Raw genomic sequence first — 57,671 nt, forward strand, 5'->3', positions numbered from 1 at the left:
GCGCCTAAGGTTTGAGCGCAAGCCGCATATCCAATGTTTCCCGTAAGAAGATCTTTCTGCGTTAGAAAGGCGCTGGTCGTCGCTTCGCCTAGGATCAAAGCAACATCGAGTCGCAATGTTCGGTCGTCAGGTTTAAGTCGTGGCTTTATTTTTTTTTGCTCAAGAATAAGATGTTCGGCAATTGTCTCTGGATATATGTGGACGTAAGCAGAAAGGGGGGAGATGCTCTGATGAAAAGTTGAAATATCAGCAAATAGTGTGTCTATCTCGTTTGCATTGGGAACCACAAATATAGGCAGATTGATTAAGTCGTCTTGTTTTTGCCAAAAGCATTTATAAATTGAGTTCTGTTTGTTGATTGTCGAGGAAAATAAATCTCCAGAAGGAATTTGTTTTCGTTCTGAAGATAACATCTCATTCAAGGATTGATTTTTAAGAATCAGCATTCTGATCTCCAAAAAGGCTACTAAAATTTGGTTCTGAAGTTGGCGGAGATAAAACTCTTAGGGCGCTCTCTACATAGCCCGGAATATTGCCGGTGTAATATAGGTTTACCGATGTCTTTCCGCGTAATATCCCGGTATACAATAATCGTTTTTGTACGGGGCCCATCTTAGAGATTGCCTCGCATCCACCAATGTGTACCGAAGTAAATTCCCAGCCTTTACTTGCGTGTAGAGTAAAACTGTAGATGTTGGCTCGTTGAGTTAAACTCAGTGATGATGCTGCTAAAGTATTCTGAAATTCCGCAACCTGAAGATTTTTAGGGAATAATACTCCGAGTCGTTCTCCAGGGTAAAGTTCTAGTTCATCCTCTAAGTTATCAAGAATGGCTGATATCTGTTCTTGCAAACTTGGATATGGATTCGAGGCGACTGATGAGGGTTTCGATTTTTCATTGTACTTAGAAGAATCGCTTATGCGCGGGTATGTAACCTTGTCCATCAGAAGGGCGTCGGCAACCCGGCAAATTTTATATCCGCTTCTGTAGTGGTACTTTAATTCTATTTGGTGGCTGTCTGTCAGTTGTTCAATTAAACCTTGTGTTTGTGAAACTCGATAGATCGATTGTCTGGAATCGCATGCCAATACAAGTCGTTCAGCAAGTGACTTAAAGATGCGAAGCTCGGTGTCTGAATAGTCTTGTGCCTCGTCTATAAGTAATGCTTCATAGATTGGGCCGATGTTTTTCTCTGCAAGTAACGAGCTTATTTTTCCCGCTAGCATGGCTCTATCTTCTTCAAAACTCCCATTTACCTCAAATGGGATGTCGTACTCTTGCAAGAAAGTTTTAAATAGCTGCATGGCTGTGCATGAGTTTTCAACTGGTAAGTTATACTGCTCGCTGCCGATTTTTATGAAGTCTCTAAGTGAGGATGTGAATGAAATTATTTTTATGTTGCTTATCTTCTTAAAGATCAGCCACTTCGATCTTAGCAGAAGAATATTGGTTTTACCTGATCCAGCCGGCCCCGTAAGCATGAAACTCAGGTTCTCAGGAATACCTCTCACGGCATCAACTTGAAATTCGTCGAGATCATCTTCACCTATCCAGAAAGCGCTCGCCATAAATTACTCCTTAATTGGACGAAATGATTTTCTCTGCAGCAGCGTAAAATGAGCGCACACAAATATTGCAGGCGAGCTCTGTGCTCATGGATTCTGTCCAAAGCCCCTCAACCAAGTTGGTTGTGTCTGTAGTGGCTGTGACGGCTATCAATAGCGAGTGTTGAGTGTCTTTTTCACATTTTAAGTTGATTGAGAATTTCATGCTTTCATTGAATGCTCGTGCTTGATCTATTTCAAAAACGAATTCAAGCTGATATTCAGAATTTGAAATAGGGTGCTGCATGCTTCGAAAGCGAGGGAATATAGTCTCAGTCATCAAAAAGCTTCGAATTTCAGAGAAGATTTCTTCTTGAAGATTCCAGAGTAAGTTTATATTGTTTTCTTGGGAAGTTTCAGTATGCTGTGAAAGCTTCTGAGCCTCATCTGCGTGAATTTGCTTTAGTCTAATTGATGTCCTGATATCATGTATATCGGACATGCTTGGGGGGCCCTTAAAGCTCTCCCACCTCACAAGCAACAAACGCTCGCGCCATGATTTAACTAGGCATGCCTTAGCTAAGTTTGCAATCCAAGCCTCCACTCCCGTAGATTCAATTAGCGGGGTTTTATATTTGACGCAGTCGTATAGTCGTGCGCGTGGGCTATCCATCCCTGAAAATATATTTTTCCCTTCTATCATTTCATATAATGTCGCCCCTATTTGATAGAAGGTTATTGCTCTCCAAGCGTTCGCATCTGAACTAACCTCTTCACGCCAAACAAACTCAGGGGGGCTGTACCTAAGAGATGCAACAAAGTCATCGCCTGAAAGTCGGCGGTCGTCATCTGCTACGTCGGGAGACTGATGAATTATGCCTAAGTCAAGTAAACATAAATTTGTAAAGTCTTCACTTACGACTATGTTGGCAGGCTTGATGTCGCGATGGAATAGATTTCGTTGCTCTAGAAATTCTGCAGCGTCTGCAAGCTGGGAGATTAATGGAAAAATAGAGTGTGTAGGGATTTCTCCTACTAATCTATCTAAGCTTTTTCCCGCTATATACTCCATGAATAAATATATGGTGCTATGTTCTTCTAAATATCCGCCGTCAAAAATCTCAACAAGATTTCTTTGATGCTTTTCGCCGATTAAGGCGAGCTGTAACTCAAGTCTCTCTAGCTGCTCCTCCAATCCATTTTTTGAAATTATTTCTGGAAAAAAAAGTTTTAGAGCTCTGCGTTCATTTTTTTGTTCGACGAGATAAACGATTCCGTCGGCGCCCGATCCAATAGCGTTTTTTACGTCCCAACCGCGAAAGACTGTTCCTTCCAAAGTTCGTACGTCCATGATCTCGGCTCGTCCCCATCCCATAATTAAGGCTTGCTAACCAACAACGCTATCTTCCAAATCACCTGTTTCCAGGTTAAGGACACATAAATGGTAGCAGCTGATCAATAGTAGTCCGATGCGAGCAGGATGGTAACACCCGTTCTTCGTGCTGTGTTTACAGGAGCATCATCGCGAGAGCTGAGCGTGCATCGGTCTAAGACGAGTTAGCCGAGCGCCCGCTTGTACCCGATACCAGTAAAAAAGGGTTCATCCTCTGTCAGCAGATACGTTTCCTTGGAGTCGCTAGGGATCGTTAAAAACCTCAAAATTCAGGCTGGCGTCGCGATGTCCTGGAAAGTGAATTGTCTATTTTCCTACCCCGTCAGTCACGAACGACAACACCGGTCAATTTCTTTCCGTCTGCTGAGCTATGGTAATCAGCCGATCAGATCTTCAACTCAACATGGTCCAGCGCTTCAATCATCGCCAATTCCCCAGCATCACTACCTACGCAATCCCCAGCGAAGTCTCGCGGTCAGCGTTTCGAGGGTGGCGACGAAGTTGCTGAGCATTTCGCTGGCGGAGCTTAAGGATAAGGGGACAGGTTTATTCTGTGGGATGTGACAGAAGAAACCTCGATAAACACCAACGTTTAAAAAGAGATCTCCAGTCACGCTCCCAGGCTACATATCCTTGCGCCTTTGCCTACAGCTACGCCAGAATCCGCCGGCTTGTGCGCCTAGGGGGCGGGTTCTATTGTGGTGCGGTCGCTGACGAATCAGCGATCGGGTTTCGCAGCCCGGATCAATCAAGGCGCACAGCGCTGCAGTTCGTTGTCATTTTTGGCAGTGATGCTTTATGGCGGCTGTGCGCGGGATACCTTCGGGTATGCCGGGTTCCTTGATTCCCGGTCTGCGAACCTGCGTACAGCTGCCACCTCTCTTCGTTTCGCAGCGAAACGTGGCGGCTCCAATAATCAAGGAGTTGCACCATGATCAAACCCACACCCAACCCGCCCGAAACCGATCCCACGTCTCCCTACGAATCCCTCGATTCCCAAAAGCTCCACGAAGCCGCTGACCGCGCGCTCGATCATTACCTGTCGCCCAACAATCTCCTGCCGCCGCGTAAGGCGCGTGGGATGTATGCGGTGACGGCGGATACCAAGAATGAAGAACTGCTGGCTGATGCGAGTGAAACGCTGGCTTCGGCGAAGACGATTGCTCAGGACATTTCCAGTTTGTTGCCGGCGCCGCAGCGGCGGGCGTTGTTGGGGGTTGCTCAACTGATCATGCTGGGGGAGCTGGCGGTGAATCGGGTGATGGATAATTTGGAGGTGGCGGGGTGATGTCGTTGGCCTTGATCCGGCGCTGGGCCTTGGGATTTTAGGTGCGACAGAAAAGCCCCTCACCCCAGCCCTCTCCCGGAGGGAGAGGGAGCCGACCGAGGTGTCTTGCGTTGTGCATCGACTTGGACGAGCGTGTTGATTATGGATTTTTGATGCTTATGCACCGCGGCAGAAGAGCCCCTCACCCCAGCCCTCTCCCGGAGGGGAGAGGGAGCCGACCGAGGTGTTTTGCGTTATACATCGACCTGGAAGACCTTAGCGGCTATGGCTTTGCTGGGCTTCAGCGATGCTGGATTCAGAGCGATACGTTCAGGTCGGCGTATCTCTCGAATATCCCCGTATCGGTTCCCTCTCCCTCGGGAGAGGGCTAGGGTGAGGGGCTTCCTGGCCGTGACAACAGGGTCTCCAGTCTGGCCAACGGCGGCGCATCCTGGTTGCGATCAAATACTTGGATTCCAATCCTGAGCAGCCGTCCATTTTCTGCGCTGGCGATCACCTGTTCACAGCGCAACAACAATCTTCCTTGATCACATTCAACAGCCTTCATCCCATTCGGCAACCGACCTTCAAGGCGTAGCTCAGCCATCCGACTCTGCGCGGCGATCAGCGCGATCGATCGATCCCGCAACACCCCATTACTCTGCGTCATCAACCCTGCCACACGCACGGCGGCGGACATGGCGACGGCGATGATCGCCAGTGCCACCAGCACTTCAATCAGGGTGAATCCTTCCTCTCGCGAACGCGCGCGCATACATGGCCCAAAACCAAAACCCAGCCCTCGACGCTAACCCCCGTCCTTGACGGCTTGACGACGGAAACACCCGAGCATTTTCAACATCCCTGACATATCTTCTTGCAACACTGCGCGTCGAATTCGGATCAAGCCAGGGAATGTCGAGATGGATATCGCACCTTTGAACACGCTCAGTCAGTCGCCGCGCGTGCCGCGTGGGCAGCAGGGTTTTACCTTGATCGAGATCATGGTGGTGGTGGTGATTCTGGGGATTCTGGCGGCGATGGTGGTGCCCAAGGTGCTCGACCGGCCGGATCAGGCGCGGGCGACGGCGGCGAAGCAGGATATTGGCGGGTTGATGCAGGCGTTGAAGTTGTATCGCCTCGATCACGGCACGTACCCGAGCATGAATCAGGGGCTGAAGGCGTTGGTCGAGCGGCCGGCGGATGCGAAGAACAGCAACTGGCGTTCGTACCTGGAGCGTTTGCCGAATGACCCGTGGGGCCGGCCATATCAGTACCTCAACCCGGGCGCGAATGGCGAGGTCGATATCTTTTCCCTCGGCGCCGATGGTCAGCCTGACGGCGATGGCGTGAATGCCGATATCGGTTCCTGGCAGTTGTAAGGCCGGCCGTGAACACAGGTTCGCTCAACGGGGCGAAGCAACGGGGCATGGCGATTATCAGCGCGTTGTTGATCGCGGCGGTGGTGGCGGTAATTGCGGCGGGGATGTTGACGCGTCAGAGCGTGGCGACCCGGGCGCTGGAGGCCGATCAGCAGCGGGTGCAGGGGCGTTGGCTGGCGCAAGGTGGTCTGGAGATCAGCCGACAGTTGCTCTGGGATGCGCGCCTGCGTGATCCGTTGACCCGGCGCGATCAGCCTTGGGCGCAGCCGTTGTTGGCGGCGGGTTTTGCCGGGCGGCTGGAGGACGAGCAGGGCAAGTTCAACCTGCGCAATCTGGTCGCCAATGAGCGAATCGATGAGGCGCAGGTGCAGGCGTTCGAGCGGTTGTGCGAGTTGATCGGTGTGAGCGCCGTTGTCGGCCAGCGCATCCGCCAACGGGTGATTGCCGGGTATCCGCATTTGCTCAATGCGCAGATTGGCGCGACGGGCAAAGCCGGTTTCGACAGTGGCCGCGCGACGTCGCCGGATGCCGATCACAAACCGCAACCGCCGAAGGTGCCGATGCTGCGCACGCTGGATGATTTGCGCAGCGTCGAAGGCGTGACGGATGCGCTGATCGGCCAACTGGCGCCGTACGTGACGGTGATTCCGGCGACGACGTGGATCAACGGCAACACCGCCACGGCGCAGGTGCTGGCGGCGTGTGTGCCGGGGCTTTCGCTGGAGCGGGCGACGGCGTTGATTGCCGAGCGTGACGCCGGGCGCTGGTTTATCAATCGCGGCGATTTCGTGAACCGCTTGCGCATGCCGCAGCTGGAAATGAGCAGCGTCAAAGTTGGCATCACCAGTGACTGGTTTCGTTTGCGCGGTGAGGCGCGGCGGGATCAGCGCCGGGTCAGCCTTGATGCTTTGTTGCACCGCAGCGAGGATCGGCTGCCGCAGGTGATCTGGTCGCGGGTGGGCGCATGAGCCAGTTGCGCGTCGCGTTGCCGCCGCTGGCGGAGCTGGAGTTGCGCAGCGAAGTGAGTTGCGCCTGGCTGGATCGTCAGGGGCAGGTCAGTCGTGAGGAACGGCTGACTTTGAGTCAGTTGGGGCAACGGCCGAAGCAACCACCGCTGCTGTGTTTTCTGCATCCGGCCGACAGCCTGCTCGCCAGCATTGATCTGCCGCCGCTGCCCGCGAACAAAACGGCGGCCGCTGTGCAGTGTGCGGCGCAGGCCCTGATGCTTGGTGACAGCAGCCAAATGCATATCGGCCACAGCCCTCGTGATGCGAGTGGGCAGGTGCAGATTGCCTGGGTCTCGCGGCAGCACTTGCAGCGTCTGGCTGCGGTGCTCAAGCAGGCGGGGTTGACGCTGCGCGGTTTGTATCCGGCGCCGTACAGCCTGCCGGTGCTGCCGGGGGTTGTCGCTTGTGTGGCGGACGGTCATTTGCTCCGGCGCGAGAGTTTGAACAGTGCGCAGGTTGAGCCGTTGCTCGGTGACGAAGTTGATGAGGCATCGTTTGAAGCCGGATCAGCACAACGCTGGATCGGCCCCTTGCCCGATTGGGGTTTGCACGGTGGCCTGCAGCAAACCGGCGGCGAGCAACGTGGCTGGGGTCGCGCTGTCGGGTGTGTGGCTTTGGCGGTGGCGGTATGGGTGGTCGGCCTGAATCTGTACGCAGCTCGCGAGGCGCGACAGGGCCAGCAGCTCAAGGCGCAGATGAGTCAGCGGGTGAAGCAGGCGTTCCCCGAATTGCCGGTGATACTCAACCCGCTGCAACAGGCGCGTCAGCAACTGGAGCAGCGGCAAAAAGGCGCGGTCGATGACCCGGCGCAAAATTTCAATCGACTGGTGTTGCAGGCCGGCACCGGCATGCCGTTCATGGCCGGCAGTGTCGAGCGCCTGAGTTACCGCGACGGCGCTTTGCAACTGGCGTTGCTGAGCGATGCAAACCGTGGCGGCCACGACATGGACTGGCAAAGCATCTTGGCCCAGGCCGGCATCAGCGTCACTGCCGATGACGCAGGCTGGACCTTGCGCCCGAGCGATGAATCCAGCGCCAACACCAACGAAGATGACGACAGCGGAGCAGACGATGAGTAGGGCGACGCTGGCGATTTACCGTGCGCGCTGGCAGCGCTTCAGCAGCCAGTTGCAGGCGCGTTGGCAGCCGTTGGCGCTGCGTGAAAAACGCATGGTCGGCGGCATGGCGCTGGTGCTTGTCGGTCTGCTGATCTGGCTGACGCTGGTCAAGCCGCCGCTGGCCAGGATCACTTTCTGGCAGAGCGAGACGCCCAAGTTGCGCGCGCAAACCGAGGCGCTGGAAGTGCTGTTGCGCAGCGTCAACCTGCGGCCGCAGGGGCAAAGCGTTGGCCAGTCGCTGGAGCAAAGTCTGCAAGCGGCGGGGCTGGCCGGGCGTTACCAATTACAAGCGGCGGAGGGCGGTGCGTGGCAGTTGAATGTCGACGCCGCGCCGGCCGATGCGCTGCTCGACTGGCTGCTCAGCCAGCCATCACAACTTTCTCTGCAGGTGGTCGAGGCGCAGTTGCAACGCGCAAACGAAACCTCGACCGATGTCACCGCCGGCACTTTGTCAGGCACCGTTCGCATGGATCAGGCGCAGGGCGCTAAGGAAGCTTCATGAAGGAGTCACGCTGCAAACCGGCACGTCTGGCGCTGCCGTTGTTGCTGATGGCATTGAGCGCGTGCAACAGCACCACGGCCCCGCAGAATCAGCCGCCGCTGTTGGTCGACAGCGAACTCGGGCGGCCGCTGGCCAACACCCAGCGCAGCGGCGATGCGTTAGCCGATCGCGAACGGGCGCAGGCTCAGGCACGGCCGGTGCCGAAGCAGTTGCATAACATCAGTCAGCGTGGGCGCAGTGGTGGTGTTGCGCCGAGCAACACGGTTGCGCGCAATCCGTTGGGCGAGCAACCGGTGACGCTGAATTTTGTCGAGGCGGATATTCAGGCGGTGGTACGGGCGCTGTCGCGGGCCACCGGGCAGCAGTTTCTCGTCGATCCACGGGTCAAGGGCAATCTGACCTTGGTCTCGGAAGGTCAGGTGCCGGCCCGCCAGGCTTACGACATGCTGCTCGCGGCGTTGCGCATGCAAGGCTTCAGCGTGGTCGATGTCGGCGGTGTGGCGCAGGTGGTTCCCGAGGCCGACGCGAAACTGCTCGGCGGGCCGATCTACAGCGCTGACAAACCGGCCGGCAACGGCATGCTCACGCGCACGTTTCGCCTGCAATACGAGAACGCGGTGAACCTGATCCCGGTGCTGCGCCCGATCGTTTCGCCGAACAATCCGATCAACGCTTATCCCGGCAACAACACCGTGGTCATCACCGATTACGCCGAGAACCTTACCCGCGTCGCGCAGTTGATCGACAGCATCGACACGCCGAGCGCGATCGACACCGATGTGGTGCAGATCCAGAACGGCATCGCCGCCGACATCGCGCCGATGGTGGCGGATTTGCTCGACGCGCCGGGCAATGATCCGACGCAGAAAATCGCCGTGATCGGCGACCCACGTTCCAACACCATCATCATCCGCGCCGGCAGCCCCGAGCGTACCGAGCTGGCGCGCAACCTGATCTACAAACTCGACAACGCGCAGAGCAATCCGAGCAATCTGCACGTGGTTTATCTGCGCAACGCCCAAGCGGCGAAACTGGCGCAGGCGCTGCGCGGTTTGCTCACCGGCGAAAGTGATAGCGGCAGCAGCGACGCGGCGCGGTCGGTGCTCAGCGCGATGGGCAGCAGCACCGGCGGCAATGCCGGGCAGAACGGCCAGAGCAGCACGCCGAGCACTGGCACTTCAACGACGACTGGCAGCGGCGCAACCGGCGGTAGCTATGCGCAGGGCAGTGGCGGCGGCAGCAGCAGTGGCGGTACGCAGAGCAGCGAACAGAACGTTGCTTTCAGCGCTGGCGGTGTGACGATTCAGGCTGACGCCACCACCAACACACTGCTGATTTCCGCGCCGGAACCGCTGTATCGCAACCTGCGTGAGGTTATCGATCTGCTCGACCAGCGCCGTGCGCAAGTGGTGATCGAGAGCCTGATCGTCGAGGTTGGCGAGGACGATGCCAGCGAATTCGGTGTGCAATGGCAGACCGGCAATCTTGGCGGCAAGGGCGTGATCGGTGGCGCCAATCTGGGTGGCGCGGGTCTCAATACGGGAGCGAAGAACAGCATCGACGTACTGCCGCAGGGTTTGAACCTCGGCTACGTCAACGGCACCGTCGACATTCCCGGCATCGGCAAGATTCTCGACCTGAAAGTGCTGGCCCGAGCGTTGAAGAGCAAGGGCGGCACCAACGTGCTGTCGACACCGAACCTGCTGACCCTGGACAACGAAGCGGCGAGCATTTTTGTCGGCCAGACCATCCCGTTTGTCAGCGGCAGCTACGTCACCGGCGGCGGGGGCACCAGCAACAACCCGTTCCAGACCGTGACCCGCGAAGAGGTCGGCCTCAAGCTCAACGTGCGCCCGCAGATTTCCGAGGGCGGCACGGTGAAGCTGGATATCTATCAGGAAGTCAGCAGCATCGATGAGCGCGCGTCCAACAGCGTGACCGCGGCGGGCATCGTCACCAACAAACGGGCGATCGACACCAGCATTCTGCTCGACGATGGGCAGATCATGGTCCTCGGTGGGTTGCTGCAGGACGGTTACAGCCAGAGCAATGATGCGGTGCCGTGGCTGGGCAGCCTGCCGGGCATCGGCGCGCTGTTTCGCAACGAACGCAGGGCGATCACCAAGACCAACCTGATGGTGTTCCTGCGCCCGTACATCATCCGCGACAGCGAAGCGGGGCGCAGCATCACCCTCAACCGCTACGACTTCATGCGCCGCGCCCAGGGCGGCTTGCAACCGGAACGCAGCTGGGCGATGCCCGACATGCAGGCACCGCAATTGCCAAGCACCGCGCAAGGCGTGCCAGCGCCGGGGCCGACATCAGGCCCACGGGCCACGATCAAAGCCGTACCGATTGAAGGGAGCACGCGGTTTTGACTGAGATGATGACGGTGGCGAGGGGATTTATCCCCGCTCGGCTGCGCAGCAGTCGTAAACCGGGCACACGCGATTTGCCTGTAGAAACTGGTTCTCAAGGTTTGGGTCTGCTGCGCAGCCCAACGGGGATAAATCCCCTCGCCACAGGGGATCGCATTGCTACAGAGGATCTCATTGCCCCGGAGGATCCTATTGCAACTGAGGATCGCCTTGCCCCAGAGGATCCCATTGCCACGGCACCGATTGAAGGGAGCACCCAGTTTTGACTGGAATGATGACTGTGGTGAGGGGATTTATCCCCGCTCGGCTGCGCAGCAGTCGTAAAACCGGTGCTCGCGATTTGTCTGTAGAAACCGGTTCTCAAGGTTTGGGTCTGCTTCGCAGCCCAACGGGGATAAATCCCCTCGCCACAGAGGTTCCCATTGCCACAGGGGATCTCTTGCCACAAGGGCTCCCATTGCCCCAGAGGATCCCATTGCCACGGTACCGATCGAAGGGAGCACCCGGTTTTGACTGAGATGATGACTGTGGCGAGGGGATTTATCCCCGCTCGGCTGCGCAGCAGTCGTAAAACCGGTACACGCGATTTGCCTGGAGAAACTGGTTCTCAAGGTTTGGGTCTGCTGCGCAGCCCAACGGGGATAAATCCCCTCGCCACAGGGGATCGCATTGCCACAGGGGATCTCATTGCCACGGTACCGATTGAAGGGAGCACCCGGTTTTGACTGAGATGATGATTGTGGCGAGGGGATTCATCCCCGCTCGGCTGCGCAGCAGTCGTAAAACCGGTACACGCGATTTGCCTGGAGAAACTGGTTCTCAAGGTTTGGGTCTGCTGCGCAGCCCAACGGGGATAAATCCCCTCGCCACAGGGGATCGCATTGCCACAGGGGATCTCATTGCCACGGTACCGATTGAAGGGAGCACCCGGTTTTGACTGAGATGATGACTGTGGCGAGGGGATTTATCCCCGCTCGGCTGCGCAGCAGTCGTAAAACCGGTACACGCGATTTGTCTGTAGAAACCGGTTCTCGAGTTTTGGGTCTGCTTCGCAGCCCAACGGGGATAAATCCCCTCGCCACAGGGGATCTCATTGCCACAGAGGATCGCATTGCCCCAGAGGATCGCATTGGCACAGAGGATCCCATTGCCACGGTACCGATTGAAGGGAGCACCCGGTTTTGACTGAGATGATGACTGTGGTGAGGGGATTTATCCCCGCTCGGCTGCGCAGCAGTCGTAAAACCGGTGCTCGCGATTTGTCTGTAGAAACCGGTTCTCGAGTTTTGGGTCTGCTTCGCAGCCGAGCGGGGATAAATCCCCTCGCCACTGAGGTTCCCATTGCCACAGGGGATCTCATTGCCAAAGGGGATCGCATTGCCACAGAGGATCCCATTGCCACGGTACCGATCGAAGGGAGCACCCGGTTTTGACTGGGATGATGACTGTGGCGAGGGGATTTATCCCCGCTCGGCTGCGCAGCAGTCGTAAAACCGGTACACGCGATTTGCCTGTAGAAACCGGTTCTCGAGTTTTGGGTCTGCTTCGCAGCCCAACGGGGATAAATCCCCTCGCCACAGGGGATCTCATTGCCACAGGGGATCGCATTGCCACAGAGGATCGCATTGGCACAGAGGATCCCATTGCCACGGTACCGATTGAAGGGAGCACCCGGTTTTGACTGAGATGATGATTGTGGCGAGGGGATTTATCCCCGCTCGGCTGCGCAGCAGTCGTAAAACCGGTACACGCGATTTGTCTGTAGAAACCGGTTCTCAAGGTTTGGGTCTGCTTCGCAGCCCAACGGGGATAAATCCCCTCGCCACAGAGGATCGCATTGCCACAGGGGATCTCATTGTCACTGAGGATCTCATTGCCATAGGGGATCGCATTGCCACGGTGGATTCTGGGGAGGGTGGGCGATGAGTGTGTTGCCGTATGCCTGGGCCAAGGCGCAGCGCATTCTTTTGCGCGATGGCGTGCTGACGGTGTGCCCATCGACACCGGGCTGGTCGATCAGCGAAGTGCGTCGGCAGTTCGGTGTGACGCGGATCGAGCGGGTGCGCGATGACGAGCTCGACGGTTTGCTCGCCAGCGCTTACGCCGACACCGGCAGTGCGGCGGCGGTGGTGGGTGCGGCGGAAAACGAGGTCGATCTCGATCGGCTGATGCAGGACATGCCGGAGATCACCGACCTGCTCGACACCCAGGACGGCGCGCCGGTGATCCGCATGATCAACGCCTTGCTCACCCAGGCCGCGCGCGATGAGGCCAGCGACATTCACATCGAACCGTTCGAAACCCATTCGGTGGTGCGCTACCGCGTCGACGGCACCCTGCGTGACGTGGTCTCGCCGCGCAAGGCGTTGCACGGTGCGCTGGTGTCGCGGATCAAGATCATGGCTCAGCTCGATATCGCCGAAAAACGCTTGCCGCAGGACGGTCGTATCGCCTTGCGCGTAGCGGGGCGGCCGATCGATATTCGCGTTTCAACGGTGCCCACCGGCCATGGCGAACGGGTGGTGATGCGCCTGCTCGACAAACAGGCCGGGCGCTTGCATCTGGAAACCCTCGGCATGGATGCGCAGGTATTGGCAAAGCTCGACCACCTGATCCGCCAGCCCCACGGCATCGTCCTGGTCACCGGGCCGACCGGCAGCGGCAAGACCACCAGCCTCTACGCGGCGCTGGCGCGGCTGGATGCGAGCACCAGCAACATCCTCACCGTGGAAGATCCGGTGGAATACGATTTGCCGGGGATCAGCCAGATTCAGGTCAACGCCAAGATCGACATGACCTTTGCTCTCGCGCTGCGGGCGATTCTGCGCCAGGACCCGGACATCATCATGATCGGCGAGATCCGCGATCTCGAGACCGCACAAATCGCCGTGCAGGCCTCGCTCACCGGGCATCTGGTGCTGGCGACGCTGCACACTAACGACGCGGTGTCGGCGGTCAATCGCCTGATCGATATGGGCGTTGAGCCGTTTTTGCTCGCGTCATCCATGCTCGGCGTCCTCGCGCAACGCCTGGTGCGACGCCTGTGCAATCAGTGCAAACAGGAAGATCCGGCCACGCCCGGCACTTGGCGCCCGGTCGGTTGCGCGGCGTGCAATCACACCGGTTACAGCGGCCGCACCGGCATCCACGAATTGTTCTGCATCGACGACGACATCCGCACGCTGATTCACCAAGGGGCAGGGGAGCAGGCCTTACGCGCGGCGGCGTCGAAAGCGGGGATGTTCAGCCTGCGTGAGGACGGTGAGCGCTGGATTCGCAGCGGTGCCTCCGCGCCGGAAGAAATCCTTCGTGTGACACGGGACGCCTGATGAATCGCTATCGCTTTGAAGCGGCGGATGCCACCGGGAAAATCGAGTCCGGGCACCTTGAGGCCGACAGCCAGAGCGCAGCGTTCAGTGCCTTGCGCGGACGTGGCCTGACTGCGCTGTCGGTGCACGAGGAAAGCAACGTCGCCCGACACGGCGGCGGTTTGTTCAGCGCCAGACTCTCCGACAACGATCTCGCCTGGGCCACGCGGCAACTGGCGAGCCTGCTCGGTGCCAGCCTGCCATTGGAAGCAGCACTGAGCGCGACGGTCGAGCAGGCCGAGAAAAAGCACATCGCCCAGACCCTCAGCGCCGTGCGCGCCGATGTGCGCAGCGGCATGCGTCTGGCGGAATCGCTGGCGTCGCGGCCACGGGATTTTCCCGAGATTTACCGCGCGCTGATTGCCGCTGGCGAAGAGTCCGGCGATCTGGCCCAGGTGATGGAGCGGCTGGCCGATTACATCGAGGAACGCAACAACCTGCGCGGCAAGATTCTCACCGCGTTCATCTATCCCGGCGTGGTCGGGCTGGTGTCGATCGGCATTGTGATTTTCCTGCTCAGCTACGTGGTGCCGCAGGTGGTCAGCGCGTTTTCTCAGGCGCGGCAGGATTTGCCGGAGCTGACGCTGGCGATGCTCACCGCCAGTGATTTCATTCGCGCGTGGGGCTGGTTGTGTGCGGCGCTGATGGCCGGGGCGTTCTGGAGCTGGCGGCTGTATTTGCGCAATCCGGCGGCGCGTTTGAGCTGGCATCACCGGGTGCTGAAGTTGCCGCTGTTCGGGCGTTTCATTCTCGGCCTGAACACCGCGCGCTTCGCCTCCACCTTGGCAATTCTCGGCGGCGCCGGCGTGCCGTTGTTGCGTGCGCTGGAAGCAGCGCGGCAGACCTTGTCCAACGACCGCTTGAGCCTGAGCGTCAGCGAGGCCACGGCGAAGGTGCGCGAAGGCGTCAACCTCGCCGCCGCGCTGCGCGTGGAGAATGTCTTCCCGCCGGTGCTGATTCACCTGATCGCCAGCGGCGAGAAAACCGGCTCGCTGCCACCGATGCTCGAGCGCGCGGCGCAGACGCTTTCCCGGGACATTGAACGACGGGCGATGGGCATGACCGCGTTGCTCGAGCCGCTGATGATTGTGGTGATGGGTGGGGTGGTGCTGGTGATTGTGATGGCGGTGTTGTTGCCGATTATTGAGATCAATCAGTTGGTGCAGTAGCCGCTTTTGATGTTGGCCGGGCTGGCCTCTTCGCGAGCAGGCTCGCTCCCACAGAGGAACGCATTTCAACTGTGGGAGCGAGCCTGCTCGCGAAAGCGCCAGTCCCGACAACACAAAACTCAAATATTTTTCACCGGCCCTGAGCATATCCCGAGCCCCAATCCGCCCATTCTCGGGTTCTCCATTCTGTCATCTGCAACCACCCGCCAACGGCTCCAGCCCGGTTCAGCCAAACCCCCGATCCAGACATGCCGCGACATCCCGCAAACACCCGAGAAATCCCCACAAAAATCCCCGCGCAGCTCCCGAGGTTTTTTCCTTTATCTGTCACCGGAAGCTGCGAATTTCTCCCTGCGGCTCCACTGCGGTGGACCCTCCCGGTGTCATGCAAGCCTTCCGAAACCTGTGTTCCAAACCAAGTTGAAAAGGAGATTCTTCATGTTCAAGCGCACTCTGATCGCCGCCTCACTGACCGTCGCCGCTCTGGCTTCCGCCCAGGCCATGGCCGTAACCGGTGGTGGCGCCTCGCTGCCTGCCGCGCTGTACAAAGGTTCTGCCAACAGCATCCTGCCTGCCAACTTCAGCTACGCCGTAACCGGTAGCGGCATTGGCAAAAGCGCTTTCCTGACCAACAACGCTGCCCAGTTCAGCACCACCGGTACTGTGCACTTCGCCGCTAGCGACTCGATCCTCAGCGCTTCGGAACTCAGCACCTACACCAGCAACTTCGGTGCTTCGTACGGCCCGTTGATCCAGCTGCCATCGGTGGCCACTTCGGTTGCCATTCCGTACAAAAAAACCGGTCAGACCGCGCTCAACCTGACCAGCGCTCAACTGTGCGATGCGCTGTCGGGCACCGCCACCACTTGGGGCGCTCTGCTGGGTAACGCCGACAGCACGCCGATCCGTGTGGTTTACCGCAGCGTGTCCAGTGGCACCACTGAAATCCTCAGTCGCCACCTGAACGCCGTTTGCCCAGGCAAATTCGCCGTCAACTCCACCTTCACCAACGCTCGTCTGCCGGCCGGTTCCGCGCTGCCATCGACTTGGGTCGGCGTAGCCAACACCGCTGATGTGGCCACTGCGGTGAACGCCGTGGACGGTTCGATCGGCTATGTGGGGCCGGACGGCGTGAACGCCACCAGCAACGCTGTGGTTGCCCGCGTCAATGGCGTCCAGCCAACCAACGCTAACGTGACGCTGGCGCTGAGCACTGCACCGGTGCCAAGCGCACCTGCCAACCCGGCTGGCTGGGCCCCGGTCGTGCCTAACCCGGCAAGCGGTTACCCGATTGTGGCTTACACCAACTTCATCTTCGGCCAGTGCTACAAAGATGCAGCCGTGGCCACCGCCGTGCGCAACTTCCTGACCACCCACTACAGCAACCCGGGCAACAACGTCGCCACCGTCGCCCACAGCTTCACGCCGGTTCCCAACAACTGGAAAACCGCTGTGACCGCCAACTTCATCACCAACACCTCGGGCAATAACCTGGACATCAACAACGCCAACGCCTGCAACGGCATTGGTCGTCCTTTGTAAGCCTTGTCTCAACTGCAATGAAACGGCAGCAGCCTTCGGGCTGCTGTTTTTTTTTGCCGATTTACTCCTCGAACATGAAGTTTGTGTGACATCCGTTCGGTCGTGAGGCTCGCCAACTGCCTATGTCGTAACAGCAGGGCTGATCCGACCTGCCACCCAAAAGGACCTGTAGTGATGCTTGCTCGCACCTCCCGTCACAGTAACCGTATCCGGCCGATCAAACGTGGCGCGGGCGATCCCGCACAGTGGCTGCTCAAGCCATTGGCGCAAGCCGTCGCCTTGTGTCTGGTGGCGGGCAGTGCCGAGGCGGCGACAGCGTTCAGTTCCACCTGGTTTGCCGCGAAGGGCGCAGCGCAGCAGGCTTCGGCGTCACGTCCGGGTGGGAGCGGTCTGCCGGGGATGACGCCACCGCTGGCGCAGCAGCAACGGGCCAGCCAGCAGTTGCAGCGCTCTTTGCAGACGCTCAATAACACCGTGGCAGCGATTGCCGCTCAGCAGGCCGCACAAGCCGCTGGACGTGCCGCCGCATTGGGCAGTGTGCAAGTGGTTCCGGACGGATTGGGCGAGGGTGGCCTGAAGATCGATAACAGCCTGAGCCAGGGCTGGATGAACGCCAAAGGCCCGCAACAAACCCAGGCCGACGGCAAGACCACGGTGAAGATCGAGCAGACCGCCGACAAGGCGATTCTCAATTGGGAAACGTTCAACGTCGGCCGCAATACCACAGTGGAATTTGCCCAGCAGGCCAACTGGGCGGTGCTCAATCGCGTCAACGATCCGAGCGCACGCGCCAGCCAGATTCAGGGGCAGATCAAAGCGGACGGCACGGTGATGCTGATCAACCGCAACGGCATCGTCTTCAGTGGTGGCAGCCAGGTCAATGTGCGAAATCTGGTAGCGGCAGCCGCGAACATGACCGATGCACAATTTCGCGATCGGGGTCTGTATTTCGACAGCACCGGCAGTCAGCCAACCTTTACCGACGCTGCTGGCAAAGTCCTGGTGGAGCGTGGCGCAGCCATACAAACGCATCAACCTGCGCTCTCCACCGACGCCGGCGGCTATTCCTTGCTGCTCGGCCAGGACGTGCAGAACGACGGCTCGATCAGTACGGCCAAAGGTCAGACGGTGCTGGGTGCGGGGGACCGTTTCTATATCCGCAAGGGCTCGGGTACCGACGGTAATGGTTATTCAACCACTTTCGGCAGTGAGGTCATTCCCGGTTTCAAGGCTGACAGCTCGGGCAAAGTCAGCAACACCGGCCTGATCCAGGCATCCACCGGCGACATCACCCTGACCGGCCGCGATGTTGTGCAAAACGGTGTGCTGCTGGCGAGCACTTCGGTGGCGACGCGCGGCACCGTGCATTTGCTCAATCCGGCCAGCGATGCCCAAGGCCGTGTGACCCTGGGCGAAAATGGTGTCAGTGCGATTCTGCTCGACAGCAGTGATCTCACGGCCCTGGACAGCCAGCGCGAGGCGGCGCTGACCGGCGTCAACGCCAACAACCGGATCCGCAGCGATCAGTCACGCATCGACATCGGCAGCGGCGGCACCGTCGAATTCAAAAGCGGCTCGATCACCCTTGCCACCGGTGGGCAGGTGGCAGTTGCCGCCGGACAGCGCAGTCTATTGCGCGAGGGGGCGGTGATCGACGTGTCCGGCGCCCTCGGCGTCAAAGTGGCGATGGCAAACAACAACATCAAGATCAACGTCCAGGGCAACGAGCAGCGTGATGCGCCGGTCAATCGCGAGAGCGGCGCGCTCAACAGTAACGACATCTGGGTCGATGTCCGTGAGCTGGTATTCGTGCCGGCGGGCACCAACGGTTACGCCACCGACCGCTGGTACACCGCCGGTGGGTTGTTGGAGGTCGGCGGATACCTCGGCACTCAGGGCCATGGCGTTGGTGAATGGATGGCGCAGGGCGGTGAGGTGCGGTTTTCCGGAAAGGACGTGATCAGCGAAAAAGGTTCGCTGATCAATGTGTCCGGCGGCACGCTTGATGTGCAGGGCGGCGAGATTCGCCAGAGCTGGCTGCGCGGTGCGGACGGGCGCTTATACGAAGTGTCGCGTGCGCCGGGCGATATTCTCTACAACGGTCTTTACAAGGGTTACGAAAGTCACAGCGAGCGCTGGGGCCAGACGGATTATTTCTATAGCCCGCTGATCGCGCCAACGCGTCGTCAGGAAGCGGGTTACACCGTTGGCCGGGATGCCGGCCAGTTGGTGATCGCCACGGGCAACGCCGTGCTGGATGGCCAGCTGTTGGGTGAGGTGTTTCAGGGCGAACGGCAAATCCAGGCACCGCGGGCAGGTCTGGACGGCTATGCCCAGACCCAGACCGCCCGGGCGCGGCGAGGGCAGTTGGTGGTTGGCAGTTACGATGCTGCTTATGTCGCTGCCAGTGCCGGCCTGCTCTATCAACTCGACCCGTTGCTCGATCAGGTGCAAGTGGGGGGCGCGCATGCCAGCGTAGCGAACGCAGGGCTGACCGATGCGGTCGCGGCAGAACGCGCAGGCAAACTGTTCCTCGATGCCGGGCTGCTCAATGGTTTCGCGCTGGGCGCGCTGAAGATTTCGGCGAAAAACACGATTGAAGTCAATGAAGGCGTGACGGTGGATCACGGTGGCAACATCACCCTGTTCAGCCCTGACGTGCAGGTCAATGCCGATCTGATTGCGCAAGGCGGCAGCCTGCAATTGGGCAACGTTTTGAACCAGCTCGCCACCGATCGGCGTGATGACACCAGTCTCCAGGTTTCAGCAGGCAAGCAAGCGCGAGTGACGGTTGCGCAGGGTGTGCAGCTGCAGACGCGCGGTCTGTGGCGCAACCTGTCGAGTAACCCGGACGACGCGGGCGGCCTGGCGTACCTCAATGGCGGGACGGTGTCGATCCGCAGTACCGGCGACATTCTGCTGGCCAGTGGCAGTCTGGTCGATGTTTCGTCGGGCGGTGCGGTATTGGCCAACGGCAAGATGCGTGGCGGCAAGGGTGGCGACGTGACGCTTGAATCCAGCGCCAACAGTGCGCCAGGCCAGTCGCGCATGGTGCTCGATGGCGAGGTGCAGGGCTATGGCGTGAACGGCGGCGGCACCTTGACCGTGCAGGCCAGCAAGGTGCGGATCGGCGCTTCCGGCGAAGTGTCCGAAGAACAGACCCTGCGCCTGACGCCGGAGCTGTTCCGCACGGGGTTCAGCGCCTACAACATCATCGGTCTGAAGGGGCTGGAGGTCGCCGCGCAAAGCGCGATCGATGTGCAGATGCCGGTCTATCGATTTGGCGAATCCCCCTCGACCATTGTGTCCGGTATGTCGCCGCGCGCTGCGCTGGAGCTATGGACGCCCGCGTTATTTCAGGAAGACCCGCTCAAGGGCGTCTTGACGCAAAGGGCCGGCGCTTCTGTCGCATTGCAGGCCGGCGCGACGCTTGCTGGCTTGATTGATCCCGCCAGCAGTCCGTTGTCGATTGGCGAAGGCTCACGGATCAGTGTCGATCCCGGCCAGCGCATCGGTTTGCGCGGGGCAGGCCAGATCACGCTTGATGGTGAACTCAACGCCTGGGGCGGTATTGTCGATATCCGTCAACAGCAGTTCGGCGCGATTGATGTGGCGACGTCCTTGCAAGAGGCCGATCCGACCCCGCACAACCGTTCGATCTGGATCGGTGAACATGCCTTGATCGATGTTGCCGGTCGGGCAGCGACCGCTGTCGATGCGCTGGGCCGCGTCTACGGCCAGGTTGGCAAGGGTGGCTCGATCATTGTCGGTGGCGAGATTGATGTGAAGAAAATCACGGCGACCGCTGCCGATGCTTACGTCATCATCCGCCAAGGTGCGCGACTGGAAGCGTCCGGTGCGCAAGCCGTGCTCGATAGCGGTGGGCAAGGCCCCGCTCGTGTGGCCACCGATGGCGGACGGATCACCCTGAGTTCCTACAATGGTCTGTTCATCGAGGGCAGTCTGCAGGCCAATGCTGGCGGTGCAGGTGCGGCGGGCGGGCGTCTGGAAATCGCTCTGGATACACCGGCGTACGGTCCCGCGAACTTGAGCAATGCGGTGCGCGTGCCACGTGAAATGATCATTGGCCAAGGGCCAGCGCCGGCACTGCCGCAGCCGCTGCGAGCCGGTGAGGCTTCGCCACTTTTACGCTACGGGCGTACACGCTTGAGTGCCGATCAGCTGATGAGCGGTGGCTTCGACAGCGTGAGTCTGCTGAGCAACGGTCTGATGACGTTCGACGGCGATGTCGACCTGCATATGGGGCAGGGCCTGAGCCTGTTCGCCGGTTCTCTTTCATTGGCCGAGTCGGCGAGTGACAGCGCCCGGGTCAACCTCAGCGCACCTTACCTGCGCCTGTCAGGGCTGGGCACCTATTTGAGCTCGGAAGTCAAAGTGCGTCCGCGGGTGATGAGCAATCCGACAGCGCAATTGTCCGGCGCGCAATTCACCGCCAGCGCGAACCTGCTGGACGTGGGCAACTCGCTTTCATTCGGCACCGAAGGGACTCTCGTGCAATCGGCCGCACCGGCGCTGACGGTCAGTCGCCGTGGCTTTGGTCTGGTCACGCTCGACAGCCAGGGCGACCTGCGCTTCCTCGCGCCAACCGATGAACAGCAGCGCAGCCGTCTGTGGACTGCGGGTGACATGCACATGCGGGCTGCGCAGATCTACCCGGCCAGTGGCGTCTCGGCTGAGGTGCGAGTGGGCTATCAAAGTATGGCCGGATCGGTGCCGGAGCATACGTTGCGTATCGGCAATCACGGGGCGGCGCCGACCGCTTTGCCTTACTCGGTGTTCGGCAGCCTGACACTCAGTGCGGGACAGATCGAGCAGGGCGGCGTCATTCGTGCGCCTTTGGGGCTGATATCCCTGGGTGATGACGTCATTGTCAAAACCCGTGAACTTCACCTTCTGCCGGGCAGCGTGACTTCAGTCAGCGCCGCCGGACTGGTCATGCCCTATGGAGGAACAACCGACGGTATCGACTATCGGTACAACGGTAAGTCGGTGATGTTGAATGGCATTGCCGGAGCGACCTCCGGAGTCATCCTTGATGCGCAATACACCAATGTGCAGGCCGGGGCGGTGATCGACCTTTCGGGCGGCGGCGATTTGCGCGGTGCCGGTTTTGTCTCCGGACGAGGTGGCTCCACCGATGCACGTCTCAATCCGCTGGTACGCAATGCCACCGATGGCACCTTCAGTTTGCCGGGGCTGGCCAGCAACCCCGTGTATGCAATCGTGGCCGGTGACCAGAGCCGCTATGCGCCGATGCTGGCCGAGGCCGGCGCGGTCGACCCGCGTATCGGCCAGCAGATCACCCTCGGGACCGGCGTTGCCGGACTGGCACCCGGCACCTACACCTTGTTGCCATCGACCTTTGCCTTGTTACCGGGCGCCTTGCGGGTCGAAATCAATGGTCAAGCGATTGCGGGGCCGATGGACAGTGCGTTGAAGTTGCGCAATGGCTCGTGGACCACGGCCGGACAGCTGTCGATTGCCAACACCGGTATTCGCGACAGTTTGCCCAGCCAGGTCATCGTGACGTCTGCCGATGTGCTGCGGCGCTATTCACAGTACAACGAAACCGGGTTCAGCCAATTTGTGCTCAATGATGCTGCCCGCCGCGGTCTGCCGCGCGCCCGCACACCGCTGGACGGCAACACGCTGCACCTGCGCGTGGTCAGTGGCGGCGACCACGACTCAGCCCTGGATTTCAACGGGCAGGTGCTGTTCAAACCTGCCAGCGGCGGGGTCATTGGTACGGCGGTCGTTCAGGGCGGTTATACCGGCGCAGAGTTTGAAATTCTCGGTGCCGGGCATACGCGAACGCCAGGGTTCGACGGTGTATCGCTGTACGCCGACACCCTCAACCGCTTGAATGCCGGACGTTTGACCATCGGTGGCACCCCAACCGTGTATTACGGTTCGGAGGGCGGCTCGATCAAGGTGATCGGCAATACCTCGGCGATTCGTCTGCGCGAAGGCGCGATCCTCTCGGCGCCAGAGGTTGTGTTGAGCAGTAACAGCGCCAATGGCGGCATCACCATCGATGCGGGAGCGGGCGTCAATACCTTGGGGCGAGGTAACGTTCCGTATGATGCCGCAGCCGGTTTCGTCTACGAACCGGGGCGCTCCAGCCTGCTGGTGGTGTCCAACGGCTGGACGCCGGTGCTTGCGCCCACCGATGGCGGGGGCGGGAGTATTCGTATCGGCAACTGTCCGACGGCCGATTGCACCGCTGCGGCGTTGCTGTACTCCAACGGCAGCATCATCGCCGCCACTGACAAAGACTTCGAACTGGGCGAAAGCGTGCGCTTTGGCACTCGCCAACTCGGGCTTTCGGTCGGTGTGGTCAATGCCGGCAGTCCGCAAGCACTGGCCGCAGCCAGCGGCCGCACACCTGCGGGCCTGACGCTTAACCAGAACGTGCTGGATCGCCTGTTGCAGGGCGACACGCAATCTGGCGCCCCCGCCCTGGAAACCCTGAGTCTGGTGGCCCGCGATGCGTTCAACTTTTTCGGCAGCGTGACCCTCGACACCATTGATCCGCAGACCGGCCAGAGCCGTTTGCAGAATCTGGTGTTGGGTAGCCCGGCTATCTACGGCTCGGGCGCTGCCACCGATGTCGCGACGATCCGCACCCGCAATCTGATCTGGAACGGGGCGACTCAGGCCCCGGGTACGGTTGTCAACGGCGGCGCCGGCAACGGGCACGGCACGCTGGATATTCAGGCGCAGCGGATCGAATTGGGTTATGGCCCGAACCCGCAGCCCAATGGCCTGGATCGCAATAACCGACTGGCCCTGGGATTTGCCAACGTCAACTTCAACGCCAGCGAGCGCATCACCGCCAACCACAAGGGCAGCCTGGCGGTGTACGAATCCCAAGGAGCTTATGACGCGGTCAAGGGGGTCAGCTACAGCGGCGGCAATCTCAATCTGCGCACGCCATTGCTGACCGGCGAGGCCGCCTCGGTCAGTGAACTCAAGGCGGGCAACAACCTGACTCTGAGTGGTAGCGCCACAACGGCTGCCGCGGATGCCCTCGGTGCGCAACTGAGCCTGACGGCACGCAGTGTTGTGCTCGACAGTCGCATCGTCCTCGCCAGCGGTAAGCTGCTGGTCAATGCCGAAGATGATCTGCTGCTTGGCAGCGGCGCGCAGGTGGACATGGCGGGCCGGGTTCTGCCGTTCAATGATGTGCAGAAATACAGCTGGGGCGGCGACGTGTCGTTGCAGAGCAACAACGGCAATATTCGTCAGTCGGCGGGCTCGCGAATCGATCTGTCCGCCGTCAACAATCAGGCCGGGCAATTGAACGTTGTGGCCCTGGCCACTGACGCTGGACAGGTTGATCTGCAAGGGCAGATTGTCGGCAGCAGCAGTGGCTATTACGACGCGGGCGGTACGTGGGTGCCGTACAAGGCCGGTGGCGTGGACATTCGCGCCCAGCGCCTGGCGGGTGATTTGAGCGAGGCCTTTGCCAGCCTTAACCTGCGCTTGAATGCCGGCGGGGTAGTGGGCAGTCGAAGCTTCCAGTTCAAGCAGGGCAATCTGCGTATCGGTAACGAACTCAAAGCGGGCCAAGTCAATGTCTCGGTGGACAACGGCAACCTGACCGTGGACGGGGTGATCGATGCCAGTGGTGAACGGGTCGGTAGCATTCGCCTTGCCGGCAAAAACGGTTTGAACCTGACGGGCAACGCGCTGCTCGATGCCCATGGCCGCGTACTGCGCGTCGACAGCTACGGCAAAATCATCGATGCACCGAACCGCGCCATGGTTGAACTCAATTCAGGTGACGGCGTGCTGACGCTGGCCGCTGGTGCACGGATTGATCTGCGTCACGGCACCGATGCAGTGCCTGGAAACCAGGCGGGACAACGCGATGAGGTGTTGCGTGGGACGCTGGAGCTGAATGCACCGCGCCTGGGCGGCGGTGACATTGCGGTGGATGCCAGCGGTACGTTGAGTATCCAAGGTGCCCGCTCCATCGGGCTGAATGCCGTGCGAAGTTACAGTGATGCTGCCGATGGCACCGATCCGGCGGCCAGCGGTCGCCCGTATCAAGTGATCGATCAAGCCTACCTGGATCGCATTCACTCAGACAGCAGCGGCTTTATCGATGCGGCGCTGGGTAACAGTGATCTGCTACAACGCAAACTGGCCGGCCTCAACAATGCGACTTATGCCGATGCGTTTCATCTGCGCCCGGGGGTGGAAATCGTCAGCAAAACCGCTGACGGCGATCTGGTGGTGCAGGGCGATCTCGACTTGTCCGGCTACCGTTACGCCAGCCTCAACCCGCACACTCGCCGGACGTCGGTGTATGGCAGCGGGGAAGCGGGCAGCCTGTTGATCCGTGCCGGTGGCAACCTCGATATCTACGGCAGCATCAACGACGGTTTCGCACCGCCGCCGGAAACCGTGGACGACGCCGGCTGGAAACTGTTGCCGGGGATACAGCCTTTCGGCGGTGACCTGATCGTACCGGGCAGTGGTGTCAGCCTTGCCGAAGGGACGCTCTTTCCGGTTGGCGCCACCTTGAATTACGACCTGCCGATTCAAGCCGCCACACTGGCCGCGGGCACGGTGTTGCCGGTTCAGAGCACTTTGGCCGCACCTTACGTGTTACAGGGTGGAACGGTGCTGGCCGGCGATGTGCATGACGCGGCGGGTAACCTGATGTATGCCGCCGGTACGTTGCTCGACAACGCTGTGACCCTGCCGGCCGGCAGTCGTTTGGGTGCAGGTATTCGCTTGAACAACGCCACCGCACTGCAGGCCCTGCTCTGGCCCAAAGGCGTGCCGCTGCCGGGTGCGGTTGATGCCGACAATAAAACGGTGGGTGTTGTGTTGAACGGAACGTTGGCGCTGTTGCGGGGTTCGCTGATCCCCTCCATGACCAACGTGAAGCTCGCCGATGGCACGGTATTCCTCGACCTGCGTCCTGCCAATGGAAACCAGCAAGGTCGAAACTGGGCGATCGCCAGCATGCTGCCGGCGGGCAGTGCGTCGTGGTCGATGCGCATGGTGGCAGGGGCCGATCTGACCGCGGCCGACAGCCGTAGCGTGAAACCTCAGGCCAGCGTCGGCAACTTGCAGATGGCCGACACTCACTATGGTGTGAGCATGATCGAGGTGGCCGGCAAACTGGTCTGGGCGGTGGATAACGAGTATGGCTTTACACCGTACGAACCGGTTCCCGAGGAATACCTTGTGCTCTGTGATATCGCTCCCGGTTCTTGCGCGCCCATGGCGCGCAGTGTGTGGGCGCCTGGCAACTGGATGGGCATGCCGGATTACACACCGATGAACGATGACGAATTGTTCTGGTGCTCCATCGACCCGGCACTGTGCATTGAAAACAATCCGAGCAAGAGCGCAGAGGCCCACACGCAGATGTTCAGCGTTTTGCGTACTGGCACCGGCGACCTGGATTTGATGGCGGCCGGTAACCTCAGCATGGCCTCACCTTTCGGCGTCTACACCGCCGGCACCCAATCGGCAGACGTCGACGCGCGTTATAACCAGCCCCGCGGAAGGCTGTCGGCTGATGGCTCGGTATTGGGCAGCGCTGGCAGCGATTACGAAAAATGGGTCGATGGCGGCAGTGCCAGCCTCTATCAGGCCTGGTATCCGCAGATGGGCGGTAACCTGACGATCAATGCCGGCGGGTCTGTGTCGGGTGACGTGCTTGGCCGTCGCTCGGTCGCCACGGGCGACGGTACGCGGGAGCAGGTGCCGAGTGTGGCGGTGGGCAATTGGCTCTGGCGCCAAGGTACCGGCAACAACGATGTACCGACTGCCTGGTGGATCAATTTCGGCAGCTACGCTGCGCAGCCATTGCCAGCGCTGGGCGAGGAAACCAGACCTTATCTGGTGGGCTTTACCGGGTTCGGTACGCTGGGCGGCGGCAACATCAGTCTGAGCGCCGGCGGGGATGCTGGCATGCTCAAGACCATGGGCGACGACAGGTATGCGTCGTACCCTCGCAGTCAGGGGTTGATCGTGGCTGTCGGCAGTACGGGCCGCGTGGACAGTGACGGGAACTTGCAACTGACCGGTGGCGGAGACCTGGATATTCGTCTGGGCGGTGTCCTTAATCCGTCTCTGCAGGCACGTGCCGGCCTGGCGGGTACCGGTACGCCGACGCACGACTTGCAGGGCGCGCTCATCAACCTGCGCGGTGCGGCGCAACTGACGGGCGCCGCGTTGGGCGGTATCAATCTGCAGTACGGCGCCTCGGCGCTGTTTCATGACCCACGGGAAACGCGCGCCTTCGACCCGTTCAACTCGACGGCCAGTAATGCCAGTGGCGGGCTGGTGCTGATTCCCGGTGACTCCGGCATGCGCCTCAACACCCGCGGCGATCTGGTGTTGGGTGGCGCCGCCGATCCGGGCCGCGTGAGGTTGCAGAACTCCACACCGTTTACCACGGCCGATGGCATTTACCATGCCGGTGGCGGTTTGAGTGGTTTCTCGCTGTGGACCGATCACACGGCCATCGATTTGTTCTCGGCCGGCGGCAACCTGACGCCCAGCACCCAGCTGATGGAAACCACCGGGCAGGACCCCGTCGCCGGGCTTAACGGGTCACCGACCGATGACCGCTTCGTCTTTCCTTCGATATTGCGTGCCGTGGCCGGCCAGGGCTCGATTTATGCGGGACCATCAGCGGCCTACGGCATAGGCAACCCGGCGCCGGCTCTGGCCTGGTCATTGCTGTTGGCACCTTCCAGCGCGGGGCAGCTTGAACTGATCGCAGGGGATTCGATCTATGCCGGCGGCTACGCCATCAACCAGTCAGGGGCCAGCCCGGCGGCGCTCGCCACACCGTTTGCACCCGCGTTCAATGGCTACGGCAATAACCAGTCCGCTCGGCCGATCACGACCAACGCCGGCAGCGATGGTGTGCTGGCGCAAACCAATTCGCGCTATCCACTGTTTGCCTTCGGTCCCGATAGCTACTCGGGGTTGAGCAGTGTTCAGGGGCCGGCGCGCTTCTATGCACTGACCGGTGACCTGGTAGGAATTCGCACGGGCGAAACGCTGGCGTTCGCGACCACGAAGCGCACCTGGTATGAATCGGCAGGCCCGGTGTGGATGGTGGCGGGGCGTGACATCGTGGCGTCCGGTACCAATTTGGGGCAACCCACGTTTGCGCCCGTTGGGGGCATGGGTCGCAATAACGAACAGATCGCGTCTACCGGCAATCTGTTCGTGCATAACGATGCGCGCGACATTTCGCGGATTTCGGCCGGGCGAGACATTCTCTACAGCAGCTTCGACATTGCCGGCCCGGGTGTTCTGGACGTCAATGCCGGGCGCAATATCCTGATGGAAGATCGCGCCAGCATCACCAGCCTCGGTCCTGTCGTGGCAGGCGATCAGCGCCCCGGTGCGAGCATCGTGATGCAAGCGGGTGCGGGCGCGCAGGGGCCGGATTACTCACGGTTAATTGCGCGTTATCTGAACCCGCAAAACGTCGCGGATTCAGCGGTGGCCCTCAGCGCGCAGCCGGGCAAAGTGGTCAAGACCTACGTCGAAGAACTGCAGAGTTGGCTGAGCCTGGGTTATGGCTTCAAGGGTGGCGACGAACAGGCGCAAGCGTTCTTCGCCGCACTGCCGAGTACCGAACAGGCGATCTTCGCCCGCCAGGTGTACTTCGCCGAATTGCGCGCCGGCGGCCTGGAATACACCGATGCCAATGGCCCGCGCACCGGCAGTTACTTGCGCGGTCGCAACGCCATTGCGGCGCTGTTCCCGACCACTGATGTCGCCGGCAATCCGATCCGTTACGACGGCGATATCACGATGTACGGTGGCGCCGGGGTCAAGACGCTGTTTGGCGGCGATATCCAGATGCTCACGCCGGGCGGTGGTCAGGTGTTCGGTATTGAAGGCGCGGCGCCGCCGTCGACGGCGGGGATCATCACCCAAGGTTCGGGCGATATTCAGTTGTACTCCCAAGGCAGCATTCTGCTCGGCCAGAGCCGGATCATGACCACGTTCGGCGGCTCGATTCTCGGCTGGTCCGCCGAGGGCGACATCAACGCCGGTCGCGGCTCGAAAACCACCGTGGTCTACACGCCGCCAAAACGTGTCTACGACACCTGGGGCAACGTCACGCTGTCGCCGTCGGTGCCGAGCACCGGCGCCGGTATCGCCACGCTCAACCCGATCGCCGAAGTGGCGCCGGGCAACATCGACCTGATCGCGCCACTGGGCACCATCGATGCCGGCGAGGCGGGGATTCGCGTGTCAGGCAACGTCAACATCGCCGCGCTGACGGTGGTCAACGCCGCGAACATTTCGGTGCAGGGCAAAGCGACCGGCGTGCCGGTGGTGTCAGCGGTGAATACCGGCGCGATCACCTCGGCCAGTTCGGCGGCATCCTCCGCTACGCAAGCGGCGGAAGACGTCGCCCGGCAGCAACAGGCAGCGGCGCGGCAGAACCAGGCCTCGGTGTTCACTGTGCAGGTGCTCAGTTTCGGCAACGAGCAACTGGCACCAACGCGCGATGGTGCCAGTCGCGCGCCGGCGACCGGTTATAACCCGGACAGCCCGGTGCAGGTGCTGGGCGCCGGGGCGCTGGATGAACAGGCGAAACAGCAGCTGACCGAGGAGGAGCGTGGGCAGCTGACGTTGTAAAAGACTCTCGTGCAGTACGTTTGGGCGGCCGGTTGGCCGCCTTTTTTATGAGCGTTCGGTTTCAAACTGATGCAGTTGTTTTATTCAAACGACCGGCTTGCAGCGCAAGACCCCGAGAAGCCGGGGTAGCGAGGTACGACACCATACCCTTGAGCCGATCCTGCACGGTGCTACTGTTGCCCCCTCCCGTAGGTTGACCCCAAGTTACAACCCGACCGTCAGCGGTGAGCGCGGTAAACCCGTGAGTATTGGTGTAGATCGCGCGGACGTCGGTCAATTGATCCGCTACCGGTGTCGTGTCTCCACCTACGGTGGCATTGCCCCAGGCTGCCACCGTTCCATCTCTGAACAGTACGGCAAAGGCGTGCGATGTCCCTGCCACCTGGACAACATCATCCCGGGCAGCAATGGCATCGGGCACTTTGCCATCGGCGCTGGTTTCCGGCCAAGCAACGACATGACCATTTTCGCGCAGCGCCGCGAACGAGTTCCAGGTGGCAACGACGCAAAGGATATCTGTCAGTGTCGAGATCAGTTGGGGAACGGTTCCCCCCTGAGCCACCGGTCCCCATGCGACGACCTGATTGGTTTGGCGCAGGGCGACAAAACTGTACCTATTGGCACAGGCAAGCCTTTTGATGTCCGTCATGGCGGCGATAGGGTCAGGTACGTTGCCTCCATAGGTCGCGTTGCCCCATGCGACAAGTGTTCCATTGGCCCTGTACGCTGCGAAGGCATAGGGATTGCCGATAACGTCTTCGATATCGTCGAGTGAAGCTATTGGCGCAGGTACGGTTCCGACATCAGCCGGCAATCCCCAGGCCTTTACGTGTCCCGTTGCGAGCCTCACAGCGAAGGCTTGCCCAGCAGGAATGACGTCGACAGCATCGGTCACGGCTTTGATTTCAGCAGTGGGCACGCCGCCGTTGCCAGCTGCGCCCCAGGCATCCACGGTCCCATCGGCTCTTATTCCGGCGAAGGCAGCGATATTACCGACAATCCGCACGAATCCGACTGGACTGACTGCGCCCATGTCGCTGCCCTCACCGGCAGTGGTACTCCAGGCTATCGTGGTGTCATTGGTGCGCCGGGCCGCGAAGGTGCTACGCGTGGCACTTACTTCAACAATGTCGTTCATGGTGATGATGGTAGGAGGAATGACACCACCATTGGGTCCATGGCCCCAACCAGTCATGTCGTGCTTATCGCGCAACGCGACAAACGCTGCTTGACCTGTGATGGTCGTGTCGCTCCCGGAGCCGAAGATGTTCGCTGCGCTGAGTGTGACTTGATCGTCCGCCGTGCGGACTTGAAGGTGGGCCTGTGGGGCGGTATCAAACCAGTTACTTCCCTTCGTCCATTCGCTTTGTGTGGCGTATTTCCACTCGGCCTGAAGCGGTTTTCCGGTAGTTGCATCGAATGCCATCAGTAACCTGCTCGTACTGGCGGCCCAGTATGTACTCCGATTGTAGCGAGCGCCCATGACTCGTAGCTTGCCGGGTGCGATCACTTTGCGCACCTCGTACACAGCGGGTGTCGATGGACCGTCCGTTCCTGCGGCCTTGCGTTTGACGGTGTAGCTCAGCGCGATGCTCCCGCCTTCTTCGGCGTTGATCACGATGTGAGGTAATTTGATTGAAGACAGTTCTTCATCGGCTTCCTCAGGCTTCACCGTATAGGGTGGATGGGGATAGGTGGTTTGGCCCTCCACGGTAACCCTGACTTCGTCGCCATCCTTCAACTGTGCAGAGGCGGCAATAATGATCGTCGCACCGTCTGTTACGTCATCAGGGTTCAACTGATCGCCGTTCGCCTCGTCGATCTCGGCAACGGGCAAGTTGATCGGAACGATGGGTCTGCATACTTCATAAAGCGTCGGCTCCGCTGGGCCGTCCGTTCCTCCGGCTTTGCGTTTGACGGTGTAGCTCAGCGCGATGCTGCTGCCTTCTTCGGCATTGATCACGCTGTGAGGTACTTTGATGGACGAAAATTCTTTATCGGCTTCTTCAGGCGTCACGGTATGCGTTGGATGGGGGTAGGTGGCTGTACCCTCTACGCTAACGTTGATTTCGTCGCCATCCTTCAACTGTGCGGAGGCGGCGATAATAACCGTTGCACCATCAAGTACATCGTCAGGATTCAACAATCCTGCATCTGCTTCATCGATTTCGGCGCCGGGCAATTTGATCGACGCGACCTCGCCCACCGTGAACGCCAATACATTGGAATAGCTGGTTGTATTGCTGGCGGCCCGGAAGATTTCGTAGTCAACCTCCACGGTCTTACCGCGATGGGCTTCGATGTGCTTGGCAACAAACTCTGCGTTGAGCGTGAACACGACGTCCTTGTCCTTGGACAGCACGTTAAGCGTTTTAGAGTCAGTGACAGCTGCCTCGCCCTGAACTTTCCAGAAGAAAGTCACGATGTCCTTGTCCTGGGTTGGATTGGCCACTGGCCGCGGGGCGGTGACTTTGCCCAAGCCGCCGGGCAGGTCCTTGGGCTCCAGGACACCGTCCTGTTCACCCAGCACGATGGGTTTGACCAGTTCTCGCTGCACTTCGCCGACGCTAAGCCGCGAAGCGTGCAGCGACGCGCGACGGGTGATGGTGCCGTTTTCGTCGCTCAGCAGGGTATACGACAGATCCAGTGTGCCACCCTTGAGGGTTTTGCCGTGTTCGCCGGCGACGGTGACGATGAATCCCTCGGGATCATTGGCTTCGTCTTCGCTGGGGAAATACCATTCCATTTGCGGGTCGTAAGTTGTGAGGTCGGACCGGGTGCCGAACCATTTGAGTTCGATGGCATTGTCCGGTGTGATCAGTAGATCGTAGAGGATGCGGATCCGGTATTCGGGCGCGTCGGGGTCGAGCGCGCCACTGATCTGGTCGATCGCGATGGGCGCGGCCAGGCGTGTCGGTTCGCCGATCACGCTGTAGGCGCGGGACTTGGATGTGGAGTTGTCGACCACGACGCCGTCGCGGCGTACATGATAGGCGTACACCACCGTGCGTTTGGCCAAGGCGCGCAGGGTGCTGTTGTCGTGCGCGATCGAGACCCGCACCGGCGGCGCGGTTTCAATAGGCTGGATCACCAGTTCGCTGATCTCTTTACCTTCGTCGGTGGTGCCGGTGACGCTGAGGTAGATGTCGTCGTTCTTTTTGAAGATGTCCGCATCCTCCGCCCAGACCTCGACCAGCGGCAGTTCGTCCCCCAGCAGCTCCAGATCCAGGACGAGACCGTCGGCCTGTTTGAGGATGGGCGCGCCCAGCCGCAAGCCCTGGGTGTCGACGACGATATGAACGGCCTCGCACCAGTCTTCCGACTCGTTGTACACGCGGTCGCGGATCTTGTAGCTGACCGACACGCCGTCGGAGTCTCCGGCCGAGAGGATGGTGGCCTTGTCCGCCAGAACAACGATGGGACTATCCTCCGGATCGTCGAGCTGTTCCTGAGTGACGGGCTCGGACTCGACGGTTTTCCCCGCCCAAGCGAGGATGAGCACGTCACCGACCGCGGCATTCTTGTAGAGAGCGCCATCGCCGGGTTTGGGTTTGGCGAACACCTGCACGCCTGCCTCGGCGGTATCCTTGTCGACACCTTCGCGGACGACATCCGGCGGATCGAACGCCATGGTCAGTTCGGAGTGACCGTAGTCGGGGTTTGTGTCCTGACCGGCGGGCAGTTCGAGTTTGACGAAGAGCCTGACCGTCGGTCCCTGCTCGGGCTTCTGACCGAACCGTGTGATCTGGTAGGACAGCTCCCAGTCGCCGCTGAGCAAGCGCTCGGGCGCGACGAACAGGGTGACATGCTTGTAAAGGTCGACGTCTTCGGTGATGGTCTTTTGCGCGACCATGGTGGTATTCAGAAACAACTTGCAGTTATCGCTCTTGCTCATGTTGTTCCAGGCAGGAATCTGGATCTTCAGCCCCTGGTCCGGGTAGTTGAGTTGTGCGGCGGCGAGGTTGATTCCCCACGTGCCGTCATCCAGCAGCCGGCCGCCGGGGATTTCCGGGTCGAGCAGGGACAATACAGAGAGTTCTTTGCGCGGTTGGATGAGCATGATGGGCACTCCTGCCTCGAGCGGAAACGAAGGAGTGATTAGGAGGTAGATTCGGAAAAAGCGCACCTGTCAGATCTGACAGGTGCGCACGATAATCGGACGAAAGGTAGTAAATCCTGAAAGTCTGCTGAGCCAGCCAGAGCTGATCACATATTCGATTCCGACCATCGTCACCTGGGCAGTTGCCTCAAGTCCGCTTATCCAAAGCGGCGTAATCACTTGAGGCCGACGCCTAATGAACTGTGGCCGAAAAAAGGATTGGTGATTGCCGAAGCGTTCGAGCCTCTAACTAGATACACCGTCCGGTTTGCCGGTTTCGGCCACCAGGCATTCGTGGGAGTGTTTGACCAGTAATGGTGATCACCCATCGGCCAACGCCCGCTGTAGGCAAAGTGAATCTCGTACAGCTCGTCATAGCTGGGTATACGGGCTCCCTGCCCATTGGCTGCATTCACGATGTTATTCCAGGTGCCCCCTCCAAGCCCCACACAATAAATCACGCCAGTCACTGAAACTGAATAACTCCTGGCTTGCTGTGCCGTGTCCCTGGCCGTGATGGTGGCGGTGCCTCTGCCACGAGCGGTGACGAAACCGTTGCCATCGACAGCGGCGATCGCCGGGTTGCTGGAGCTGTAAGTAATTGTTCCTGTGCCTCCTGTGGCGCGTCGGGTGAATGAGTTCCCTGAATTCCAGTTCGGGAGCGCATTAGGGTAGCCCGCACAAATGTAAGTCTTGCCAGGTAACGTGACCGGGCTAGTGTCGAAGTTCATCGGTGAGATTCTGCGAAATGTCCGCGGTATGGAGATCTGCTCGGTACTCAATGCTCTGGCGTACACCGAATGTTCGCCAAGGGTGATTGCAAAGGGGGTCGTCCACGTTCCGTTGGCATCGGCGGACACGATGATATTTGTGGCTGCACCCAAATCATGAATCTGCACTTGATACAAAGGCGTGACCCTGCCCATCAGAACAACCGACGTATCGACCGTAGACCCTCCATTACTCAACTCGCCTCCCGAGTGCCTCACCGACGTCAGCGTCACGGCCTCGTGAGGTTTGACCGTAAAGCTGTGGGCGGGAGATTGCAGTTGTTCCCCATACAGGGCTCGAGCCTTGATGGCATAGGATGTCAGGGCCAGCATTGACAGTTTTGTCGAGCCTTTGCCCGCTCCATCCAGAGTGATAGGGGGACCGATGGGAGTGTCTTCGTCATAAAGCTGAACACGCTGGTCGGGGTCTGCCAATACGGCAACATTAACTTCCCTGTCGTAAGTCATGCCGTTGTGCGCAACCGATCCTCTGGAATCGCTGACTGCGGTGATACTGGGTTTCGTGGCGATACCGATGGTAAATGTGCGTGGATTGCCGTGCGGTACATCGGCGTCGTACAAGGCTTTCACCGTAACGGTTTGCAAGCCTTCGACGAGGCCGTCTGCGGGGGATTCCCATGCCCACAGATCTGTGGCTTGCGGCGTGCCTTTGAGAACACCATTGACCTTGATCTCGACCTTTTCACCCCGCGTCGCCGTACCCTGGATCGTCACACGTTTGTCGTAGGTCAACCCGGCTTCGGGGATTTCCTGGCCTTGCGGGTTGAGGATTTTGGTGATCATCGGGGTCACGTAGTCATAGCGTGTGCGGATCGTCAATGGCAAAGCAGGGAACTCGATTGCAGCGGTCTCTTCCGTGCTGTTGTCGAAAATCACTTTGCATTTCACCACGGCGGGAGAGCTGTGCCGTAATTTCAAAAGCTCGCTTCTGAGCAAGGGTTCGTCGAGGCCTTCAGCCACTTGCCGGTCACTGATTGGATGATCCTTCAATACGTCGACCCGGTAGCTGCCAGTGCTGGTTTCGCCCTCGACATAGACCCAGGTGCGCTGGCCCCTGGCAATAAATGGCCATACGTTCACCAGAACCCTCGCATCGCCGGAAAACTCCATCAAGTCCAGAACCGCCTTTTCTGCCAGAGGCACTTGCGGGGTGGGCAGATCATTTTCCGGATCCTGGAACTCAAGGATGTTCAGTGGCAACGCTTCGGAAGGTGTCCAAAAGCCATAGCGCTGTACGTCATAGCTGACGTCAACCGAGCGCCGAATGTTGGCACCCACAAACGAGGCGTCCAGGTGAAAAGTGACGATGCCCGAAGATTCGGCAGGTTGTTCGAGATCCTCCGATGTACCTGCCCCTGGTGTCCCCCGCCATTTCAGCGCCAGGGTATCGAGTGCTTCGTCCATGCTGAGGTAACTGCATTCGATATCGACACCGTCGAGCGCATCCATCGGGTTCAACGAACCGTTGGGTGCTTGTAACACGGTAGGCGCAGGCAAAAATCCTACGGGGATGCCAACCATTACCTCGAAGGGCGCCGAATAGCTGTACTTCCCAGTCGCCACATGCAGCAGGACATAACGAACAGTGACGGTATAGCCGATATTGGCCGAGACGTATTGGGCATCCACCCGAAAACGCGCGGTCTTGTCGATCGACAAAACAGTGATGGGGATGCTGCCTTTGGTTGAGCTGAAAGCTGAGAAACCAGTCCAGTGATACGTCAGAATATCGCCCTTGGCCCAGTCAACCGGTTTGACCAGCACGTGTGCCTGCGTATAGACCTGCGTCGGGTCGATCACGCCCTCTTTGGCCTCTTCCACATCCGGCGCGGGAAGGGTGGCGGGAAGTTCACGGACCTCGACCCGCAGAAAGTCAGACTTGCTGAGTCCATAATCGCCAGGATCGTCGTTGTACACCCGGTAATAGAGTTTGAGGCTGCCGTTGATCAACGCGAGGATGTGCTCGTGCATCACGTAGATGAAGATAAACCCCGTCTGTTGATCGTTGCTGCTGACGTCATACGGTTCCTCATGGCAATAGGAGCTGCCATCTGATTTTGTGCCTTCCCAGATCATGTTGATCGAGTCACCGGTTTTAAGGCTCGGGTAGGCAATCCTCACGGTCGCTGTTTTGCTGTCTCCAGGCAAAATGGCACCGATAACCTCTTCAATAATCGGCGCTGGCAACAGCGACGGGTCGCCGATCACTTTGACGAAAGTGCGCTTGGAATGGAGCACAGCACTGCCGTCTTTCTTGTGTAAGGTGTAAGAGCCATCGAGCGTCCCGCTGGCGAAGAGACTGGCGAATGCGAAAGGGATCGGGAACTCGAGAATGTAGGGCAGATTGCCGACGGTGATTTCATCTTTCAGTGTGCGAGACGCTGTTCCGGTGATCCCGACACCTGCAACATTGATCACGATGGTGTCGCCCGTGGCGAACTCCTTATTGATTTCGAGCCGGATCAGCAGGTTGGTCGCCTGATGGTCCAGTCGATCGAGATGAAGTTCGCCATTATCGGCATCTTCGAAAAAGGCCGGGTCGAGGTGAGCTGCACCGGCATCCACCGGAACCTTGGTCTCCTTCGACCATTTCTCGCACCAGTTCCAGACCTCGTCATGGACTTCGTACCTGATCGGCAACGAGCTGCTATCGCCAGCGCTCAGGATGTCGGCGGGTAATGCGGTGATGACAATATCCTGGATGCCGTCGGCCTCGGCCTGGGTCACCACGTGTGGCGCCAGAAGAATACTGCCCCAACGCACCCAGATGACATCGCGCACCGTGATGTCCCGATACTGGTCGATGGTCATTGGGACGCCGGTGTCCGCCCATTCCTTGCTGACACCATTTTGGATGACATCCAGTGGCAACTTGACCAGGTCAAGGTGTGAGTGCCAGGGAAGATGCTGCTCCTCATCCTCGCCGGCGGGTGCATTCAACTTGACTAACAGCTTCAACGCGACGGATGGATCGTCAGGCAGCGGTTCTCCTTGCCGAGTGACCTGGTAATAACACTCGGAGTAACCGGGGGCGATTTCAGCCGTCGGGAGAAAGAAGAACACTCGCTTGTTGACTTCTTCGGCTTTGACTTTCAGTTCGTGAATGACTTTTTTGTTCCAGAAAATCAGTATTTCATCGTCGTACCCCATGCCCGGGTAGGGGTCGATAAGGCTGAATATTCCTGCCTCGTATTCTTCAAATGTGCCAAGGTTTATACCGTAGTCAGCATCATCGACCGGATGAGTCATGCCAGCGAAGTAGATGGGCGATATTTCTAGTGGCGCGCAGGGAAAATCTTCGCGGGGAGGAAACAGAAAAAGCCTGAAAGACGTCATGGGTGATACCGCCTGAGGATGAGAAACGGGTGACTACTTTCTAGTCCCTTCATTTCTCATCGACTACTGTCAGATCTGACAGGGGTAGGCGTGTTTCAGATGGACGGTCAGGTTCAGGCAAGTCTGTCTATCGAGCGTCCACTAATTACCGTCGGCGACCTTGCGCTCGATCTCATCGACTTTGCGCTGCAGCTCTTCAGCTTCCTGCTCTTTAACTCGAGTGGAAGACGGCGTGATGACTTTGTCTACGCCCTCGGTGTTGTTGTCGCGGTCCTGCAGATCGCGCTCGACCACGTTCACCGGTTTGTCGCTGGCATCGGTGGGTGGTGCGTTGGGGGTTTTGTCGTCGTTGGGGTTCATGGCGCTGGCCTCCTGTGGGTGTACACATTGGAGACAGCGCGGCGGCAGACGTTCGAAATTTTTCAGCGCCAGTGCCCTCTCCCGCAGGAGAGGGCACAGCGGTTGTTTCAGTCCTTGAGAATGTCGCGATCCTTGGTTTCCGGGAGGAAGAAGGTGCCGAGTATCGCCGTCGCCACTGCAATCACGATCGGGTACCAGAGCCCGTAGTAGATGTCACCGGTGGCGGCGACCATGGCGAACGCCACGGTCGGCAGGAAGCCGCCGAACCAGCCGTTGCCGATGTGGTAGGGCAGCGACATCGAGGTGTAGCGGATGCGCGTCGGGAACAGTTCGACCAGCCACGCGGCGATCGGGCCATAAACCATGGTCACGTAGATCACCAGCACGGTGAGCAGGAGCAGCATCATCGGGTAGTTGATTTTCGCCGGATCGGCTTTTTCCGGGTAACCGGCGTCTTTCAACGCCGCGCCGAGGTTGGCGGTGAAGGCGTCGTTGCGGGCCTTGAAGTCGGCGGCGGCGAGGGCGCTGCCTTCGAAACTCTCGATGACGCGATCACCGATGCGCACCTGCGCGACGGTGTTCGGTTCGGCGGCGACGTTCTCGTACGGGATCGCGCGTTTCGCCAGCAAGGTTTTCGCCAGGTCACAGGAGCTGGTGAATCTGGCCTTGCCCACCGGATCGAACTGGAACGAACACTGATCAGGAACGGCGATCACTTTGACCGGATTTTTTTCCTGAGCGACGAACACGTCCGGGTTGCCGTACTGGGTCAGCGCAGTAAAGATCGGAAAGTAGGTCAAAGCAGCCAGAATGCACCCGGCCATGATGATCGGTTTGCGCCCGATGCGATCGGACAGGCTGCCGAAAATCACGAAGAACGGTGTGCCGATCAGTAGCGATCCGGCGATCAGCAGGTTGGCGGTTTGCGCGTCGATCTTCAATGTTTGCAACAGGAAGAACAGCGCATAGAACTGCCCGGTGTACCAGACCACTGCTTGCCCGGCCGTGCCGCCCAGCAGCGACATGATCACCACTTTGAGGTTGTCCCAGCGTGCAAAGGATTCAGTCAGCGGCGCTTTCGAGGCCTTGCCTTCGTCCTTCATTTTCTGGAATACCGGCGACTCGCTCAGTTGCAGGCGGATGTACACCGACACGGCCAGCAGAATGATCGACAGCAGAAACGGAATCCGCCAGCCCCAAGCCTCGAACGCCTCGTTACCCAGCGCCGTGCGACAGGCGAGAATCACCAGCAGCGACATGAACAGACCGAGGGTGGCGGTGGTTTGAATCCACGAAGTGAAAAAGCCACGGCGATTGCGTGGTGCGTGCTCCGCTACGTAGGTCGCCGCGCCGCCGTATTCACCACCCAGCGCCAGGCCTTGCAGCAAGCGCAGGGTGATCAGAATCACCGGGGCAGCGACGCCGATGGTGGCGTAGCCGGGCAGCAAACCGACGATTGCTGTGGACACGCCCATGATCACGATGGTGATCAGAAACGTGTGTTTGCGCCCGATCATGTCACCCAGGCGCCCGAAGACGATGGCGCCGAACGGCCGCACCGCGAACCCGGCGGCGAAGGCCAGCAGGGCAAAGATGAACGCAGTGGTTTCGTTGACGCCGGCGAAGAAGTGCTTGGCGATGATCGCCGCCAGTGAGCCGTAGAGGTAAAAGTCGTACCACTCGAAAACCGTGCCCAGCGAGGAAGCGAAGATGACCTTGCGCTCCTCCTTGGTGATACCGCCGCTGCGGGGCGGTGTGCCGGTGGATGCTGTGTCGATTGTGGCCATGGGTGTTCTCCGTCGTGCTTATTGTTGTAGGCCGGAGTCCCCCGTTACTGCCTGTCGCACTCTGGCCCGTTGGCATCTGCCGCCGTTGCTCTAGCGTGAAGCTTGCACAGTCTGACCGCCTCGCAGGGCTGCAAGGTTTCCTGAAGCATAATCAGCTTTTGGCGAATATCCACTTGGCCTACGCGTTGACCCAACGCTGCCGGCTCCAGGCGCTCAACCAATCGACCAGAAACACCAGCAACAGCATCGCCAGAATCACCGTACTGGCCTGGGCTTCCTGGAACAGACTCAAGCTGACATACAGCATCTGGCCCAGGCCGCCAGCACCGACAAAGCCCAGCACGCTGGCCATGCGGATGTTGTTTTCCCAGCGATACAGGCAGTAGGCGAGCAGTTGCGGGGCGAGGTTAGGCAGGGTGCCGTAGCAGAACGCGAGGATCGGATTGCCGCCCTGCAGACGGATCGCCTCGGCCGGTTGTGGCGGAGTGTTTTCCAATGCTTCGGCAAATAGCCGACCGAGCACCCCAGTGGTGTGCAGGGCAAGGGCGAGGGTGCCGGCGTTCGGTCCGAGACCGGCGGCAAGCACCATCAGCGCCGCCCAAACCAGCTCTGGAATCGCCCGCAAGCCGTTGAGCAGCAGGCGCGCCGCACTTTGCAGCGGCCAGCCGAAACGCCCGGCAGCGGGCAGCGCGAGAACGATGCCGAACAGTGCCGCAAGCAGGGTGCCCAACGCGGACATGGCCAGTGTTTCCAGCGAACCGTGGGCAATGGCTTTCAGGTAACCGGCGCTCAAGTCGGGACTTAGAAAGCGCTGCACGTAACTGCCCATCTGCTTGAGGCTATTGGCGCTGCCGAGTTCGGCGAGATCCAGTTCCAGATAAGCAAAGGAAGCGAACACCGCAAATGCGATCACGACGATCAGCAGCAGGTTGATCAGGCGCCTCATGCCAGCCTCCAGCGCAGCAAGCGGCTGAGTTGATCAGCGCACAGCACCAGCAGCAGGAACGTCAGCAACATGCTGGCGACTTCACCGCCGGCAAACATGCGGATCGACAGGTCGATCTGTTGCCCCAGCCCACCGGCACCAACAAAGCCCATCACCACTGAGGCACGGATCGCGCACTCCCAGCGATACACCGTGTACGAGAGAAGTTCGGCGGCGACATTCGGCAGCGTGCCGTAGGCAAACGCCGCCAGTCGACCGCTGCCGGCCTGCAACAATGCGTGCGCCGGGCGCTGGTCGGTGGATTCGAAAATTTCTGCGTAGACCTTGCCGAGCATGCCGCTGTAGGTGATGGCGATGGCCAACACGCCAGCCGCCGGGCCGAGGCCGACCGCGCGCACAAACAACAGTGCCCAGACGATCTCCGGCACGCTGCGCAGAAAGATCAGCAAGCCACGCACCGGCCAGCGCAGCAAACGCCCGGGCAGGCTCGGCACGCCGCCCCGGGACGCCGCCGAGAGCGACAGCGCGCGGCTCGCGATCAGGCTCGCCGGCACTGCCAGCAGCAACGCCAGGGCCATTCCCGCTGTGGCAATCGCCAGGGTTTGCAGGGTGGCTTTGAGCAGCAGTTGCAGGAACGCCTGATCGTGCGCCGGCGGCCAGAATGCCGAAACAAAACGGCCCATTTCGTTCTGGCTATCGGCCTGAAACAACACGCCCAAGTCCAGTTCGCTGAGCTGAATGCCCGGCCACAGCAGGGCCAGCGCCAGCAATGTCAGCAACAATCGCGGCCACGCCGCAGGGTCCCGTGAATCGGCCTTCAGCATCGCGGAATCTGCACAATCAAAGGCGCGACCGCTGGTGCAGGCGATTGCAGTTGTTCATTGGCGTACAGCGCATCGAGTTTGTCGCGGCTGACTTCAGCAGAAGGGCAATCGAAAAGAATCTGCCCGTCGCGCAAACCGATGATCCGTGGAAAGTGTTCCAGCGCCAGATCCACCGCGTGCAGGCTCGCCACCAGCGTGACGTTGTGCTCGCGGGCATGGCGCGAAAGGATCGACAGCGTATGGCCGGCAAGCACCGGGTCCATGGCCGAGACAGGTTCGTCGGCGAGCAATATTTCCGGCGCCTGATACAGCACCCGCGCAATGCCGACGCGCTGCAACTGCCCGCCGGACAACTGCTGGCAATGGGCGAAGAGTTTGTCGCCCAGATCCAGCCGCGCCAACGCCGCGCGAGCGCCCGCCACATCCAGCGGATGCAGCAGGTTCAGCAGACTTTTGCCCAGACTCCACTGACCGAGCTTGCCGGCCAGCACCGCTGTGATCACCCGCTGACGCGGCGGAATCGGCGGCGCTTGATGCACCAGACCGATGCGCGCACGCAGGCGCTGACGCTGGCGAGCCGACAAATGCCAGGCGCGTTCGCCAAGCACTTCGATGTCGCCACTGCTGGGCTTGAGCGCGGTGGCCAGCAGATTGAGCAGGCTCGACTTGCCAGCGCCGGACGGGCCGATGATCGCGACCTGTTCGCCAGCGCCAATCTGCACGTCGATGTTACGAAGGGCATCGACGCCATTGGCGTGGCGCAGGCTGCCCTGGGTGAGGCGTAGGGTCATTTCAGCAGTTCGGCGGCGCGGGCGGCTTCCTCGATGCCCTTGTAGTTCTCGGGCTTGGTCTCGATGAAGCGACTGGCGGCCTGCAGATCGAGGATCTTCTTCTGCTCAGGATTGGCCGGGTCGAGGTCGAGGAAGGCTTGCTTGATCTTCGCGGCCAGCTTCGGATCAAGAGTGCCGCGCACGGTCCAGTTGTAATCGAAGTAGGTCGGGGTGGTGGCGAAGACTTTGACCTTGTTGGTGTCGACCTTGCCGGCGTCGACCAGTTTCTGCCAGACGCTGGCGTTCAACACACCAGCGTCGACCTTGCCGGCCTGCACCCAGGCAACGGTGGCGTCATGCGCGCCGGAGTAGGCGACACGGCTGAAATAGCCTTCAGGCTTGATGCCGTCGTTTTTCAGCATGAAGTAACGCGGCATCAGGCTGCCCGAGGTGGACGACACCGAACCGAAGGCGAAGGTTTTGCCCTTCAGATCGGCGAGGCTTTTCACGTTCGGGTCGGCGGTGATGAATTTGCTGGTGAACTGCGCATCCTGTTCGCGCTGCACCAGCGGGATCACTGGTGTAGTGGCATCGGTCTTCAAACGAGCCTGCACAAAAGTGAAACCGCCGAGCCAGGCCATGTCGAGGCGATCGGTGGCCAGCGCTTCAACCACGGCCGGGTAGTCGGCGACGGGGACAAACTGCACCTTCATGCCCAACTGCTGCTCAAGATAGGCACCCAGCGGTTCGAACTTGCGCAGCAGCTCGGTCGGCGCTTCGTCGGGAATCGCGCTGACGCGCAGGACATCAGCGGCTTGCGTCATCAGGGCAGAAAAGGACAGGGCCAGACCGGCGGTGAGGGCGAGGGTACGCTTGAACATAGAATTCTCCGTTTCGTAAGCGTCAACATTCGAAGGGCAGCCGCTACCGAGCGGCGCGCCACGTCAGGGTAGACGAAACGGCGAGGTTATACGCATTCGCGAGGAGATTGGCCAGCCTCCGTGCCGGCGCGGTGTGTCTGTTTGTGTACGGTTGCGGTCAAGCCGCCTCGGGCAATTTGGCAATCACCTTGATCTCGAAATCGAAACCCGCCAGCCAGGTCACGCCGACAGCGGTGATGGTCGGAAACGGCGCTTCGCCCCAAAACTCCGGCACCACAGTCCAGATCGTTTCGAACGTCGAGTGCGGATCGACCATGAACACGGTGACATCCACCGCATCATCGAAGCTGCAACCGGCCGCAGCGAGAATCGCGTTGAGGTTGTGGAAGGCGGTGCGCACCTGATCGCGCAGATCCGCCTCGGGCGAGCCATCCTCACGGCTGCCGACTTGTCCGGAGACAAACAGAAACCCGTTGGAGCGAATCGCCGGCGAGTAACGGTGACGCTCATACAGGGCGTGGCGGGCGGGTGGGAATACTACATCGCGCTTGGACATGGGGCTGACTCCATCAGTGGTTGATGGGGTGACTTTAGGTGTTTGCAGCTGCTGGATAAACGCGCAAGCTTGGCGTTCACTGTTTGCAAATTCCAAACAATCGAGGGGCGCGGATGGACCGGTTCGATGCGATGCAGGCCTTTGCCCGGGTGGTCGAGGCGGGCAGTTTCACCAAAGCTGCCGAAACCCTGCACATGAGCAAGACCACGGTGACGCAACTGGTGCAGCAGCTGGAGGCGCGGCTGCGGGTCAAGCTGCTCAATCGCACTACGCGCAAGGTCAACGTCACCGCCGATGGTGCGGCGTATTACGAGCGGGTGATCAAGTTGCTGGCCGACATGGACGACGCCGAAACCAGCCTGCCCGGTGCCGCCGCACGGCCACGGGGGCGCTTGCGCATCGACGTGCCGAGCCCGTTCGCGCGGCACATTCTGGTGCCGGCGTTGCCGGAGTTTCATGCGCGCTACCCGGACATCCAGATCGACATGGGCGTCAGCGACCGCATCGTCGACATCATCGATGAGAACGTCGATTGCGTGGTGCGCGGCGGCGAATTGCTCGATCAATCGCTGATGGCGCGCAAGCTCGCCGATCTACCATTGGGGGTATTTGCCGCGCCGGCTTATCTGGCTCGCGAAGGTACGCCCGACCATCCACGCGAACTGGAAGACTCCCATCATCGGGTGGTCGCGTTTCTTTGGGCTCGCACTGGTAAACCTCTTCCGTACACGTTGCACAACGGCACCGAGCGCTTGCAGATCAAGGGCCGGCATGTGCTTGCGGTAGATGACGGCAATGCCTATCTAGCGGCGGGACTGGCGGGCATGGGGGTGTTGTGGTTGCCGACGTATATGGCCGATGCGCATGTCGCGCGCGGCGAGCTCGTGCCGTTGTTTGAGGGCTGGCGCCTGGAAAGCATGCCGCTTTACGTCGCGTATCCGCCGAACCGGCATGTCAGCTTGAAATTGCGGGTATTTATCGACTGGATTGTGGCGTTAATGGCGTAGGGCTCTGGTGCGCTTATTGCTTTACGTGAAGGCAGGTCGTCAGAAAAACAACCAACCCGGCGACCCGAACGTGCTCGTGATGAGAGGCGCACGTTCGACCCAAGGAGCTATGCGCGTAATGAATATGTACATCGATATCGTCGGCGCCTGCAATCTGAGCTGCCCGTCATGCCCGATGGGTAATTCGGAAAATGCCAATTTCAAGAAAGCCATGCAGCTCGATATGTTCACGCAGATTGTCGATAAGGCACGTCGTGAAGGGGTCAAGGCGATCTTCTTGTACAACTGGACCGAGCCGTTGATTCACCCGCGCATTGGTGAGTTCGTCGAAATCATCAACGCAGCTGGCTTGCAAAGCGGCATCAGCTCCAACCTTAACCTGGCCAAGAACATTGAAAGCGCGATGCTCGCCAATCCCTGGTTCTTCCGTGTCTCCCTGTCCGGGTTCCACCAGGATACCTACCGCCAAGGGCATGTCGGCGGCGACATCGAAGTGGTCAAGCAGAACATGATCAAGCTGCATGACCTCAAGCAGCGTCACGGCCTGAATACGCTTATCGAGGTCTATTACCATCGCTATCTGGATAACCTCGAAGAAGAGGGGCTGATGCGCCAGTTCAGCGAGCGCCTGGGTTTCAATTTCTCCACCGGCTACTCGGTGATGATGCCGCTGGAAAAAACCTTCGCTATCGTCGAAGACGATGCCTCGGTCACCGACACGGACCGGGAAACCCTCAAGCGCCTGGCGTTGCCACCGTATGCAGACCTGGTCAATCTGGTCAAGCAATACCCCAAACAGGCGTGCACCCTGAAAGATGATTGGCTGGTACTCGATTGCAATGGCAATACCGTGCTGTGCTGCACGATTTTCAATCAGGCGGAATACAGCGTCGGCAAGTATCTGGACATGCCGGTACAGGAATTGATGAGTCGCAAATCCACGCAAAAGAACTGCGTGGACTTGTGCAACCGCTGCGCGAAGAACGGTCTGCACATCTACTCCGCATCGCCCAACAAGGGGCCGCTGGAAAGTCATGCGGTCAATCGCATCATCGACTTTCAACGACGCACGATTCTCGAACAGCCGATCGATAGCGAACGTCTGGGCCGTACAGGTGAAGTCAGCGCCGAGCACTTCGATGAGGAGCAATATTTGCGCCTCAATGCCGACGTAAAGACTGCAATCGCCACAGGCGCCTTCTCCAGTGGCTATCAACACTACGTCCTGTTTGGGCGCCTCGAAGGTCGGCTCGGGGCGGGGTTGAATACGATCGTTTGAGATACCCGGGGCGACGGCCATGGGTTGTTTGAAGGTGTGGCCTGATGACGTGATTGACTCTTTACCGGTTCCGGCCAACTATCGGCGCACAACAATGTGACCGATGGATTGAAACTTGACCGAACGACGCCAATTCAGCGGAGGCATGAAGGGGAAAAACCTCCGCTATCTGAATGAGCAAAGCGATAACGCGCAGTTGACGCGCACCGGTTTTCTGCTGCTCGAACACTTTTCGCTACCGGCCTTTACGCAGACGCTGGACGCCGTGGTGACTACCAATCTGTTGCGCCCGGGGCTGTTTACCTCGCGCACCTTCGGGCTGGGTGAGGGCGAGGTCATCAGCGACCTGGGGCTGGTGATCCGCCCCGATGCGCGTCTGGACTCAGCAGCGCTCGAGGAATTGGATCTGCTGGTGGTCTGCGGCGGTTATCGCACTGAACTGCGAGCGAGCGATGGGTTTGTGCACTTGCTCAAAATGGCGGCGGAGCGGGGCGTCAGTCTGGCCGGGTTGTGGAACGGTTCGTGGTTTCTCGGGCGTGCCGGGTTGCTCGACGGCTACCGTTGCGCGATTCACCCGGAACATCGCCCCGCGTTGACGGAAATTGCCAAGGCTACGCACGTCAGCAGCGAGCCTTATGTGATCGACCGCGACCGTCTCACCGCGTCGAGCCCATCGGGGGCTTTCCACATGGCGCTGGACTGGATCAAAAGCCTGCACGGCAAGGCGCTGGTCGAGGGTGTCGAGGACATTCTGGCGTTTGAGGAATCGCGCTACCGGCGGATCAAACCGGATGAAAACATCTGCGTCAGCGCGCCGTTGCGGGAAGTGATCAAGCTGATGGACGCCAACCTCGAAGAACCGTTGGAGCTGGAACAATTGGCGGTCTACGCCGGCCGCTCGCGGCGCCAGCTCGAGCGCTTGTTCAAGGAGCAACTGGGCACCACGCCGCAGCGCTACTATTTGGAACTGCGCATCACCGAAGCACGGCGCCTGCTGCAACATACCGAGCTGTCGCAGGTGGAAGTGCTGGTGGCGTGTGGTTTTGTCTCGCCGAGCCATTTCAGCAAGTGCTATAGCTCGTACTTTGGTTATCGGCCTTCGAAGGAAAAACGGCTGGTTAAATAGATCGACCGGTGCAATCCCCAAAAACCCTCACCCCAGCCCTCTCCCAGAGGGGAGAGGGAGCCGACCGAGGTATCTTGCGCTGTACATCGACCTGAAAGATGGACGTCGACTTTGGATTCAATACAGCGCTTTCAGGTCGGCGTAAATCTCGAATATCCCCCAATCAGTTCCCTCTCCCTCCGGAGATGGCTAGGGTGAGGGGTATTGAGGGCGGGTCTGTCAGAGACGATCAGCATCGATTACAGCTTGCGCAAACGCCGCCGGGCTTTCCTGGGGCAAATTGTGCCCAACCCCACCCTCAATCAACCGGAACTGATATTTCCCGGTAAAACGCTTGGCATAGTCCTCAGGCTTGGGATGTGGCGCACCATTGGCGTCGCCTTCCAGGGTAATCGTCGGCACGCTGATCGAAGGCGCAGTAGCCAATTTTTCTTCCAGCGCGGCATATTTCGCCTCGCCCTGCACCAGGCCCAGCCGCCAGCGGTAGTTGAACACGGTGATTTCGACGTGATCGGGGTTCTGCAACGCTTGTGCGCTGCGGTCGAAAGTGGCGTCGTCGAACTTCCACTGTGGCGAAGCCAGCTGCCAGATCAGTTTGGCGAAGTCGTGGGTGTTTTTTTCATAGCCGGCACGGCCGCGTTCGGTGGCGAAGTAGAACTGGTACCACCACTGCAATTCGGCTTTCGGCGGCAGCGGGTTTTGCCCGGCGGCCTGGTTGCCGATCAGGTAGCCGCTGACCGCCACCAACGCCTTGACGCGCTCCGGCCACAATGCTGCGACGATGTCCGCCGAACGCGCGCCCCAGTCGTAGCCGCCCAGCACTGCTTGCTTGATCTTCAGCGCATCCATGAAGTCGATCACGTCGCTGGCCAGCGCCGCCGGTTGGCCGTTGCGCAGGGTGTTTTTGGACAGGAACTGCGTGTCGCCATAACCCCGCGCATACGGCATCAACACGCGATAACCCTTGGCCGCCAGCAGTGGTGCGACATCGTCGTAGCTGTGAATGTCGTAGGGCCAGCCGTGCAGCAGAATCACCACTGGGCCATCAGCGGGGCCGGTTTCGGCGTAGGCCACGTCGAGCAAGCCAGCCTTGATGTGCTTCAGCGGGCCGAAGGGCGAGGGCGCGGAATAGCTGACGGCGGCCGGTTCTGTGGTTTGCGCCTGAGCGCTGCCGACGGCGCCGAACAGTGACAGCGCCAGGACTGACAAGCCGAGCGCGGCGGTGATTTTAGAGGTGTGCAGAGCCTGTTTCATGCTGACGTCTCCTTTGCGAGCCTGTGGCCAAGGGGCTGGATGAACCCTTGAAACCCTGGGTGCATTGAAGCGTGGCGAGGTATCTGCTCTGTGTCGCCAGAGAGCGTTTTTGCATTGGGTTGTGTAGCAGCGGGGCGCGTACACAGTGTGATACATGGCGATGAAACGGTGAGTTTTCGCGCGAAAATAATAAGTCGCTGTTTTAAAACAAAAAAAATTTTATTTCGGGCTTCCCAAATGAAATGAATGTTGTTAAATTGCGGCCCGTTCTCACAGCGATCCTAACGGAGCCGCTGATCAGAGCTACAGGGGCGTCGCCAAGCGGTAAGGCAGCAGGTTTTGATCCTGCCATGCGTTGGTTCGAATCCAGCCGCCCCTGCCATCTACGAAAAAACGCCAACTTCGCAAGAAGTTGGCGTTTTTTTATGCCTGCGATTTACCGCGCTCGAGCCAGGCATGCGTGCGCGATGCCGAAGCACCGCGCACGCCGGTCACTCAGTGCGGTGCGCGCGGGATGGTTTTCATCAGGTCTTCAGGGCTGATGTGGCCGACCACGCTGCCCGGCTGCGGCAGGTTCAGAATGTGGCCTTTCATCTTGCCGATGATGTGCATCTCGCACGGCTTGCAATCGAACTTCAACGTCAGCACTTCATCGCCGTGGATCAACTGCATCGGCGCGACCTTGGTGCGCACGCCGGTCACGCCTTTGGCCTGTTTCGGGCACAGGTTGAAGGAGAAACGCAGGCAGTGCTTGGTGATCATCACCGGCACCTCGCCTGGCTCTTCGTGAGCTTCGTACGCCGCGTCGATCAGCTTGACGCCGTGACGGTGGTAGAAGTCGCGGGCCTTCTGATTGTAGACGTTGGCGAGGAAGGTCAGGTGCGAATCCGGGTACACCGGCGGCGGCGTGGTTTCGGCCTTGCGGCTGCCACGCGGATGCGCGGCGACACGCGCCGCAGTCAGCGCTTCGATCACTTCGCGACGCAGCGACTTGAGCTGCGAGTTGGGAATGAAGAACGCTTGCGGCGCATCCAGCTTGACGTCGGTGGCGTGGTACTGCGTGGTGCCGAGCTGACCAAGCAGGTCGCGCAGTTGCTCCAGCGCCTGCTCCGGCTTGTTGGCAACGCCGAACGGCCCGTTGAGGGTGACGCTGGCGCTGATGCCTTCTTCGCTGGTCGCGGTCACTTCCAGCTGTTCTTCACGCAGACGAGCGAACCAGCTCAGGGCCACGCGACGTTCCGAAGAAGTTTTCTGCAACGCCTGCTGCCAGTTGTGATCGAGGTTGCGATTGAGCGGGTGGCTCGGACGCAGCTTGAACAGGCCCTCGGGCATTTCGTTCGGCTCGACGCGGTAGCGGTAGCGCTTCTCGCCGTCTTCTTCGAACTCGCCTTTGGCCTCGGCGATGTTGGCGCGGAAACCGACCACTTCGCGCTTGACCAGCACGTTCAGGCCGTCGCCGTTGGACAGCGGCTCGTGAGTGACAACCTGCATGTCACGCTTGCCGACTTTTTCCACCGTGCCGACCGGCAGCCCGGTGAAGGTTGGCGAATCGAAGGCGCCGATGTCGATCTTGCGATCGGTCACGAAGTAATCGGTGCTGCCACGGTGGAAGGTCTTTTCCGGGTCGGGCAGGAAGAAATGCACCGTCCGGCCGCTGGAGGCGCGGGCCAGGTCAGGGCGGTCTTCGAGCACGTCGTCCAGACGCTGGCGGTAATAGGCGGTGATGTTCTTCACATAGCCCATGTCCTTGTAGCGACCTTCGATCTTGAACGAACGCACGCCTGCTTCGACCAGCGCGCGGATGTTGGCGCTCTGGTTGTTGTCTTTCATCGACAGCAGGTGCTTTTCGTAAGCGATCACGCCACCCTTTTCGTCTTTCAAGGTGTACGGCAAGCGGCAAGCCTGGGAGCAGTCGCCCCGGTTGGCGCTGCGGCCGGTCTGCGCGTGGGAAATATTGCACTGGCCGGAGAAGGCCACGCACAGCGCGCCGTGGATGAAGAATTCGATGGCCGCGTCGGTTTCATCGGCGATGGCGCGGATTTCTTGCAGGTTCAGTTCTCGGGCCAGTACCAACTGGGAGAAACCGGCCTGATCGAGGAACTTCGCTCGCTCGAGGGTGCGGATGTCGGTCTGGGTCGAGGCGTGCAGCTCGATCGGCGGAATGTCCAGCTCCATTACGCCCAGATCCTGAACGATCAGCGCATCGACGCCGGCGTCGTACAACTGATGGATCAGCTTGCGCGCCGGCTCCAGCTCGTTGTCGTGCAGGATGGTGTTGATGGTGGTGAAGATGCGTGCGTGGTAACGGCGGGCGAACTCGACCAGTTCGGCGATTTCGCTGACTTCGTTGCAGGCGTTGTGGCGTGCGCCGAAGCTCGGGCCGCCGATGTACACGGCGTCAGCGCCATGCAGGATGGCCTCGCGGGCAATGGCGACATCGCGGGCAGGGCTGAGCAATTCCAGGTGATGCTTGGGCAAGGACATAGTTTTTTTAGTCAGGCGGTCACGGGCAAGGGGCGCATTGTACCTGTGAAACACTTGGGCGGCATCAGCGTGCCGATATCAGGTACGAAGGACCTAGCACAATACGAGGCAATGCATAACTGTAAAGACTGTCAGTTGTCCGCCCGCGTCCAAAGCGTGAACATCAGGTGGGAGCGGGAAAGTCGCTCTGGCCTATATCACGCAAGACATTGGAGATTAATATCATGAAAGGTAATAACGCCTTCGCGACGATTGGTATCTCGGATTTCGCGTCGTTTAAACCGCGTCCTCGCAAGACGGCCGAAGTGTATTACAAAGCGGTCGTGTCACCCGATCATCCGGGCATAGGCAAGCCAATATTCTCCGCTACTCGGCATCTTTATTTCGGCACAAAAGAGACGTTTAGCGTTATTGGTCAATATTTTACGGACGAGGTGGGTGAGATCATTTCATTTGTGATAGATCGCTCCCTTACGGACGGTACGCATGAAATTGGCGGGTTCGGAAGCCCTGTCGCGGGATTGATGACTATGTCGCATGAAATCTTATATGCGAAAACAGGAACAATAGAGTTTGCTCGCAAACACGAAGAAGGCATCGATTCGATTACGGCAACATTCAATTTTGAAATCGAGCACCGCGGGCAAACATACCGGGTATCAGAAGGTAAACTGTTTGTTGTAGCTAGCGGTCCACTTTAAGTTTTGTGGATAGACCGTTGACGCCAATTCGCTCAACGGGCGAGCCAGCGCTTGCCAAACGGCCCCATCCTGGTGGCTGCTGTGTTTGGCGCGCGCCCTTGAGTATTTCACTGCGTGTGTCGCACCCCGGAATCGTGGCGGCAGCCTACGCAGTATTTCCGCAAATCAGCCCTTGGCCGCCATCGCCGTCACTTCCACACGCATCCCTTCAACCGCCAGCGAGGCGACGCCCACCGCTGCCCGCACTGGCCAAGGCTTGGCGAAATAGCGTTTGTACACTTCATTGAAAGCCCCGCGATCGCCCATGTCGGTGAGGTAAATGGTCAGGTGCAGCACCCGGTCCATCGAACTGCCAGCACGTTCCAAGGCGACTTTCAGCGCCTGCAGCGTGCACTCGCTTTGCTCGGTGATGCCGCCGAGTTCCAGGCTGCCATCGGCGCGGGTCGGGATTTGCGTCGAGACCATGATCCCGCCAAAGGTGGCGACGTCGGAAGAAATCGAATCGGTGTCCGGATCAGGCGTGAAGATGATGTCTTGATTGGCCATGGGCATCTCTTGTTTGAGTGAATGAAGATTGCGGCAGTTTACAGATTCTTTCCCACCATGGCCCGGACGGGGACCGCGACACGTTTGTATAAGCGTGTATCACCGCTCAGCCGATACACACGGCAACACCAAACTGCGCTTTCGAGACACATCCGCCTTACATGCCAAGCCCAAAGTAGCCCTCACACCAACACTACGTTCAAGAGGGCACCACCATGTACCGTCCACTGTTTCTGGCTTCTGCCGTTGTCTTCGCCTCCCTGACCGGCTTCGCCCATGCGGCGGATGCGTCGGCAACGAGCTGGCAGAAAGGTCTGAGCCGTACTGATCTGGTTCGCCAGGATCTCGGCGCTGACAATCGCGAAGTGATTCAGGCGCGTATCGATTTCGACGCTGGCGTCACCTCACCTCGGCATGCGCATCCCGGCGTGGAAGTCGCCTATGTCATCAGCGGCACGTTCGAGTATCAGCTTGAAGGGCGGGCGCCAGTGATACTCAAGGCCGGTGACTCGTTGTTCATTCCGGCGGGCGTTGCGCATGTGGCCAAAAACGTCGGCAACGAGAAAGGCGTCGAACTGGCCACTTACGTCGTCCCGAAAGGCGAACCGCTGCTGATCCTCAAGCCATGAGGCGCCAGTCCGCTATTTCGAGCGCGGCTTGCTCATCGCGCGCTTGATGCGCATCCAGTCCTGATAGGCCGCCGTTCGTTTGGCGTCGGCCAGAGCCTTGGCTTCGCTGAAACGGGCCCAGGCTTCAGGATTGTCCGTGTCGTTCTCGATGATCCTGTAAGCCGCTTCTTCGAGCAGATCGGCCTCGCGGAACATCGCGGCGTTTTCTGCCATCTCGTCATCCCAGGATCGGCCGAAACCGAATTTCAACGTGTGCTCATTCATTTTGCGTGATCCTCCTCCCACACCAGAGGCACCGACTCGCGCCATTGCACCTCGGTTACGCCGAAGCGTTCCGCCATTGGTTTGGAAAAACGTTTCAACGGAGGCCTACCGGGGCGGGGGATGGGCGCGATTCCTGCGTCGCAACTTGCCCACTGCCACGCTTCGGCGTTGTTCATGTTTTTTGTGCGAATGACGAATGACCTGGGCTTTCCATGTAACAGGTACTCGATCACGTACAAGTCCACTGCGCTCATACATTTCCTCCCGGCTGTTAAGAAGACGGATGTCTGGCGAAATGAATAATTCAGAGAAAATTCTGTTGGCTTGGATGACCGGCATACGCCGCTTGTTTTGCGTTATACCGCCCGTTGGGGCGTGTACAAGTTGAGGCGCCAATGCACTACATGATCTTGTAATGTCGCTGCTCAGAGTGGCGATCTGAATAGAATGAAACGCATCTAAAACGGCGCGTTATTCAGGAGGGGCTTCAGGAGTAAATGCATGAGCAGACAAAGTCTGCGTGAATCTCGGTGTCTTCAACCGCTGTGATCAGCCCGGCATGCAAAGCTTCTTCAGGATTGATTATGCGCGGAGCCGCTGTCAGGTATTTTTCTGTCTCCAACGCATTTTTCCCGTTACTGGTACGCTCGGCGACAATCTGCGCGTACAGATGCAAGTCGTAATCCAGGCTCATGGCATATTCCGACATGCGCGAATGATCAACCGCTCCCTGCAAGTGCCAATGAAAAGGGTGAAACAGAAACTTGCTATGAGTGCACGCGGTGCGGCGCTGGCCGGCGAGGAAAACGATATTGCCCATCGACTCGACCGTTCCCAGGTTATGCGTGTGTACCGGCACGGGCAGCGCCATCAGAAAGTTGTACATCGTGAAACCGTAACTGCATTCGCCACCCATGGTAGCGATGTTCAGAATCAACCTGGGGGCATCTTCCTTTAGCGCACGCGAGGCTCTGTCAATCAGCTGACCGCAGGTTGAAGCATTGATCGGGCCGGTAAAGTTAATCACGTGAACAGGCATGGCAATTTCCTCGACGGGCCGGGGCTCTGCGAACGGGCTCTTTGCGCAAGGACTGGTGCCCGTGAGTCAGGAGCAGCGTTCGTACGTTGGCGTCGTTTGCGTTTCTCGAGAGTTTTCAGAGTCAACGTTCAACTGCCTGCGCTCGTAACATTCATGTTGGGCACGATCGCTGTGCTGCGGGTGGCCAGGTTTTCTTTCAATGCACGAAGACCCAGCGTCGTCCGGCAGTTTCTCCGGAGAGCTGCGCGTCGCTTCTTGTACAACTTCAGCGCCTTCGCGTTGGTGTAACTGGCTTGGAGGAGTATGTGTGGAGGTGGTCATCTATGCGCTCCGTCGAATATTACAAGGGCAGCGAGGCTGCCCTTGTACCGCTCATTTACGACTTGCGACCTCCACTGTGGCTGGATTGTCCGCCTTTGCGACCAGCCTCGGATGCTTTTTCACGATCGTTGGCGAAGTTGCCGCCAGACTGTCCGCCTTTTTTTCCGGACTCTTGCATCTTGTCACGATCGTTGCCGGCGTTACCTGTATTTTTATTTCCGGTGGTCATGATAGCTCTCCGATATCTATTAACGTTTCGCTAGTGATGTCCGTTTTCGTCATGGACACCTACTTCGATTACATATCGGTTCACGGTGTTTTGATTTTTTTTAATTGATCCGATGAGCGGTGCCTGCACTTTCAACTTGTATCGGCCAGTAGTGCATATATAACTAAAAGGGCTACGCTCAATCGCATTGGATAATAAAGAAAAACACTTACACCGATGCCGAGCCGGTTGTTGAAGTTAATTGAACCTCGACTATCTGAATCGTGGCAACGGCCGATCAATTGGCTTGAGCGTCGAAAGCGTATCGCGAATCAGCGGCGTATCTTTCTCGATGTCGTGCAGTCGATCGCGGATGCGCAGTGCTGTCGGATGCCCGCCTTGATGATCAACCCAGTCGGCGATCTCTTTGCAGGCGGCTGCCAGGCGCGCCTGGCGGGCGTCGAGCAGGGTGAGGAGGGTGGTGATGGACTCTTTCTCGGACATGAAACACCTCCGTTCGCTGAAACGGCTGAGTTGCAACAAAAAGCCCGCATGGCGCGAACCTTCAGATCAACTATAGAAGCCCTGCGCGATCGTGCAAAAAATACCCGGCTCAGCTCATCGGCAAATCTTGTAGGAGTGAGCCTGCAGGGGGTTTGTGCGACTCAGGACGCCTCGCTCACCTCACACATCCGCTCGAGAAACATCGCCAAGGCTACTTCCTCAGCGCGCAGGCCTTTGCGCACTCTCGGGCGGGGCAGTTCGGCGAGCGCGCCGAGCATGAAATGTTCGAGCACCGCAGGGTGGATGTAGCATTTGCGGCACACCGCTGGCGTGTTGCCCAGCTGTTTGGCGACGTTCTTCACGGCTTCGACCACATGGCGCTTGGCCTCGGTTTCCGACTCATGCTGCAGCTCGCGCAGCACTGCCAAAGCCAATGCGCTGCCCGCCCAGGTGCGGTAGTCCTTGGCGGTGAATTCAGCGCCGGTGAGCTTTTGCAGATAGGCGTTTACGTCGGAGGAGGTGACAGTGTGCCGTTCGCCGTGTTCATCAAGGTACTGAAACAGGTTTTGCCCGGGAATCTCCAGGCAGCGCTTGATGATTCGCGCCAGACGCCGATCCTTGACGGTGATCTGGTGCTCGATGCCGCTCTTGCCACGGAACTGGAACAGGATCGCGCTGCCATTGACCTCGACATGCCGGCTGCGCAACGTGGTCAGGCCATAAGAGCGATTGTCCCGCGCATATTGGGTATTGCCGACGCGGATCAGCGTGGCGTCGAGCAAGGTGATGACCGTGGCCATGACCTTGTCGCGGCTGAAGCCCGGGGCGTCGAGCAGCGCCTCAAGCTGGCGCCGCAGTTTGGGCAGGGCCAGGCCGAATTCGCGCAGGCGCGAGTATTTGTCGGCGTCGCGCACTTCGCGCCAGCGTGCGTGATAACGGTATTGCTTGCGCCCGCGCGCATCGCGGCCGGTGGCTTGCAGATGACCGCACGGGTCGGCGCAGATCCACACATCGGTGTAAGCCGGCGGCACCGCGAGGGCATTGATGCGTTTGATTTCGTCCGGATCGCTGATGCGCTGGCCCGACGGTTCGAAATAGACGAACTTGCCGCGCAGTTTTTTCCGGGTGATACCAGGCTGAGTGTCATCGACGTAATGCAGATCGGCGGGCAGGGCATCTGTCAGCACGGTATCGGGCATGGCGGTTTCCTTCGGTCATACGGCAGTCTGTAACTGATTGACCGCAGTCGCTGGCCGTCGTGCCGAATGATTTACGCGAGCACCGCCACTGCCTTGATCTGCGCCCACAGCCGCTGGCCCGGGTGCACGCCCAATTGGTCACGCGAGAAGCGGGTGATCCGCGCCAGCAGCGGCGTGCCGCCCGCATCGAGGCGGATCAGCACATGGGCACTGTTGTCAGCGGCCTGTTCGCTGATGACGGTAACGGGCAGACGATTGAGAATGCTGCTGGCTGCATCGTTGTTCAGCGCCAGGCTGATGTCACGGGCGTGCACCTTGCAGCGCAGGGCTTGGCCCACGGCCATCGGCGCGTGGGTGACGCGAATGTTCATTTCGGTAGCTGGCAGTTGCAGGCTGAGCAATTGATAGGTGGCGTCGTAGGCGCTGACCTGACCTTCGATGATCACCCCGGCGTCATCACCCATTGCCAAGGGCAGATCCAGGCGTGCGAGGGTCTCACCGATCGGGCCGCTGGCGAGGGCTTTGCCGTCACGGAGCAATACCAGATGATCAGCCAGACGCGCGACTTCATCCTGGGCATGGCTGACGTACAGCAGCGGAATATCCAGTTCGTCGTGCAGGCGTTGCAGGTACGGCAAGATTTCGCTCTTGCGCCGGCTGTCGAGAGCCGCCAGTGGTTCGTCCATCAGCAGCAGTTTCGGGCTGGTCAGCAGGGCGCGGGCGATGCCGACGCGCTGCCGTTCGCCGCCGGACAGATGCTGCGGGTGACGCTCAAGCAAATGGCCGATGCCGAGCAGTTCGGTCGCTTGGTTGATATTGACCCGGCGTTGCGACTTGGCGATGCGTTTGAGACCAAACTCCAGATTGGCCAGCACCGACAGATGCGGGAACAGGCTGGCTTCCTGAAACACGTAGCCAAGCGCACGTTTATGCGGCGGTACGAAGATGCCGTTGGCGCTGTCCTGCCAGATCTCGTCATTGATCTGCACAAAACCCTGCTCGGCGCGCTCCAGCCCGGCGATGCAGCGCAGGCAAGTGGTTTTGCCCGAGCCGGAATCGCCAAACAGCGAAGTGACGCCCCGGCCCGGCACTTGCAGATCAACATCCAGTTCGAACCCCGGATAAGTGCGTTTCAGGCGTACATCAATCATCGATCAGCTCCAGCCTGCGCGGGTTTTGCGGCTGGAATACAGCGCCAGCAACACCAGAAACGAGAACACCAGCATCGCCCCGGACAGCCAGTGCGCCTGGGCATATTCCAGCGCTTCGACATGGTCGTAAATCTGCACCGAGACCACGCGGGTCTTGTCGGGAATGTTGCCGCCGATCATCAGCACCACGCCGAATTCACCGACGGTGTGGGCGAAGCCGAGAATCGCTGCGGTGATGAAGCCGGGTCGCGCCAGCGGCAGGATCACGCTGAAGAACG

38 protein-coding genes, 1 tRNA gene and 1 pseudogene (2 of these 40 only partly in view) are annotated in these 57,671 nt (G+C 59.5%); 16 read left to right on the forward strand and 24 right to left on the reverse strand.

The features are described from left to right. The 3 genes in view from AB4N48_RS09465 to AB4N48_RS09475 are tightly spaced (at most 10 nt apart) and all read right to left on the reverse strand, a layout consistent with a single transcriptional unit that may run on beyond the window. Nucleotides 1-446: the beginning of a hypothetical protein gene (locus AB4N48_RS09465; RefSeq protein ID WP_460095238.1), read on the reverse strand. Its footprint begins 844 nt before the window's first position; 446 of the gene's 1,290 nt are visible here — the first part of the coding sequence; it begins with the start codon at nt 444-446; its stop codon lies beyond the left edge, outside the window. After that, nucleotides 433-1,569: a UvrD-helicase domain-containing protein gene (locus tag AB4N48_RS09470; RefSeq protein WP_460095239.1), complete on the reverse strand. Its 1,137-nt coding sequence runs from the start codon at nt 1,567-1,569 to the stop codon at nt 433-435. The genes AB4N48_RS09465 and AB4N48_RS09470 overlap by 14 nt, the downstream gene beginning before the upstream one ends. A 10-nt stretch (nt 1,570-1,579) precedes the next feature. Beyond that, nucleotides 1,580-2,896, reverse strand: a complete 1,317-nt coding sequence (locus tag AB4N48_RS09475; protein WP_460095240.1) for a serine/threonine protein kinase — start codon at nt 2,894-2,896, stop codon at nt 1,580-1,582. Between the two features lie 973 nt (nt 2,897-3,869). On the opposite strand from AB4N48_RS09475, the gene AB4N48_RS09480 reads away from it, so the two are divergent. Beyond that, a complete protein-coding gene (locus tag AB4N48_RS09480; protein ID WP_460095241.1) occupies nt 3,870-4,226 on the forward strand; it encodes a DUF6124 family protein in 357 nt (118 codons plus the stop codon). A 367-nt stretch (nt 4,227-4,593) separates the two neighbouring features. Here the strand turns inward: AB4N48_RS09480 and gspI are convergent, their stop codons facing one another. Next, nucleotides 4,594-4,980, reverse strand: coding sequence for a type II secretion system minor pseudopilin GspI (gspI, locus tag AB4N48_RS09485; protein WP_339101470.1), 387 nt, complete (start codon nt 4,978-4,980; stop codon nt 4,594-4,596). Between the two features lie 148 nt (nt 4,981-5,128). Here gspI and gspG point away from each other — a divergent pair, with 148 nt between their 5' ends. From gspG to AB4N48_RS09530, 9 genes are all read left to right on the forward strand, one after another. After that, nucleotides 5,129-5,587, forward strand: a complete 459-nt coding sequence (gene gspG / locus AB4N48_RS09490) for a type II secretion system major pseudopilin GspG (protein ID WP_460095242.1) — start codon at nt 5,129-5,131, stop codon at nt 5,585-5,587. Between the two features lie 47 nt (nt 5,588-5,634). Next, nucleotides 5,635-6,555, forward strand: coding sequence for a type II secretion system minor pseudopilin GspK (gene gspK / locus AB4N48_RS09495; RefSeq protein WP_460095243.1), 921 nt, complete (start codon nt 5,635-5,637; stop codon nt 6,553-6,555). Beyond that, on the forward strand, nt 6,552-7,673 hold the full coding sequence (gspL, locus tag AB4N48_RS09500; protein WP_460095245.1) for a type II secretion system protein GspL: 1,122 nt from the start codon (nt 6,552-6,554) through the stop codon (nt 7,671-7,673). Before gspK ends, gspL begins: the two co-directional genes overlap by 4 nt. Continuing rightward, nucleotides 7,666-8,214 (forward strand): type II secretion system protein GspM, encoded by a 549-nt coding sequence (gene gspM, locus AB4N48_RS09505; protein ID WP_460095246.1) that lies wholly within the window; start codon nt 7,666-7,668, stop codon nt 8,212-8,214. Before gspL ends, gspM begins: the two co-directional genes overlap by 8 nt. Continuing rightward, nucleotides 8,211-10,592, forward strand: a complete 2,382-nt coding sequence (gspD, locus tag AB4N48_RS09510) for a type II secretion system secretin GspD (protein ID WP_460095248.1) — start codon at nt 8,211-8,213, stop codon at nt 10,590-10,592. The genes gspM and gspD overlap by 4 nt, the downstream gene beginning before the upstream one ends. Nucleotides 10,593-12,514: 1,922 nt before the next feature. Then, nucleotides 12,515-13,921: a type II secretion system ATPase GspE gene (gene gspE, locus AB4N48_RS09515; RefSeq protein WP_460095249.1), complete on the forward strand. Its 1,407-nt coding sequence runs from the start codon at nt 12,515-12,517 to the stop codon at nt 13,919-13,921. Continuing rightward, nucleotides 13,921-15,129 (forward strand): type II secretion system inner membrane protein GspF, encoded by a 1,209-nt coding sequence (gene gspF, locus AB4N48_RS09520; protein WP_460095251.1) that lies wholly within the window; start codon nt 13,921-13,923, stop codon nt 15,127-15,129. Before gspE ends, gspF begins: the two co-directional genes overlap by 1 nt. Nucleotides 15,130-15,567: 438 nt before the next feature. Further along, a complete protein-coding gene (locus AB4N48_RS09525; protein WP_460095252.1) occupies nt 15,568-16,671 on the forward strand; it encodes a substrate-binding domain-containing protein in 1,104 nt (367 codons plus the stop codon). 174 nt (nt 16,672-16,845) lie between these two features. After that, nucleotides 16,846-29,331: a filamentous haemagglutinin family protein gene (locus AB4N48_RS09530; RefSeq protein WP_460095253.1), complete on the forward strand. Its 12,486-nt coding sequence runs from the start codon at nt 16,846-16,848 to the stop codon at nt 29,329-29,331. Nucleotides 29,332-29,392: 61 nt separating this feature from the next. On the opposite strand, the gene AB4N48_RS09535 is transcribed toward AB4N48_RS09530, so the two are convergent. From AB4N48_RS09535 to AB4N48_RS09575, 9 genes are all read right to left on the reverse strand, one after another. Continuing rightward, a complete protein-coding gene (locus AB4N48_RS09535; protein WP_460143634.1) occupies nt 29,393-33,391 on the reverse strand; it encodes an RCC1 domain-containing protein in 3,999 nt (1,332 codons plus the stop codon). A 215-nt stretch (nt 33,392-33,606) separates the two neighbouring features. After that, nucleotides 33,607-37,557 (reverse strand): Ig-like domain-containing protein, encoded by a 3,951-nt coding sequence (locus AB4N48_RS09540; RefSeq protein WP_460095256.1) that lies wholly within the window; start codon nt 37,555-37,557, stop codon nt 33,607-33,609. 141 nt (nt 37,558-37,698) lie between these two features. Then, on the reverse strand, nt 37,699-37,917 hold the full coding sequence (locus AB4N48_RS09545) for a hypothetical protein (RefSeq protein WP_460095258.1): 219 nt from the start codon (nt 37,915-37,917) through the stop codon (nt 37,699-37,701). A gap of 107 nt (nt 37,918-38,024) precedes the next feature. Beyond that, nucleotides 38,025-39,704, reverse strand: coding sequence for an MFS transporter (locus AB4N48_RS09550; RefSeq protein ID WP_460095260.1), 1,680 nt, complete (start codon nt 39,702-39,704; stop codon nt 38,025-38,027). A gap of 178 nt (nt 39,705-39,882) precedes the next feature. After that, nucleotides 39,883-40,650: a phosphonate ABC transporter, permease protein PhnE gene (gene phnE, locus AB4N48_RS09555; RefSeq protein ID WP_460095262.1), complete on the reverse strand. Its 768-nt coding sequence runs from the start codon at nt 40,648-40,650 to the stop codon at nt 39,883-39,885. Beyond that, on the reverse strand, nt 40,647-41,474 hold the full coding sequence (locus tag AB4N48_RS09560; RefSeq protein ID WP_150635119.1) for a PhnE/PtxC family ABC transporter permease: 828 nt from the start codon (nt 41,472-41,474) through the stop codon (nt 40,647-40,649). Before AB4N48_RS09560 ends, phnE begins: the two co-directional genes overlap by 4 nt. Next, complete coding sequence (locus tag AB4N48_RS09565) at nt 41,468-42,265, reverse strand: phosphonate ABC transporter ATP-binding protein (protein ID WP_256810032.1); 798 nt, start codon at nt 42,263-42,265, stop codon at nt 41,468-41,470. Before AB4N48_RS09565 ends, AB4N48_RS09560 begins: the two co-directional genes overlap by 7 nt. Further along, a complete protein-coding gene (locus AB4N48_RS09570) occupies nt 42,262-43,125 on the reverse strand; it encodes a putative selenate ABC transporter substrate-binding protein (RefSeq protein WP_041480134.1) in 864 nt (287 codons plus the stop codon). Before AB4N48_RS09570 ends, AB4N48_RS09565 begins: the two co-directional genes overlap by 4 nt. A gap of 157 nt (nt 43,126-43,282) precedes the next feature. Beyond that, nucleotides 43,283-43,681, reverse strand: a complete 399-nt coding sequence (locus tag AB4N48_RS09575) for a RidA family protein (protein ID WP_041480136.1) — start codon at nt 43,679-43,681, stop codon at nt 43,283-43,285. A 113-nt stretch (nt 43,682-43,794) separates the two neighbouring features. On the opposite strand from AB4N48_RS09575, the gene AB4N48_RS09580 reads away from it, so the two are divergent. The 3 genes from AB4N48_RS09580 to AB4N48_RS09590 all read left to right on the forward strand — a co-directional run bounded on the left by AB4N48_RS09580 (nt 43,795) and on the right by AB4N48_RS09590 (nt 47,093). Next, nucleotides 43,795-44,688, forward strand: a complete 894-nt coding sequence (locus tag AB4N48_RS09580; protein ID WP_056789579.1) for a LysR family transcriptional regulator — start codon at nt 43,795-43,797, stop codon at nt 44,686-44,688. Between the two features lie 118 nt (nt 44,689-44,806). Then, entirely contained in the window at nt 44,807-45,967 is a 1,161-nt protein-coding gene (locus AB4N48_RS09585; protein WP_056789581.1) for a radical SAM protein, read from the forward strand. Between the two features lie 115 nt (nt 45,968-46,082). Continuing rightward, a complete protein-coding gene (locus AB4N48_RS09590) occupies nt 46,083-47,093 on the forward strand; it encodes a GlxA family transcriptional regulator (RefSeq protein ID WP_353957141.1) in 1,011 nt (336 codons plus the stop codon). 219 nt (nt 47,094-47,312) lie between these two features. Here the strand turns inward: AB4N48_RS09590 and AB4N48_RS09595 are convergent, their stop codons facing one another. Beyond that, the gene (locus AB4N48_RS09595) at nt 47,313-48,347 is read right to left on the reverse strand and encodes an alpha/beta fold hydrolase (protein ID WP_056789584.1); all 1,035 of its coding nucleotides are present in this window, start codon (nt 48,345-48,347) and stop codon (nt 47,313-47,315) included. A 307-nt stretch (nt 48,348-48,654) separates the two neighbouring features. Between AB4N48_RS09595 and AB4N48_RS09600 the strand changes: the two genes are divergently transcribed. Beyond that, nucleotides 48,655-48,729, forward strand: a tRNA-Gln gene (locus AB4N48_RS09600). A 113-nt stretch (nt 48,730-48,842) separates the two neighbouring features. Here the strand turns inward: AB4N48_RS09600 and AB4N48_RS09605 are convergent. Beyond that, entirely contained in the window at nt 48,843-50,831 is a 1,989-nt protein-coding gene (locus tag AB4N48_RS09605; RefSeq protein WP_150740958.1) for a peptidase U32 family protein, read from the reverse strand. A 224-nt stretch (nt 50,832-51,055) separates the two neighbouring features. On the opposite strand from AB4N48_RS09605, the gene AB4N48_RS09610 reads away from it, so the two are divergent. After that, nucleotides 51,056-51,532, forward strand: coding sequence for a hypothetical protein (locus tag AB4N48_RS09610; protein WP_460095265.1), 477 nt, complete (start codon nt 51,056-51,058; stop codon nt 51,530-51,532). A gap of 165 nt (nt 51,533-51,697) precedes the next feature. Here AB4N48_RS09610 and AB4N48_RS09615 read toward each other — a convergent pair whose 3' ends face one another. Further along, nucleotides 51,698-52,078 carry a RidA family protein gene (locus AB4N48_RS09615; RefSeq protein WP_024013136.1) on the reverse strand — a complete coding sequence of 127 codons (381 nt, stop codon included), beginning with the start codon at nt 52,076-52,078 and terminating at the stop codon, nt 51,698-51,700. Nucleotides 52,079-52,293: 215 nt separating this feature from the next. Between AB4N48_RS09615 and AB4N48_RS09620 the strand changes: the two genes are divergently transcribed. Beyond that, the gene (locus AB4N48_RS09620; RefSeq protein WP_460095266.1) at nt 52,294-52,707 is read left to right on the forward strand and encodes a cupin domain-containing protein; all 414 of its coding nucleotides are present in this window, start codon (nt 52,294-52,296) and stop codon (nt 52,705-52,707) included. A gap of 12 nt (nt 52,708-52,719) precedes the next feature. On the opposite strand, the gene AB4N48_RS09625 is transcribed toward AB4N48_RS09620, so the two are convergent. The 8 genes and pseudogenes from AB4N48_RS09625 to modB form a co-directional block, all read right to left on the reverse strand. Then, a complete protein-coding gene (locus AB4N48_RS09625) occupies nt 52,720-52,971 on the reverse strand; it encodes a hypothetical protein (protein WP_460095267.1) in 252 nt (83 codons plus the stop codon). Continuing rightward, nucleotides 52,968-53,225, reverse strand: coding sequence for a DUF6555 family protein (locus AB4N48_RS09630; RefSeq protein ID WP_041480147.1), 258 nt, complete (start codon nt 53,223-53,225; stop codon nt 52,968-52,970). Before AB4N48_RS09630 ends, AB4N48_RS09625 begins: the two co-directional genes overlap by 4 nt. Before the next feature lie 233 nt (nt 53,226-53,458). Next, nucleotides 53,459-54,010 (reverse strand): ATP-dependent Clp protease proteolytic subunit, encoded by a 552-nt coding sequence (locus tag AB4N48_RS09635; RefSeq protein WP_150740955.1) that lies wholly within the window; start codon nt 54,008-54,010, stop codon nt 53,459-53,461. A 376-nt stretch (nt 54,011-54,386) separates the two neighbouring features. Further along, a pseudogene (locus AB4N48_RS09640) lies at nt 54,387-54,503 on the reverse strand (con-10 family general stress protein); the annotation flags it as partial. 309 nt (nt 54,504-54,812) lie between these two features. Beyond that, complete coding sequence (locus AB4N48_RS09645) at nt 54,813-55,043, reverse strand: hypothetical protein (protein WP_076562638.1); 231 nt, start codon at nt 55,041-55,043, stop codon at nt 54,813-54,815. Between the two features lie 161 nt (nt 55,044-55,204). Continuing rightward, complete coding sequence (locus AB4N48_RS09650) at nt 55,205-56,242, reverse strand: DNA topoisomerase IB (RefSeq protein ID WP_056789610.1); 1,038 nt, start codon at nt 56,240-56,242, stop codon at nt 55,205-55,207. A 71-nt stretch (nt 56,243-56,313) separates the two neighbouring features. Next, nucleotides 56,314-57,393, reverse strand: a complete 1,080-nt coding sequence (modC, locus tag AB4N48_RS09655) for a molybdenum ABC transporter ATP-binding protein (RefSeq protein ID WP_252876406.1) — start codon at nt 57,391-57,393, stop codon at nt 56,314-56,316. Nucleotides 57,394-57,396: 3 nt separating this feature from the next. Then, nucleotides 57,397-57,671: the end of a molybdate ABC transporter permease subunit gene (modB, locus tag AB4N48_RS09660; RefSeq protein WP_065616245.1), read on the reverse strand. The gene runs 406 nt beyond the window's last position; the window shows 275 of its 681 coding nt (coding positions 407-681); the start codon falls outside the window, past its right edge; its stop codon occupies nt 57,397-57,399.

It is taken from the genome of Pseudomonas sp. S2_C11, assembly GCF_054668395.1.

Coding starts and splice junctions, on each gene's coding strand:
- AB4N48_RS09470 (WP_460095239.1), bottom strand. CDS start 1,569: ATGGCGAGCGCTTTCTGGATAGGTGAAGATGATCTCGACGAATTTCAA.
- AB4N48_RS09475 (WP_460095240.1), bottom strand. CDS start 2,896: ATGGACGTACGAACTTTGGAAGGAACAGTCTTTCGCGGTTGGGACGTA.
- AB4N48_RS09480 (WP_460095241.1), top strand. CDS start 3,870: ATGATCAAACCCACACCCAACCCGCCCGAAACCGATCCCACGTCTCCC.
- gspI (WP_339101470.1), bottom strand. CDS start 4,980: ATGCGCGCGCGTTCGCGAGAGGAAGGATTCACCCTGATTGAAGTGCTG.
- gspG (WP_460095242.1), top strand. CDS start 5,129: ATGGATATCGCACCTTTGAACACGCTCAGTCAGTCGCCGCGCGTGCCG.
- gspK (WP_460095243.1), top strand. CDS start 5,635: ATGGCGATTATCAGCGCGTTGTTGATCGCGGCGGTGGTGGCGGTAATT.
- gspL (WP_460095245.1), top strand. CDS start 6,552: ATGAGCCAGTTGCGCGTCGCGTTGCCGCCGCTGGCGGAGCTGGAGTTG.
- gspM (WP_460095246.1), top strand. CDS start 7,666: ATGAGTAGGGCGACGCTGGCGATTTACCGTGCGCGCTGGCAGCGCTTC.
- gspD (WP_460095248.1), top strand. CDS start 8,211: ATGAAGGAGTCACGCTGCAAACCGGCACGTCTGGCGCTGCCGTTGTTG.
- gspE (WP_460095249.1), top strand. CDS start 12,515: ATGAGTGTGTTGCCGTATGCCTGGGCCAAGGCGCAGCGCATTCTTTTG.
- gspF (WP_460095251.1), top strand. CDS start 13,921: ATGAATCGCTATCGCTTTGAAGCGGCGGATGCCACCGGGAAAATCGAG.
- AB4N48_RS09525 (WP_460095252.1), top strand. CDS start 15,568: ATGTTCAAGCGCACTCTGATCGCCGCCTCACTGACCGTCGCCGCTCTG.
- AB4N48_RS09530 (WP_460095253.1), top strand. CDS start 16,846: ATGCTTGCTCGCACCTCCCGTCACAGTAACCGTATCCGGCCGATCAAA.
- AB4N48_RS09535 (WP_460143634.1), bottom strand. CDS start 33,391: ATGCTCATCCAACCGCGCAAAGAACTCTCTGTATTGTCCCTGCTCGAC.
- AB4N48_RS09540 (WP_460095256.1), bottom strand. CDS start 37,557: ATGACGTCTTTCAGGCTTTTTCTGTTTCCTCCCCGCGAAGATTTTCCC.
- AB4N48_RS09545 (WP_460095258.1), bottom strand. CDS start 37,917: ATGAACCCCAACGACGACAAAACCCCCAACGCACCACCCACCGATGCC.
- AB4N48_RS09550 (WP_460095260.1), bottom strand. CDS start 39,704: ATGGCCACAATCGACACAGCATCCACCGGCACACCGCCCCGCAGCGGC.
- phnE (WP_460095262.1), bottom strand. CDS start 40,650: ATGAGGCGCCTGATCAACCTGCTGCTGATCGTCGTGATCGCATTTGCG.
- AB4N48_RS09560 (WP_150635119.1), bottom strand. CDS start 41,474: ATGCTGAAGGCCGATTCACGGGACCCTGCGGCGTGGCCGCGATTGTTG.
- AB4N48_RS09565 (WP_256810032.1), bottom strand. CDS start 42,265: ATGACCCTACGCCTCACCCAGGGCAGCCTGCGCCACGCCAATGGCGTC.
- AB4N48_RS09570 (WP_041480134.1), bottom strand. CDS start 43,125: ATGTTCAAGCGTACCCTCGCCCTCACCGCCGGTCTGGCCCTGTCCTTT.
- AB4N48_RS09575 (WP_041480136.1), bottom strand. CDS start 43,681: ATGTCCAAGCGCGATGTAGTATTCCCACCCGCCCGCCACGCCCTGTAT.
- AB4N48_RS09580 (WP_056789579.1), top strand. CDS start 43,795: ATGGACCGGTTCGATGCGATGCAGGCCTTTGCCCGGGTGGTCGAGGCG.
- AB4N48_RS09585 (WP_056789581.1), top strand. CDS start 44,807: ATGAATATGTACATCGATATCGTCGGCGCCTGCAATCTGAGCTGCCCG.
- AB4N48_RS09595 (WP_056789584.1), bottom strand. CDS start 48,347: ATGAAACAGGCTCTGCACACCTCTAAAATCACCGCCGCGCTCGGCTTG.
- AB4N48_RS09605 (WP_150740958.1), bottom strand. CDS start 50,831: ATGTCCTTGCCCAAGCATCACCTGGAATTGCTCAGCCCTGCCCGCGAT.
- AB4N48_RS09610 (WP_460095265.1), top strand. CDS start 51,056: ATGAAAGGTAATAACGCCTTCGCGACGATTGGTATCTCGGATTTCGCG.
- AB4N48_RS09615 (WP_024013136.1), bottom strand. CDS start 52,078: ATGGCCAATCAAGACATCATCTTCACGCCTGATCCGGACACCGATTCG.
- AB4N48_RS09620 (WP_460095266.1), top strand. CDS start 52,294: ATGTACCGTCCACTGTTTCTGGCTTCTGCCGTTGTCTTCGCCTCCCTG.
- AB4N48_RS09625 (WP_460095267.1), bottom strand. CDS start 52,971: ATGAATGAGCACACGTTGAAATTCGGTTTCGGCCGATCCTGGGATGAC.
- AB4N48_RS09630 (WP_041480147.1), bottom strand. CDS start 53,225: ATGAGCGCAGTGGACTTGTACGTGATCGAGTACCTGTTACATGGAAAG.
- AB4N48_RS09635 (WP_150740955.1), bottom strand. CDS start 54,010: ATGCCTGTTCACGTGATTAACTTTACCGGCCCGATCAATGCTTCAACC.
- AB4N48_RS09645 (WP_076562638.1), bottom strand. CDS start 55,043: ATGTCCGAGAAAGAGTCCATCACCACCCTCCTCACCCTGCTCGACGCC.
- AB4N48_RS09650 (WP_056789610.1), bottom strand. CDS start 56,242: ATGCCCGATACCGTGCTGACAGATGCCCTGCCCGCCGATCTGCATTAC.
- modC (WP_252876406.1), bottom strand. CDS start 57,393: ATGATTGATGTACGCCTGAAACGCACTTATCCGGGGTTCGAACTGGAT.